A 57,671-nucleotide genomic window follows, 5' to 3' on the forward strand; every position below is an offset into this window, starting at 1 on the left:
TTGAAGAAGCAAGCATCGATCTACCGTGCACGTTTCCGTACGCTCGTGGAAGCTCAGCTTGAACTCTTAAGCCAAGATGGGTGGGAAGCGTTAGAGAACCGGAACCAAGATAATCTCCTTGTTGAGCGTGAGCGGGAGGCGAATGAGGTCTATTAAGAGGTATTCCTCGCGGAATGGGTTTGACTTTTCGAAGCAAAGAGGATATATTATCTTGTAATATTATTTTATACATGTAAGTTCGTTGATGGGAACAGTAGGTCAGATCCAGGTTCATCAGAGAGTTGGCGGTTGGTGCAAGCCAATGGACAGGAATGACGGAAGATCATCCCGGAGAAGCGAAGCTGAACCGCGTATTGAAGTAAGCTGAGCCGGTCTTTCCACCGTTAACAGGAACGTGCTGTGATCCGGATAGACCCGGACATAACATGACGAAGGTGCCGTTCTGATGCATGCTGTTTCTCAGTGCTCAGACGGAACAAGGGTGGTAACGCGAGCGAACCTCGTCCCTTTTAGGGATGAGGTTTTTTGGTGTTTTTTTCACCATATATTAGCTATGAAGAAAGGGTTGTAAGCCATGCGTAAAATTGACGTCAAAGAAAAAGCCCGCGCACGCGAGCTGCGTGTACTTGGGAAGTGGAACGAAGAACAAACATTTAAGAAATCGATGGAGAGCGGTTCGGGTAAGCCGAACTTTGTATTCTATGAAGGACCGCCGACAGCGAATGGTAAACCGCATATCGGTCACGTGTTAGGACGCGTTATTAAGGATTTTATCGGCCGCTATAAGACAATGTCCGGCTACCGTGTCGTTCGTAAAGCAGGTTGGGATACACACGGACTACCGGTTGAGCTTGGTGTTGAGAAGCAGTTAGGCATCTCCGGGAAGCAAGAGATCGAGAATTACGGCGTGGAAGAGTTCGTGAAGAAATGTAAAGCGAGTGTCTTCGAATATGAGAAGCAATGGCGTGAGTTGACCGAAGCGATCGCTTATTGGACTGACCTTGATAATCCATACATTACGCTGGAGAACAACTACATTGAGAGCGTATGGAACATCTTATCCACGATTCATAAGAAAGGTCTATTGTATCGCGGTCATCGCGTAAGTCCTTATTGCCCTTGCTGTCAGACGACGCTAAGCTCCCATGAAGTAGCGCAAGGGTACGAGGACGTGAAGGATCTATCGGCAACGGTGAAATTCCGCTTGAAGGATGCTGATGAAGCAATTCTAGCGTGGACGACAACACCTTGGACATTGCCTTCGAACGTTGCTCTTGCTGTGAACCCAGCCATGGAATATGTCAAAGTGAAGCAGGATGGCGAAGTATTGATCGTGGCGAAGAACCTCGTGGAGAAAGCGATCAAAGGTGAATACGTGATCGTAGCGACCGTGCTAGGATCGGATCTAGTTGGCCTGAAATATAACCCGCCAATGCCTTACGTATCGGTCGAGAACGGTCATTTCGTGATTGCAGGCGATTTCGTAAGCGACACAAGCGGTACGGGGATCGTTCATATCGCGCCAGCCCACGGGGAAGACGACTACCGTGTATCCCGTCAGAACAAGATCAGCATGCTGAATGTGGTGAATGCCGCTGGCCGTTATACGGATGAAGTGACTGATTTTGCTGGACGTTTCGTAAAAGACTGCGATATCGACATTGTGAAAATGTTGTCTGAACGCGGGTTGCTCTACTCCAAAGAGAAGTATGAGCATAGCTATCCATTCTGCTGGCGCTGTAAATCGCCGCTCCTCTACTATGCGATGGAGAGCTGGTTCATCGAGACGACAGCGGTCAAAGATCAGTTAATCGCAAACAACAATGGCGTGGACTGGTACCCTGGTCACATTCGTGAAGGTCGTTTCGGCAAATTCCTCGAAGATCTCGTGGATTGGAACATCAGCCGGAATCGTTATTGGGGTACGCCGCTGAACGTATGGGTATGTAATTCCTGTCACGGTGAATACTCACCGAACAGCCACGCGGATCTGCGCGCGAAATCGGTATCCCCGATCAGCGAGGACCTTGAGCTGCATAAGCCTTACGTGGACGAAGTGAAACTGCACTGCCCGCATTGTGAAGGCGGCGTAATGGAACGGACGTCCGAAGTGATCGACGTATGGTTCGATAGTGGATCGATGCCGTTCGCGCAGCATCATCATCCATTTGAGAATGAGCAAGAATTCGAAGAGCAATATCCTGCGGATATGATCTGTGAAGGGGTAGACCAGACTCGCGGTTGGTTCTACAGCTTGCTGGCCGTATCGACGTTGTACAACGGCAAAGCACCTTATAAAGCGGTTATCTCCACAGGACATATTCTCGATGAGAATGGTCAGAAGATGTCGAAGAGTAAAGGGAACGTCATCGACCCATGGGATATCATCAATGAGTTCGGGACAGACGCATTCCGTTGGGCATTATTATCCGATAGTGCTCCTTGGAACACGAAGCGCTTCTCGAAGCAGATCGTTGCGGAAGCGAAGTCCAAAGTGATCGATACCATCGTGAATACGCACGCCTTCTTATCGCTCTATGCGAATATTGATCAATACGATCCGGCGGCGTATCCAGAGCGTCCATCACAGAATAAGCTTGATCGCTGGATCTTGTCCCGTCTGAACAGCTTAATGCTGCAGGTCAGCAAAGGGCTTGAAGTGAATGACTTCTTGAATCCTGCAAAAGCGATTGAGACTTTCGTCGATGAAATGAGTAACTGGTACATTCGTCGTTCGCGTGACCGTTTCTGGGGCAGCGAGATGACAGAAGATAAAATCTCGGCGTATCAGACACTTCGCAATGTTCTCTTGAATCTCTCCTTGCTCATCGCACCGTATGCGCCGTTCATTGCGGAAGAAGTATACGGCAACCTGGGCGGATCTGAGGAGAGCGTGCATTTGGCTGAATATCCAAAGGCAAATCCAGCCTTGATCGATGCGCAGTTGGAGCAAGACATGGAGACAGCGCGTCAGATCGTCGAACTTGCGCGTAACGTTCGTAACGAGACAAGCATTAAGACACGTCAGCCATTGTCCGAATTGATTGTATCGATGGATCGTGCATTTGATCTTGCAGGTTACGAAGCCATCATTAAGGATGAGATCAACGTTAAAGAAATCCGTATTGAGACAAGCGACAATGGGTTCGTTGACTTCAACTTGAAGCTGAACTTGAAAGTCGCAGGTAAGAAGTATGGTAAGAACGTCGGGGCTATCCAAGGCCATTTGAAAGGATTAGACGCAGCAGCCGCACGTGTCATTGTTGAACAGGGCACATTAGCATTTGTTACAGCTGAGGGTGAGACGCTTGACATTACTAGTGAAGAGCTGCTCATCGAGAAGCAGGCCAAAGAAGGCTTCGCATCCGCTTCGGGTTATCAGATTACGGTGGCACTGAATACAGACATTACACCTGCACTGGAACAAGAAGGCTGGGTACGTGAAGTTGTTCGTGCAATCCAAGATACACGTAAGAAGCTTGATCTGCCAATTGAGAAGCGTGTAAATCTTACGCTGCATGTGGATGAGGAGCTTCAAGCTGCCATTACGGCTTTCGAGCATGTGCTTCGTGAGAATGTCCTCGTGGAAGATGTTCAATTCGGGGAAGTTAGCGGTATGGAGAACGTGGAACTTGGCGAGAAAACTATAGGCATTCACATCGAGAAATAATTGCCTGGATTCCGGGCATAATGAAGTAGCAAGCATGAAACAAAGCGAGCTCAAGTTAGCGATTGAAGAACATTTCTGCTAGCGCTTGAGCTCGTTTTTTTTATTTCATCAATGGAGGGTGAGACGGTTGTCACGTATCCAGAACGAAGAGAAAGAGTTAAATCAATTGGAGAAAATCCTTGATAAAATGCATATACAAATTGAAGGCATCGCGAAGAGCATGGAGCAGGCGCGTATTGCGGAATATACAGAGCTGCTGCTCAAGCCGTGGCGAATGATTTGGCTTAACATTCTCTCAGGGATCGCGAGAGGTGTTGGGATCGCAATCGGTTTTACCGTCTTCGCCGCTACGATCGTGTACGTACTACAGTGGTTGAACCTGTTGAATCTGCCGATTGTTGGAGATTATATTGCTGACTTGGTGCGTGTCGTACAGCGGCAGCTCGAAGGAAAAACATATTAACGTGTCGAATTACGGATCTGCTCGAACTAATCCTCGGTCGCGACGATATCTGGCTCTAATAAGGGTTCCCCTTCATGTTCTTCAAGATATTTGTGATACTGCTTGTTGCGAACAATAGATACATTTTGACCGAAAATATCGGTTGCGATGAAGCTCTCATACGATTCGACGAATCCATCCAGTTCATCGGATGCTTCAATGGCCATTTCATCATAGTCTTCAATATTGTTGCCATCCGCCATCGCTGGCGAGTTCGAGGATCCCCAGCTCTCTACGATCTGCCACGCATCTTCGCCATCAAAGCCATTCTGATCTTCTTGGTCGTCAAGGCTTGTTCGGCCCGAACGGCGGATTGAGGAACTGCTCTTCGATCGGACGATTCTCGGATAGGACTTGTTCAGGCGAATGCTGGACACAATAGAGGGTATAAGGAATTGCCTTGAGCCGTTCGAACGGGATTGGTTTACCACATTCATGACAAATACCATAATCGCCTTGTTCCATTTGCTCAAGCGCCGTATTGACGCGATCTAACCGTCGTTCTTCATTTTCGAGCAGTGCAACGTCCTTACCACGTTCGTACATTTCGGTACCAAGATCCCCAGGATGGTTATCGTTGGTGGACAGCTCACCTGTATTGTCTCGCATAGACTCTCCTAATCCGAGTCGACTGCTCTGGTCAAGACGTTGTTCAAGATCCTTTTTCATACTGCGAAGCGCTTGTTGAAGCGATCTGTATTGGGAAGAAGATAAGTGCGATTTCTGTGGCATGGGATATACCAGCTCCTTCGTCGGAAAGTGATCCTTGATCAGCTAAGTTATGATGAGATTAGGGTGTGCGCGGAGCGGGATTTTTAACGGCGGTAATTATTGTGCTGGATATTGGACGAGTACTTTTCGGCTATGCTACAATAACGGAGGACATGGGAAGCCAGGTCAAGGTGGCGCTCATCGTCTATAGATCAGATCGGGGTGACTTACATAGTGATTTATTTTCTCATCGGACTTATTGTGCTTATTCTAGACCAAGTAACGAAATGGATCATTGCGACGAAATTAACGATTGGGGAAGAGATTAGTGTGATCGGGAACTTCTTCCTCATTACATCACACCGGAACCGTGGAGCGGCATTCGGGATAATGCAAGAGCAGCGCTGGTTCTTCCTGGTCATCACCATTGTTGTCGTCTGTGCGATCATCTGGTATATGCGGCATATGCGTAAAACGGGCAGTGTTGCACTTCTAACAGGTCTAGGGATGATCCTCGGGGGCGCAATCGGCAACTTCTGGGATCGAGCGTTGCACGGGGAAGTCGTAGACTTCTTATTATTCAATTTCGGAAGTTATTCCTTCCCAATCTTCAATATTGCTGACTCAGGTATCGTGATCGGGGTTATCCTCGTCTTGATCGATTCCTTATTCTTAAGCAAAGATAAAGAGAAAGAACTTCCGGTACAAAGTGAGGAACAACAATGAATGAACAGCAAGATCAATTAAGTTCAGAGGCTGATGTTCAGGAATGGACGGTTACCGCTGAATTCCATAAGGAACGTATTGATAAGTATATTACCGAATCGATCGAAGATAACGTGTCCCGTTCTCAGATCCAACTCTGGATTCAAGATGGACATGCGCTCGTGAATGGTCGGGTGGTGAAATCGAATTATAAGCTTGCCGAAGGAGATCGAATTACGTTGACGATTCCGGAGGTGGCAACGGTGGATATTGAGCCTGAGAATATTCCGCTTGATATCGCTTATGAGGATCATGATGTGATCGTGATCAATAAGCCTCGCGGTATGGTAGTTCATCCAGCGCCGGGACATCCATCGGGAACGGTCGTGAATGCGCTCATGTATCACTGCAAGGATCTATCTGGAATTAACGGCGAGCTGCGTCCCGGGATTGTGCATCGCATCGATAAAGATACATCAGGTCTGCTAATGGCTGCGAAGAACGATCAGGCCCATGCTTCGTTAGCTGCCCAGCTGAAAGACCATTCCGTGACACGGAAATATATTGCGATCGTGCATGGGAATATTGCGCATGATCATGGTACGATCGACGCACCGATTGGACGGGATGCAGGAGATCGGAAAATGTACACGGTAACCGATAAGAATAGCAAACACGCGGTGACACATTTTCTCGTGTTGGAACGGTTCGGGGATTATACCATGGTGGAATTGAAGCTGGAGACGGGCCGTACCCATCAAATCCGGGTTCATATGAAATTCATCGGTCACCCGCTTGTCGGAGATCCGATGTATGGCCGAAGCAAAGGAATGCAAATGGATGGACAGGCGCTGCATGCCGCAGTTCTTGGGTTCGTGCATCCAAAGACGCAGAAATACTTGGAATTTGATGCGCCGATCCCTGCAGATATGGAGCATTTGCTAGATCGCCTCCGTACACGTTAACAGGATAGTACAAATGTTCAGATGAAAAATCCATTCCTTTTGGGATGGATTTTCTTCATTATTAGTCAAGAGTAAGGTTGATGATGAGATAGTAGTTTTTTCTGTTAAAAGGAGAGGTAATCATTATGACAATTGAACAATATCAAGCAACGTATATCCAGAAGAGCTTCGCGAACCGCATCGGCGGTGAGAACTATGGGAAAGATACGGCAATCTATAAATTCGAGAAAATTAAACGTGCCAAGGCAGCGGCGAGAAAAGCTTTTCCAGACGTTGAACTCATTGATATGGGCGTAGGTGAGCCGGACGAGATGGCGCCGGCAGGGATTGTAGCGAAGCTTGCAGAAGAAGCCGCGAAGCCTGAGAACCGTGGTTATGCTGATAATGGGATTGCTGAGTTCAAAGAAGCGGCAGCTCGTTATCTGAAAAATGTCTTCCAAGTGGAAGGCATTCATCCAGAGACGGACATCGTACATTCCATCGGGTCGAAACCTGCGCTTGCCATGCTGCCATCGTGCTTCATTAACCCAGGTGATATCACGATCATGACGGTACCAGGGTATCCGATTCTTGGAACACATACGAAATATTTGGGCGGTGAAGTCTATACTGTACCATTGTTGAAAGAGAATAACTTTCTACCGAATTTGAATGAGATCCCTGAAGAGATTGCTCGCCGTGCGAAGCTCTTGTACTTGAACTATCCGAACAACCCGACAGGCGCAAGCGCTACGGTCGAATTCTTCACGGAAGTCGTGGAATGGGCCAAGAAACATGATGTCGTAGTCGTACATGACGCGCCTTATGCAGCGTTGACCTATGATGGCTTGAAGCCGCTGAGCTTCTTGTCTGTGCCAGGGGCGAAGGATGTCGGTGTGGAGCTTCACTCCCTCTCGAAATCATACAATATGACGGGATGGCGGATTGGCTTTGTAGCTGGTAATCCGTTGATCGTGAAAGCATTCAGTGATGTGAAGGATAATAATGATTCCGGTCAATTTATCGCGATTCAAAAAGCAGCGGCTTATGGACTGGATAACCCGCAGTTGACTGAAGAGATTGCTGCGAAATATTCCCGACGTCACGATCTGCTCGTTGCTGCATTGAATGAGATCGGGTTTACTGCGAGCAAACCGAAGGGTTCTTTCTTCTTGTATGTGGAGATGCCTAAAGGTATTAAAGGTGGACAGCAATTCGAGACGGCGGAAGATTTCTCTCAATACCTGATCCGTGAGAAGCTGATCTCTACGGTGCCTTGGACGGATGCTGGGCATTTCGTGCGTTTTTCGGTAACGTTCATCGCGAACGGTATCGAGGACGAGAAGCGTGTTATCGAAGAGATTAAGCGCCGCTTAACGGATGTGGAATTTGAGTTTTGATTGAGATAAAAGGTGAAAAATCAGCTTTTCAGCACCTAAGAGTTTTCGAAGAAAACTTGCTTCGTAAGTATAAGTTTAGATTGCGAGAAGCCGAAGTGTAATGCTTACGAAGAGAGTTTTTCTACGAAAAACTTTTAGAGGACACGGAGTGTAGGCAAAACCTACATGAGGTGAACGCAAGGTTCGATGTCGAAATCGCTACATGACTGACTTCGTGATCAAAATATGTTTTTTCGGCATCCATGTTGACAAGTGAATCATAACGTGGGATAATCCTTTATGAACTTAATAGCACCTTTAATTCAGTCCCGTGAGGCTGGCAAGGTAAACGTCTAAGAAGGATGATTCTGCTGAATTATCCGTCCTGTTCCGCGTATGAACAGACGGGTCGGTGGGGCATGCTTCTATATGAGAAGAACTAACGACAACTCCTTGCTTTCGGGCAAGGAGTTTTTTTGCGTCATCGTGGGGTTATTTTAGGGTGCTATGCGAACAAAGGAGGCAGCGAAATGACGAATGCAGAGCAAATAGTCATTATGGATGAGACAGCAATCAGACGGGCATTGACCCGGATCGCCCATGAGATTCTGGAGAAGAACAAAGGCATTGAGAATTGTGTGCTAGTTGGAATTCGGACGCGGGGAGTATTCCTTGCAAGAAGAATTGCCGAACGGATCAGTGAGATCGAAGGTACGACAATCTCGATTGGTGAACTGGACGTGACTTCTTATCGCGACGATCTACTGAATGAACATGGTGAGGCGAACGAGAAGACGAGCGAGTCAAAATTCCAAGAACCTCCGCAAGCATTTCCGATTCATAACAAGAAAATTATTCTGTTCGATGATGTACTCTACACGGGACGCACGATTCGCGCCGCGATGGATTCGATTATGGATAAAGGAAGACCGCAATCGATTCAACTCGCTGTACTCGCAGATCGCGGTCACCGCGAACTTCCGATTCGAGCGGACTTCGTCGGCAAGAACGTGCCAACATCCAAAATGGAAGAAATCAGCGTTTCACTGCAAGAATATGACGGATTAGATCAAGTATCGATCATTCAACATAGGGGGTCATTCGAATGACATTGACAGCATCGAGCATTAGAGAACGCAGTTTGTTGGGATTATATGATTTGAGCAAGACTGAGATTGAATCCATTCTAGACCGGGCTGCCTACTGGGAAGCTCAACCTAACAAATTGAACCCTGTGTTGAAAGATCGCTTTGTAGCAAACATGTTTTTCGAGAATAGCACAAGAACACGGTTTTCGTTCGAAATGGCTGAGAAGCGCCTCGGCGCACAAGTGCTGAACTTCGCGGCAGCGGCGTCGAGCATGGAGAAAGGCGAATCCATCTATGACACCGTACGGACGTTAGAGTCGATGGGGATCGATGCCGGCGTTATCCGCTTGAAGCCGATCGGTGTACTCCCGCAGCTGGCAGCGAAATTGAACATTCCACTCATCAACGCAGGGGATGGCAACAACGAGCATCCGACTCAAGCACTCCTTGACTTGTACACCATGCGTAAGCAATTTGGCAGCTTGCAAGGCTTGAATGTATCGATCATCGGCGACATTCAACACAGCCGTGTTGCGCGTTCGAATCTATGGGCTCTTCAGAAGTTTGGAGCAAATGTCAGCTTCTGCGCACCTGAGAGCATGCAAGCGCCTGAGCTTGCAGAGCACGCGTCTTACGTCACGATGGAAGAAGCGTTGCAAGCAGACGTCGTCATGATGCTTCGCGTACAACTCGAACGTCACACGAATCGCATGATGAAGTTCGCGGATGACTACCGTGAACAATACGGATTGACGGTCGAGCGCGCGGGTCGCATGAAACAGCATGCGATCATTATGCACCCAGCACCGGTTAATCGTAACGTTGAAATTGATGATGAACTTGTAGAATGCGAGACTTCACGGATCTTCCCGCAGATGGCGAACGGTGTACCGATTCGCATGGCGGTTATGGAACGGGCATTTAAATAGAAGCTGAAGGGACGGTTGACAGATGGGATTGGTAATTAAGAACGCGAACGTATTGAATGCAGCAGGGGAACTAGAACTTAAGACGATTACAATAGAAGATAACCGGGTAACTGGAATCATAGATGCAGGATCCGAAGTTGAATTGAGCGGTGAAGTGATTGATGCGGCGGGCAAGCTCGTTGCTCCAGGATTCATCGACATGCATGTTCACTTAAGAGAACCAGGCTTTGAACATAAAGAGACGATTGCAACAGGAACACGTTCCGCTGCGAAAGGCGGTTACACGACCATCGCTTGTATGCCGAATACACGTCCAGTGATCGATACGCCAGAGACCATCCAATTGGTGTTGGACAAAGCAGCAACAGAAGGCATCGTTCGTGTACTACCTTATGCAGCGATTACGAAAAATGAGTTAGGCCGCGAGTTAACAGACTTCGCAGCGCTCAAAGAAGCGGGTGCGATCGGCTTTACCGATGATGGTGTGGGCGTACAGAACGCACAAATGATGAAAGACGCGATGACATTGGCTGCATCGATGAATATACCGGTTATTGCACACTGCGAAGATGAGTCCCTGGTCGTTGGTGCAGCAGTTAATGAAGGGACGTTTGCGACGAAGCACGGATTGAAAGGCATTCCGAACGAGTCCGAAGCGATCCATGTAGGCCGCGATTGTTTACTAGCCGAAGCGACAGGCGTACATTATCATGTCTGCCACGTTAGCACAGAGCAATCCATCCGCTTGATTCGTCAAGCGAAGCAGTTCGGTGTCAAGGTAACTGCTGAGGTATGCCCGCATCACCTCTTGTTATCGGAAGAAGATATTCCTGGGCTTGATGCGAACTGGAAAATGAACCCGCCGCTTCGTTCACCACGTGATGTACAAGCTTGTATCGAAGCGCTTGAAGATGGAACAATCGACATGGTCGTTACGGATCATGCACCACATAGCCAAGAAGAAAAAGCCAAAGGGATGCAGCTCGCACCATTCGGTATCGTAGGATTCGAGACAGCCTTCCCATTGCTCTATACGAAATTCGTAGCTACAGGCAAATGGACGCTAGATTTCCTAGTCAGACGGATGACGGCGGATCCAGCAAGAGTATTCGGGCTTGAGACTGGTAAGCTAGAAGTTGGAGCACTTGCAGACATCACAATCGTAGATTTAGAGTCCGAGCAAGCCGTAAATCCAGAGACATTCTTATCGAAAGGCCGCAATACACCATTCACAGATTGGCAATTAAAAGGCTGGCCTGTCGCAACAATCGTCGATGGCAAGCTCGTGTGGTCAGCGGAATAATAAATTTTTCACAAATAAAGCTCGGTTGTGGCTATGCATAACTATGCAAAATAAAGTATAATTATCACGTTAGGTTTATTTTACTCGAAGGGTGTGTTACGAATGCAAGCAAGATTGTTGTTAGAAGACGGCACATTGTTTACTGGAAAAGCATTTGGTGCTGAAGGACAGTCGACAGGTGAGGTCGTATTTAATACAGGGATTACAGGGTACCAAGAAGTTATCTCGGACCCATCCTACTGTGGTCAAATCGTTACCATGACGCATCCATTGATCGGTAACTACGGGATTACGCGTGATGATTTCGAATCCATCCGTCCTTATATCCACGGCTTTGTCGTGCGTCGTCATGAACCAGTACCGAGTAACTGGCGTGCACAATATACATTAGATTCATTATTGAAAGAATACGGCATTGTAGGGATTAGCGAGATCGATACTCGCATGTTAACACGGATCCTTCGTAACCACGGAACGATGAAGGGTATTCTGACAACAGGCAATATGCCTGTGGAAGAGTTGAAGGAAATGCTCGGTGTGTCTGAGATCATGTGTGATCAGGTTGCACGTACATCGACGAAAGGTTCCTTCAGCAGCCCTGGCGACGGCGAGCGCATCGTTCTCATCGACTACGGCGCGAAGAGCGGAATCTTGCGCGAATTAACGAAGCGCGGCTGTGATGTGGTTGTTGTGCCTCACGATACAACAGCGGAAGAGATTCGCAGATTGAATCCAGACGGCATTCAATTGTCGAACGGCCCTGGGGACCCGAAAGATGTACCGCATGCGGTTGCAACGCTGAAAGAATTGCTTGGTGAATATCCGATTTTCGGAATCTGCCTAGGCCATCAATTGTTCGCTCTTGCTTGCGGCGCGGATACGACACGTCTGAAATTTGGTCACCGCGGTGGGAACCATCCGGTTAAAGAATTAGCTTCGAACCGCTGCTTCATTACATCCCAGAACCACGGCTATACGGTGCTCGAAGATTCCATTATCGGCACAGAGCTTGAAGTTACGCACATTAATAACAACGATAAGTCCATTGAAGGACTCAAACATAAGAAATACCCAGCATTTACGGTGCAATACCATCCAGAAGCTGCGCCAGGACCTTACGATAACAGCTACTTATTCGATCAGTTCATCGAGATGATTCGCGATCATAAAGCTGCAAATCCAAAGGCGCCTCGTCAAGCTGAAATCGTCGCTGCCATGAAAGGAGATCTATAATATGCCTAAAAATACTGAACTGAAGAAGATTCTCGTCATTGGTTCCGGTCCGATCGTGATCGGGCAAGCAGCAGAGTTCGACTATGCTGGTACGCAAGCTTGCCAAGCGCTCAAAGAAGAAGGTCTCGAAGTTGTTCTGATCAACAGCAACCCAGCGACGATCATGACAGATACAAATATGGCGGATAAAGTATACATCGAGCCAATTACACTTGATTTTGTAACGCAAATCATTCGTCAAGAGCGTCCAGACGGCTTGCTGCCAACACTCGGCGGCCAGACAGGTCTGAACATGGCGGTTGAACTTGCCAAAGCAGGCGTACTTGAGCGCGAGAACGTGAAATTGCTCGGCACACAGCTGACTGCGATCGAAAAAGCAGAAGATCGTGACTTGTTCCGCGACTTAATGCGTGAACTAGAGCAGCCCGTACCGGAAAGTACGATCGTTACAACCGTACAAGAAGCAGTAGACTTTGCGAATGAAATTGGCTATCCGATTATCGTTCGTCCGGCATACACACTCGGTGGTACAGGCGGCGGGATCTGCGCGAATGAGGAAGAATTGCTCGAGACGGTTGCTTCCGGTATCCGCTACAGCCCAATCAACCAATGTCTGATTGAGAAAAGTATTGCAGGGATGAAAGAAGTCGAATACGAGGTTATGCGCGATGCGAACGACAACTGTATCGTCGTATGTAACATGGAGAACTTCGACCCGGTTGGCGTACACACGGGTGATAGTATCGTCGTAGCGCCAAGCCAAACCCTATCTGACCGTGAATATCAAATGCTGCGTTCCGCATCGCTTAAGATCATCCGCGCACTCAATATCGAAGGTGGATGTAACGTGCAGTTCGCGCTTGACCCGCATAGCTTCCAATACTATGTCATCGAAGTGAATCCGCGTGTCAGCCGTTCATCGGCACTAGCTTCCAAGGCAACAGGTTATCCAATCGCAAAGATGGCAGCAAAAATCGCCGTCGGATATACATTAGATGAGATCGTTAACCCGGTTACGGGCCAAACGTATGCATGCTTCGAGCCAACCCTGGACTATATCGTAACGAAAATTCCACGCTGGCCGTTTGATAAATTTATCTCCGCGAACCGTAAGCTCGGTACGCAAATGAAAGCAACAGGCGAAGTCATGGCCATTGGCCGGACATTCGAGGAATCCATTCACAAAGCTGTTCGCTCGCTTGAAATTGGTGTGAACCGCATCTATCTGAAGGACGCGGAGTCACTGGATGAAGCAACATTGAACCTGCGTCTGGAGAAGCCGGACGATGAGCGCATGTTCTTGGTGGCAGAGGCGTTCCGCAGAGGTTATACACTGCAGCAAATTCAAGATTTAACGAAAATCGATTGGTGGTTCCTTGATAAAATCGAAGGCATCGTGAAGTTCGAGGCGTTGATCGCGCAAGAGACAAATCTCAGCTATGAGACTTTATATGAAGCGAAGCGCAAAGGATTCACCGACCGTTCGATCGCAGAGATCAGACGGAGTGCGAACCCAGAGCTGTCGATGACACAAGAAGCGGATGTACGCAGCTTCCGTCTATCGCACAACTTGAAGCCAGTCTACAAGATGGTAGATACGTGCGCAGCAGAGTTCGAAGCTACGACGCCATACTACTACTCAACATATGAGACAGAGAACGAAGTGATCGAGACGCCAAAAGAGAAGATCGTTGTCCTTGGATCGGGTCCAATCCGGATCGGTCAAGGGATTGAATTCGACTACTCGACAGTCCATGCGGTATGGGCGATCCAAAGCGCAGGTTACGAGGCGGTTATCATCAATAACAACCCTGAGACGGTATCGACGGACTTCAATACATCGGATCGACTCTACTTCGAGCCACTGTTCTTCGAAGATGTCATGAACGTCATTGAACAAGAGAAACCGGTTGGCGTTATCGTGCAATTCGGCGGTCAGACAGCGATTAACTTGGCAGCGCCACTATCCAAAGCAGGTGTTCGCATCCTTGGAACAAGCTTAGAGAGTATTGATGAGGCGGAAGACCGGAAGAAGTTCGAAGCGCTGCTATCCCGCTTGAATATTGCGCAGCCGCAAGGCAGCACAGTGACATCGGTAGATGAAGCAGTAGGCACGGCACAAGGCCTTGGCTATCCTGTGCTTGTACGTCCATCCTACGTCCTTGGCGGCCGTGCGATGGAGATCGTATACTCCGATGACGAGTTGCTCAACTACATGGAGCAAGCCGTGAAGATCAACCCGGATCATCCGGTCTTGATCGACCGTTACATGTTAGGTAAAGAAGTGGAAGTTGACGCGATCTGCGATGGCGAGACGGTATTGATCCCAGGAATCATGGAGCATATCGAACGCGCAGGGGTTCACTCGGGTGACTCGATCGCTGTATACCCTCCACAACATTTAGCGCCACACTTGAAACAACAAGTGATTGATATTACAATCAAGATTGCTAAAGAACTGAAAACGATCGGATTGGTCAACATCCAGTTCGTCATCTTCAAAGATCAAGTGTATGTGATCGAAGTGAATCCACGCTCATCCCGTACAGTACCATTCCTAAGTAAAGTAACAAGCATCCCGATGGCAAACCTCGCTACGAAGGCGATTCTTGGTACGAAGCTTGCGGATCTTGGTTATGTTGATGGATTATGGCCAGAGGATGAATATGTATCGGTGAAAGTACCGGTGTTCTCCTTCGCGAAGCTGCGCCGTGTCGAGCCGACGCTTGGACCGGAGATGAAGTCGACTGGGGAAGTTATGGGTCGCGATGTGAACTATGCAAAAGCATTGTACAAAGGTCTTGTGGGTTCAGGTATGAAGATTCCGCCTACAGGCGCGATCATCGCAACCGTGGCGGACAAAGACAAAGAAGAAGCGACAGAAATTCTACGCGGCTTCTACAATATGGGTTACAAAATCATCGCAACAGGCGGAACGGCAACGGCGCTTGAAAATGCGGGAATGATCGTAACGAACGTGAACAAGTTAAGCGAAGGCACGCCGAACATTCTAGATATGATTCGCAATGGACAGGCGCACTTTGTGGTGAATACATTGACCAAAGGGAAGACACCTGAGCGTGATGGATTCCGGATTCGCCGCGAAGCGGTTGAGAACGGCGTGGTATGTATGACATCGCTAGATACGGTAAGCGCATTGTTAGAGATGCTAGAGTCGATCAACTTCTCGACTCGCAACATGCCGGCATTCCACGGGCAATAAGATCGGCCTTGATCGGCAGTTCGAAGATGAATGATCAACATACCAACAAGGAGGAGAGCCGTAAACGATGAGTCACCGAGATGAAGTAGCAGGTCGCATTATGGTCGCGCTTGATTACCCGAATGCGCAAGCGGCGCGTGAGCTATTACAACAATTACAGGGGATTCCTTGTTATATGAAGGTGGGCATGCAGCTCTATTATGCTGAAGGTCCTGCATTCGTACGCGAGCTGAAAGAACTAGGCTACAAAGTATTCCTAGATTTAAAATTGCACGATATTCCGAATACAGTGAAGAGCGGTGCGAACAGCATTACGAAGCTTGGCGTGGACATGATCAATGTCCACGCAGCAGGCGGCGTCGAGATGATGGCGGCGGCAATGCAAGGTGTGAACGAGGCGATAGAAGAGAATCCTGCGCTGGACAAGCCTATCGTTATCGCTGTCACACAACTCACAAGTACCAGTCAGGACATGCTGAATCAGGAGATCGGTATCGCCGGATCGGTTGCGGATTCCGTTGTAAGCTATGCGAAATTCACGAAGCAAGCGGGGCTTGACGGAGTCGTAGCTTCACCGCTAGAAGTGGAAATGATTAAGGAGGCTTGCGGCAGCGAATTCAAGACGATTACCCCGGGTATTCGTCCTGCGGGCAGCGCGCTAGGCGATCAGACACGTGTGATGACGCCAAAGCAAGCTTTTGAACAAGGTACGGACTTTGTTGTGATCGGTCGTCCGATTACAACTGCTGCGAACCCGAGAGAAGCGATTGAGAACATTATTGAGGAGCTGATTTGAACGTGATTACATTGGAACAAATCCCTGCACAAATTGCGAAGCATCTACTTACGATTGAGGCGGTGGCTTTGCGGCCGAATCAGCCGTTCACATGGACTTCCGGTATCAAATCGCCGATCTACTGCGACAATCGCTTGACGATGTCGTTCCCAGAAATCCGTGAGACGATCGCAGATGGATTCGCTGCAATCATTCGTGCGCAGTACCCTGATGCTGAAGTGATTGCTGGAACGGCTACAGCCGGGATTCCGCATGCTGCATGGGTTGCACAGAAGCTGAACCTGCCGATGGCTTACATTCGCGACAAAGCGAAAGGTCATGGCAAAGAGAACTTGATCGAAGGCGTTATCAAACCGGGACAGAAGGTTGTTGTTATCGAAGACTTGATCTCGACTGGCGGAAGCTCGCTCAAAGCAGCCGTTGCCGTGAAAGAGGCTGGCGCAACACCACTTGGCGTCCTTGCGATTTTCAGCTATCAGCTGGATAAAGCGACGACCGCTTTTGAAGAAGCAGGCATTCCTCTTCAGACGTTATCCAACTATACTGCTCTAATGGATGTGGCAGTGGAGCTTGGTTATGTGCAAGCGGAAGATCTAGCAACATTAAAAGCATGGCGCGAAGATCCGACTTCGTTCGGGAAATAATGCAATTGTCTCAATGAAAGGGCCAAATGACTATACTGTGTATAGTTGTTTGGCTCTTTTTGTTACGGCAAGAACAATGTCCATTTACGCAGAATGCTTGTCTGACGCAGTATAGAGGACAAGTATGGTGTGTTTTTTGCGTTTTCTACTTTTTGCCAAAAACATTAAACTTTTGTCTATAATTATGAAAATAAGTTAAGGCTTTTGTAACTTTTTGCTAGGTCATATCGTTTATAATTCAGGAGTAATCCATCCTTGGGTCAATAATAGTCAAAGGGGGAGCGGGCAATATTATGGCTTGGTTCCGAAAACGATCTGTAGACACACCGGACACGACAACAGACGATGCAACAGATTACATAGAACAAGTAGAAGAAGTAGTAGAACGATCTGAGGAACCGCCTGCTAGATTGCTAGATACGGAGCCGATCCTCGTCGTGAATCAAGTGGAACGCTTTTTTCCCGTCGGGAATCAGCAGCTGCACGTCCTGAAGGGCATCCAAATGGAAGTCCAGCCAGGACAGCTTGTCATGCTCAGAGGAAGATCAGGTTCGGGGAAAACTACGCTGCTCAACATCCTAGGCGGGCTGGATCAGCCTTCGTCTGGCGAGGTTTTTTTCCGCGGGAACCCATTCCACAAGTGGGATGACGACAAACGTACACTAGCGCGTCGAATGGATATCGGCTTTATCTTTCAGGCGTTTGCACTCATGCCATTGCTATCTGCTTGGGAGAATGTTGAACTGTCGCTTCGTATGGCAAATGTGCCGAAGAATGAATGGAAGAGCCGCGTCGAGCATTGTCTCGATCTTGTTGGGCTGTCCAAACGTATGCATCACCGCCCATTTGAGCTATCGGGGGGAGAACAGCAGCGTGTTGCGATTGCGAAGGCGATTGCACACCGTCCGCGTCTCTTACTCGCAGATGAGCCAACGGCGGAGCTAGACTCCCAGATGGGAGCACAGATTATGGCCGTTTTTAAAAACATTATTCGAACAGAACAAGTGTCAATATGTATGACGACACACGATCCTACAATTTTGGAGGTTGCGGACCATGTCTATGAAATGGTTGACGGGAAATTCATCTAAATCAGGGAGGAGGCTACGCCAGATTCTACTAGTATCCCTTTGTGGAGCTATGATGATGACGGCAGGCTGTTCATTACTTCCGAAGGAAGATGCAGAGGAAGTATTGCCGACCATTACACCGCCGAAGATCTCCCAAAAACCGGAGTATGAAGTAACCAAGGGGACGATTGAAACCAAGGTAACAGCAAGCGGTAGATTAATGTCTCAGCAAGAAGAGACGATGTTCTTCACAGCTGATGGCAAGCGCATCAAGAACGTACTCGTGAAGAACGGAGACAAAGTGACCCAAGGTCAGGTGCTCGTCGTGCTCGATATGGAGGATATGCAGAAGGATCTTCGCAAGAAGAAACTCGCGTTCCGCAAAGACGAGATCAATATGAAAGAAACGCTTCGTCAGAAGGATCAAATGGATCCGGTAGAATTCGAACAAGCTTCGATCGTATTCGAAGAGAGCCGTCAAGCGATTACGGACCTTGAGAACGAAATCGCAAAAGGGACGTTGGTCGCTCCATTCAGCGGCACGATTGTCTCGCTTAACGCCGAGAAGGGCGCATTAGTTAAGGCATATGACCCGATCGCGATCGTAGCTGATACGTCCCGCCTTGCTGTAGCTGCTTCCGTTACCAAGGATGACTTGAAGCAAATTGCGGTGGGCATGGAAGTTAACGTGGACATTAACACAGTTGGCAAGACGTTGAAAGGGAAAGTAAAACAGCTGCCGCAAGCGAAGGATGACTCAGGCAATGGTGGATCTGGCGGCGGTCAGAAGCCGGAGAAGCTGGAAGACTTCTTACTCGTACAGCTAGATAATTTGCCGAAGGGCTTAACACGTGGAACACCGCTAAGCATCGCTGTTATTACGCTGCGTCGTGATAATGTGGTAATCATTCCGCAATCGGCACTGCGTTCCATCGGTTCCCGGACGTATGTTCAAGTCGTGGATGAGAATGGGAAGCGGGAAGTCGACGTTGAAGTCGGACAACAGTCAACAACGGATGTGGAAATCGTGAAAGGCCTTACCCCAGGACAGAAAGTAGTGGGTCGCTAATGGGTATTCCACTGCTTCGATTCTTGTTCCGCAAAATGTGGAACACCCGTTGGATGACGTTAAGCACGCTGTTAGGCCTTATTGTTGCCGTATCGTTCACGGTGAGTATTCCGATGTATGCGGACGGTTCGCTCAAGCGCGTTGTAGCGAAGTCACTCCAAGAGAAAAGCGACGGTCTGCCTGCCGGATCGCTATTATTAAGATATCAGGCACCAGGCGGTACGAAGACAGACATCAACTCGTTGAAGTCCGTTGATGATTTTATTCGTGAGCAGATTCCGATCGAGATTGGATTCCCGCATCACGTTTATGTCAGCAACAAAGGCATTCGGGCAACGGAAATATCGCCTGCCGAAGGGACCAATGTCGATACGAGCCGGGCTCGTACGATGTCGCTCGGCGCGCTGACAGGGCTGTCGGATAAGACGGAGATTGCGCTAGGCAAGATGTACTCCGATGCTCATGACGGTGATATCGTCGAGGCGGTTATCCTCGATGAGGCGATGTATCGGAACGACCTACACGTAGGCGATGTTTTCGAATATCCCATATACAGCGGTCTGGATCTCGTATTGAAGGTGAAGATTGTCGGTACCGTGAAGCCCAAGGATGATACGGATGCATATTGGTACCAAGGGCAAGAAAGCCTCATGAATACGTTCTTTATCAGCGACAAGGTATTTAATGACTATATACTCAAAGAATCTAAAGTCCCGTTAAATCAAGCGAGCTGGTATTATGCGTTTGATCTTCGGGAAGTGAAGACGAGTCAGCTTACGCCGCTTGGCAATACGCTTGACCGTCTCAAAATCGAGCTCTACCAGCATCTGAAGGATACGAAGATGGAAATGTCCTTCGCTGATGTGCTGGATGAGTTTAAGGTGCAGAGCCTGCAGCTTCAGACCTTGCTCTTCACGCTCGCGGCGCCAATGATCGCGATGGTCTTCTATTTCATTGCGATGAATGCAAGGCAGGCACTGGATAAGCAGCGCAGCGATATCGCGGTGCTGCGAAGCCGGGGTGCCGGCACGCGACAGATTACGATGATGTATCTCATTGAAGGGATATTCCTCGGGATTATCGCCTTGATCATCGGACCTTTCGTCGGATGGTTCATGGCGAAGAGCATCGGTTCTGCGAATGGATTCTTGACCTTCGTCGATCGTCAATCGATTCCAGTGGGATTGAACTCGCAGGCGATCCTATACGGCGCAGTTGCCGTGTTGATTGCGATTATCGCTAGTGTTATCCCAGCGGTTGTGTTCGCACGGGCCTCGATCGTTAGCTATAAGCAGAAGCTGGCGCGTTCAGATCAGAAGCCGTTCTGGCAGCGTTGGTTCCTGGATATCGTCTTGCTGGGGCTAGCAGGCTACGGCTACTACATGTTTAACCAAAGACAGCTGTTAACGTTCCAGACTGGGATGACGACGGATCAATTGCAAGTCAATCCGTTTTTGTTCTTCGTACCGGCGTTATCGATATTTGCGTTCGGTTTGTTCTTCCTGCGGTTATTCCCATGGATATTACGGTTCGTGACATGGGTTGCGAAAAAAGTGCTTCCGGTACCATTGTATCTGACGATTACGCAGCTATCACGCTCAGCGACATCGTATTATCCGCTCATGATCTTGCTAATTCTAACGCTCGGACTCGGGGTCTATAATGCATCCGCAGCCCGGACGATCGATACGAACTCGACAGAACGTACCTTGTACAAATATGGTGCAGACGTCATTATGCAAGCAGTGTGGGAAGGTTATGCGGAAGTGAATCCGGATGATCAGAAGAATGGCGGAGGCAAAGGCGGTCAGCCTGGGCAAGGTCAAGGCCAGAAGCCAAGTAAAATTATTTACAACGAGCCACCGTTTGAAGTATTTAAGCATTTGAAAGGGGTCGAGGCGGCAACACGCGTGCTCGAGACCAAGGGAAGCGTTAGTGTGTCGGGGACATCCATCGGCAATGGTAACATCCTTGGTATAGATAACGTGGACTTCTCCAAAGTCGCATGGTTCCGGAACGACTTGTTCCCTGTTCATCCGTTTAATTATTTGAACTTGCTGGGCTCGTATGAGAACGCGGTCATTATTCCATCGAATGTGGCAAGCAAGTACCAGATCAAACCTGGCGATATCGTGAACATCTCGCTTCAGAATCAACCGATCGAATTCGTGGTTGTAGGCGTTCTGCCGTATTGGCCGACCCAGTATCCGAAGCAGACACCGTTTTTCATAACGAATCTGGACTATATCTATGATCAAGTTCCGCTCATTCCATACAAAGTATGGTTGAAAATGGAGCCGAAAGCTCTTGTAGCTCCGCTCATCGACGAGCTGGCGAAGAATAACATCGAGCTTGCGACTATTGATGATGTTCGCACAGAGCTGGTCAAGCAGAATAAGCATCCGCAGCGCGGCGGCGTGTTCGGCATCTTAAGTCTCGGCTTCCTTGTATCTGTCATTATTTCATTAATCGGATATTTATTGTATTGGTTCTTCAATCTATCGGGACGTGTCGTTCAGTTCGGCGTATTGCGGGCGATGGGACTATCCAGGAAGCAACTGACAGGTATGCTGCTCTTAGAGCAGATTTTCACAGCCGGATTGTCCATTGTGCTCGGGGTATTGATCGGTAAGTTATCGAGTATTCTGTTCTTGCCGTTCCTTCAGACGACGGAAAATGTCAATATGCAGGTGCCACCGTTCCGTATTGTATTCGAAAATAAAGATACGACGCAGTTGTATATTGTTGTAGGCGTCATGATGCTGACAGGGGCTGCGCTCTTGTTCATGCATATCCGTCGATTGCGCGTGCATCAAGCCGTCAAAATGGGAGAGGAGCGTTAATCGATGATTCATTGCGAAGGACTTGTCAAAATTTTTAAAACGGACGATCTGGAAGTCGTTGCGCTCCAAGGCTTGAATATATCCGTGAAGGAAGGCGAGATGATGGCGATCATCGGGAACAGCGGCAGCGGGAAATCGACGATGCTCAATATTCTCGGTGGGCTGGATCGCCCTTCGGCGGGCCAAGTGCGCGTCGGCGAGTGGGATTTGCTTAAGATTACAGATGAGCAGCTCGTTCAGTATAAACGCAATACGGTCGGGTTCATCTGGCAGAATAATGCCCGGAACCTGCTCCCTTATCTGACCGCGATCGAGAATGTCGAGATGCCGATGATGCTCAGCGGTAAGGTAGACCGTGCCTATGCCAAGCAATTGCTGGAATGGGTCGGTCTGAAAGAGCGGATGTATAACAAGCTGCATCAGCTCTCCGGGGGGGAACAGCAGCGTGTGGCCATTGCCATTTCGCTCGCGAACCGACCTAGGTTGCTGCTAGCCGACGAGCCGACGGGTTCCGTCGATACGCAGACCTCGGACAGCATCATGGCCATTTTCCGCAGGCTGAATCAAGAGCTGGGTGTTACGATCGTTATCGTTACCCATGATCTATCGCTCGCGGAGAAGGTGGATCGCGTGGTCGCTATCCGAGATGGTCTGACCAGTACGGAGTTCATCAAGCGTAACCCGAACTTGGACCAAGGGGAAGAAGCGTTATTAGGCCATGGTGCGCTGCAGCAGGTTCATGAAGCGTACGTGGTCGTAGACCGGGTTGGACGTTTGCAGGTGCCCAAAGAGTACCTACAAGCTCTGCAAATTAAAGATAAAGCATCAATGGAGTTCGATGGGGAACAGATCATTATTCGATCACCCAAATCATTGGAGGGATAACGAGGATGAAGACAAAGTGGAGTAAGAAACTGTTAATGGTAACGTTAACGTTATCATTGTTCGCTCCGGTTCTTGCTGCTTGCGGCAATAGCGAGGAAAAAGAAGCGGGACAAGAGAAAGTATTGCGGATTGGTACGATCTACAGCTACGGAGGCGATGACTCTTACCTGCGCCAGCAATATACAGATATCTATGAGTACACGCATCCGAACGTGAAAATTGAGTTCGTATCTGCGATCGACAATAGCAACTATCGTTACGAAGAGCCGAAGCCGGATCAGAAGCAACCAGATCCTTTCGAAGAGACGAAGAAGCTGCTCTCCGGTCCGAATGCTCCGGATGTCATGATTATGGATACGACGGTATACAAGAAGTTGGTTCGCGAGAACATGTTGAAACAGATGGATCCAATGATTCAACAAGATAAATTTGATACAACGGATATTGTTCCGACAGTAATCGATGGTATTAAAGATTTGGGCGACAACAATATTTATGGCCTAGCGCCAACGTTCGGTTCATCGGCCTTATTCTATAACAAGAAATTCTTTACGCAGAACAATATCGAACCGCCGAAAGACGGCATGACTTGGGAAGATGTCTTCACGCTTGCGCGCCGCCTGAAATCCGGTGATGGCGCCAGCAGAAAGTTCGGGCTACAGTTGAACCGTTGGTCGGGAGATCCGTTCTATGATATGACTGGTACCTACCTGTCTGCGCTTCAGCTGCGCATGTTCGACGACAAGGGCGACAAGATGACCGTAGATACACCGGCATGGGAGAAGGCTTGGAGCACATTCGCAAAGCTTGTATCCGAGAAAGTGATTCCAACGCAAAAAGATTTGCAGGATGACTCATCCAATGGACGTTACAACCCGCTGCAAAGCGATAGCTTCTTGTCCGGCAAAACAGCAATGACGATTGCGGACTACAGCTATGTGAACGATATTCTTGATGCGAACAAAAATGCATCCAAAATTAAAAACTTTGAGAAATTGGATTGGGACGTTGTTACCCTTCCTACGCATCCAGAAGCGCCTGGTATTGGCGGCAACATCTATCTGAACAACTTGATGGGGATCAATGCCAAAGCTCAGAACGATAAAGATGCTTGGGACTTCATCAAATTCTTGAACAGTGAAGAATGGGCGAAGTTGAAATCCCGCAGCAGCTATGAGATTGTCTCCCGTAAGAAATATATTCAACCGAAAGACGGTTTAAACTATAACATTGCAGCATTCTATACGCTTAAGCCTGCAGCACCGAATAATCAAGAGATGGATCTATACAACAAATACCCTAACATTTATCAAGTACAAGAGAAGGGTAGAGAGCTCTTCCAACAGGTACTGGATGGCAAGAAATCTTCTGCAGACGGATTAAAAGAGTGGCAGAAAGAGGGCGACAAGCTGCTTGTCGAGATGAAGAAGAACCCAGGTAAGCCTATTGGCGGCGGTGGGGAAGTTATGAACGGCAGCACGACGGAAGTTGTGCCAGCAGGATAATGAAGAGAAGCCTTGAACTTCGTAAGAAGTTTAAGGCTTTTTTTTCTTGAAATGGGGTATTCTATATGGCATGAAGGTCGTACATTGTGATGGCAGGAGCTGAATAAGAATGAGATGGATATACTGGGGCAGGCTGTATAATACGAAATTTCAAGCAAGCTGCGTGATGAAACGCATTGAGCATGATGCATGGATTTATGGTTATTCTGAGCCGCAGGAAATAGAGATTTTTCGATCGCGTACGGGTCGTTATGGTGTGCGGTTTATCACCTAAGAGAAAAAAGGTTAAGAACGTTAAATTTTTCTTGACTTTACTGCTGTGTATAGTGTATATTTATTTTTGTCGCTATTGATTGAATGACGCGGGGTGGAGCAGCTCGGTAGCTCGTCGGGCTCATAACCCGAAGGCCGCAGGTTCAAATCCTGCCCCCGCAACCAATTCCTTATCATAAGTTCATTGATTAAGGGCCCTTAGCTCAGTTGGTTAGAGCGGTCGGCTCATAACCGATTGGTCGGGGGTTCGAGTCCCTCAGGGCCCACCATGTATACATATTTGCGATGAATTAGATTTTAAGAGATTGATAGATATAAGAAATTATAGATTGACATCTCGATCGAGTTTTGGTAAGATAATATTTGTCTTCACTACATGATCTGTTAGCTCAGCTGGGAGAGCACTATCTTGACAGGGTAGGGGTCAGTGGTTCGAGCCCACTACAGATCATACGAGAAAAACCCTTACATTGTAAGGGTTTTTTGCTTTTTTTAACGCTTATCAGATGTCAGATGAAGAACGGAAGCAGGAACAAATCGCTAAATAAGAAAAATGGAATTCGGCGTTGAAAGAAGCGACGTCGTGGGAAAAACCCAGGGAAAAAACCGAATTGTCTATAGGTCCGAGCATTTGCCGGCATCCCGCTCATCATCTCATTGGTTGGTATCGCGAGGGTGACATACTCATCGTCCACATGAGTGATAAACCCATCATACGAGTGACCATCCGTCGTGGTTATACCTACATATTTATTCATGCAGCTCCAGCAGATTTGTTGATAATTCGTATTCACAGGTAACCTCCTTAAGTATTATTACACAACAGTCTATGGACGATAACCTGTATTGCTCACGTCATTTGCCTAACGCCATTAACGAAAATAAGGAGTCTACGATACCGATACCGTAGACTCCATTCTTATTAGGTTTGTGCTGATGGGGTCGTCTCTTGCTCCGCCTGCAATGGCTCTGAATTTTGGTAATATGCAATGATAAAATCCCGAAACGCTTGTGCTGCCCGGGAGAGATAGTGTTTCTCATGCCAAGCGAGCTGGAAAGAGCTCTTGAAGCTGGGGGAGTCGATGGTCAGCAGGGTGAGATCTCCGAGTGAAGCATCATCGCTTTTATTGCAGGCGCCGATGAATGCGATGCCGAGCCCTGCACGGATTAAGCTTAATTTGGCGCTAGGTTCGTTGACGTCGCACACGTAGTTCGGGATGAGTCCCGCACGTTTGAAGATATCATCGTCCCGCTGACGATACACATGATCCAGCTTGTAGCCGATAAAGGGCTCATTGGCAACCTCTTGCATGCTAATATGCGTACGCTCCGCAAATTTGTGATTCGAAGGAACGGCGAGAAATACTTCTTCCTTCATAATGGGCAACTCGTAAATGCCAGGGCGATTGATTGGCAAGCCGGAGAAGGAAAAGTCGATTTGTCCGCTCTCCAGCAGCGGCGGGATCTCTTCGGTTGTCGTCTGAGAGAGGTGAAATTGAATGTCCGGAAATTTCGCTAGAAAAGCCCCAACGGGGCTGGATAATCGATTCATCGTTGGGGTTGCAACATAAATGCTTCCTTGAGCCATCCCCGCCATATCATTGACTTGTCTTTTACCTTCCTCCAGCAAATGTAAAGCGGCCTCCGCCTTCTCTAGAAACACTCTGCCGAACATATTCAGCTTTATTTGTCGCCCTAGACGGTCAAATAAAGGAACGCCTACATCCTCTTCTAGCCTTGCGATCGTCTTGCTGAGCGCTGGTTGCGCAACGCGTAATTCTTGCGCCGCTCGGGTCATATGTTCGAGTCTAGCAACCGTACGAAAATATTGAAGCTGCAGCAGCTCCATTGGTGCACCCTCCCAATTCATATACTCAATGGAATAAGTAGTATGATATAAGATGTATTTTTTATTATAACTCCTTCATTATAGAATAAAACTCAACAAGCCGCTAATGATTCCCGGGAAAAGAGTAGGTTCGTTGAATTGGATGAAGGTGGGTTTGAGGATGGAGAATCGTGATACAGAAAACTCAGCACAGGCGCTTCAGCTAGGGCGCAGCCGTGATAAGCTGATTCGTATATTTGCAGTTACGCTCGTGATCGCTGTCATGAGTGCGACGCTTTTTAATATTGTGCTTCCTGATATTCGGGCGCAATTCGGTTTATCTTTTGCGCAAGTAAGCTGGATGTCGTCGGCCTACCTGGTGGTCTATGCGATTGGGTCCGTCGTATATGGCAAGCTTGCGGACATGTATAAGTTAAAAGCAGTGAGTACGTGCGGACTTATGATCATGGCTATCGGCTCGTTAATCGGACTTATTGCACAGAATTAGGGGTGCTGCTTGCGGGCAGGGTTATGCAAGCCGCTGGAGCAGCGGTCATTCCTGCCTTAAGCGGAATGATTCCCATTCGGTATTTTCCGTCGGAAGAACGGGGGAAGGCGATCGGAATAGCCGTATCTTCGCTTGCCGTGGGCGGTGTATTAGGTCCAGTTGTCTCCGCCTTAATCGTAAGCGTTGTTCATTGGAGATGGCTGTTCTGTCTCCCCTTGTTGGTTATTCTGGTATTGCCTCTATTTCGTAAGTATTTGGACGATTCACCAGGTCATGGAGGAAAGGTGGACTGGATCGGTGGCAATCTGTTGGCAGGGTTCGTCATTTTCTTAATCTTGTCGATGTCATTCGGTGCTGTGGAACTTACGAGTGTAAGCTTACTCTGTTTTCTCCTATTGATTTGGAGAGTGAGGGTGACGGGGGACCCATTCGTGCAGCCGAAATTGTTTCGTCATAGAAAATATACGATGGGATTATTGCTGGCTTTCGTTATTACAGGGATCGGCTATTCAGTGCCTTTTCTAACGCCGCAAATGCTCGGTGAGGTTTATCGTCTGCCGCCTGGTTGGATCGGTCTATCCATGGTGCCTGCGGCTTTGGCATCTGCCTTGTTAGGGCGCAAAGGGGGTAAAATTGTAGATTCGAAAGGTAGTCAGGTTTTATTTTATTCAGCGACGGTGCTGATGTTGTTATGCTTCTTCTTGATCTCAACCTTCGCGGGCGTGTCTCCATTATGGATCTCCGTATTTCTCATCTTGGGAAATGTAGGTCAATCATTCATGCTGATTGCGATCTCCCACAGCATATCACAGACGCTGCCGCAAGAGCATGCTGGCATTGGGACAGGGCTGCAATCCTTGATGAATTTTATGTCTGGAGCGATTGCCGCGAGCTTCTACGGTACAATGGTTGATCATGGCGCGGAAAGAGGATGGAATCCCTGGAATGGACATGAAGGGGTGCAAGTATTCAGTAATATTTATTTGGCTGCATCTTTGGCTATTGTGATCGTGGGTATCTTGTATTTTGTCTTCTTTCGCAAACGGATCGGGCCTGAGGGGAAAATGCCGCAAATAAAAACACATGGATGAAAGGATGATGGAGCAATATGAAAATAAAAGCCATTGGGATTACTGAATTCGGAGCGCCCGAAGTGCTCCAAGTGATGAATGTTGAAATCGTGCCCCCTGGTTCTGGAGAAGTGCGGGTGAAGGTGAAGGCGGCGGGGGTTCAGCCGGTGGATGCGGCAGTGAGGAAAGGATTCTCCCCGCCTGGGACGGTAGTTACGGTTGGGACGATCCCAGGCAATGAGTTCGCCGGTATCATTGATCAGATTGGTGAGGGCGTATCGCAATTTCAAGTCGGGGACGAGGTGCTTGGTTTTCGTCTATTGGGGAGTTACGCAGATTATGTGATCGTGAGCGAAGAACAGATTGTGCATAAACCGTCGAGGATGCCTTGGGAAGTTGCAGGAGGGTTATCCGGAGCGGGCCAGACAGCGGTTACGGCGCTAGAATTGCTAGATGTCAGCCAAGGGGATACAGTGTTGATCAATGGTGCAGCCGGAGCGGTAGGAACGATAGCGGTGCAAGTTGCACGGGCGTTCGGGGCCTCGGTCATCGGAACGGCGAGTGAAGCCAATCAGGAATATTTGCTTTCGCTGGGTGCGATACCTGTGATCTATGGTGAAGGGCTATCTGAGCGACTTCGCGCGCTTGCGCCAGAAGGCATACACGCAGCTGTGGATGCTGCAGGGGGCGATGGTCTGCGCGTTGCATGCGAGTTCGTCCTGGATAAGAGCCGAGTCGGCACGATTGTTGCGTTCGATGTGGCTAGTGAGCTTGGAATTCGCGCAATACGCAGCCAACGCTCTAAGGCACGGTTAGCAAAGTTGATCGATCTGTATGATGCTGGGAAGCTAAGCATTCATATTCGTGAGGCGTTCCCTATGGAGAGAGCAGCAGATGCGCACACCGTGGTAGAGAAAGGACATGGGCGCGGGAAAGTGGTTCTGGTCATGATGTAGGATGTACGTCAATCTATTGAAGTCGCTGTATGCGTTAGCATCGGCGGCTTTTTTGGCATACCTAGACATGGATCGACAAGAAGGTAAAAATTAGGGTGTGGTCGAATTAACAAAACAGAGAATATGCGGAGGGGGAGCTTGACATGCGCATCGAAGATTACGGCCATCAGCCCCATATGATCGGAGGCAATCCGAATGCTGTGAACGAGCGAATGATGGCATTTCTTGCAAAAATAGAATGAGTCACACCGTCCTGATGCGAAATGTAAAGGAATAGAATAATAAAGGGTGAACGCGTTGAAGCGTCTTAGCAAAGCCGAATTAGAGGAACGCCTTTCTGCGGATGTACGAAAGCGCACGATCATTGATAACACCAAACACGGGCGAATCATAGAAAAGGTGCAATGCACATCACAAGTGGTACTTATCAAATATGGGGATGATCAAGGATTGGGGCAGGAAGTGCGTGCCTACGAACGACTCCGACATTTCCAGTCTAGCAATATTCCGCAAGTCTTCGTCTGTGAAATATCTTCAAGCGGCAATACCTTTCTCGCTTTGGAATGGATCGACGGCAGGCACCCCGATTTTACAAGCGAACGAGACATTCATAGCACCTATTCAGTATTAGGTAAATGGACGGCTGAATGGTCTGATCGCGTCGGCGGCCATGACCAACTTTCTCAAGATACGTTGGATCGATTTTTTGCGTTTAATGATATGCTCGTGAAGCACCAAGAACTCATTCTGACGACAATAGGCGTACGTTTATATAATCAATTGCAGTTCATTACCGCCAATCAGGATTTTATCTTGCATACCATGAAACGGATGCCGAATACTTTTGACCCGGGTGACATTTCTTTACACAATACGATCATCGATCATCATGGGAATGTGATCTTCATTGATTTCGAATATGCCAGTGTCAGACCCATGATCATGCTGTTTGAGCACTATGGCGAAGGCTACGAATCCATCCCGAGCACACCAGAGCGAATCGAGCTCGCCATGCAAGCATTTCTAAAGACCTGGAATGCGAATGCGAGCCAGCCCCTTACTTGGGAACAATTTCAATGCGGTCAAGTTTGTGCAAGATGCTGTTATAAGATGGGGAAATACAACTATTGGATCAAGAGAATGGCTGATGAGAGACATCGAGAAGAGACACTTGAATGGATCAAGCAAGATCTAGCCCCTTTAGAAGAATTGGTTCGCCAGTTAGAACAACTTGTCGTGAACGATGCAACGTCGTGATTGTTCAAATTCACTGTATACAGGATAACAAAACAAAATGGAGGGGATACCATGCGTCGGGATCATTTCATCATTACGGGGACATCAAGAGGGATTGGCGAACAGCTAGCCAAAATACTGTTAGAGCAGAATCACATGGTTCACGGCATAGCTAGAGGTGACTCTACTCTAACCGAATACCAGAATTATACCCATATCCATTATGATCTGAGCGATCCTATGGGCATATCTACCTTGATGGATTCGGTATTCAACCAGATCGATCTCCATCATGCGGATATGATCTGCCTTGTGAATAATGCAGCGATGGCAGAGCCGCTGAAACCGATTGAACAATGCACGCTGCATGAGATTAACCGAAGTCTGCAGATCAGTCTCATCGCCCCGATGCTGCTTACTTCATGTTTTATCCAGCTATCGGAGAATGTGCGAATTCGGCGGAAAATTATCAATATTTCTTCCGGCTCAGGAACGTATCCATCACCGGATATGAGCGTGTACTGCACAGCGAAGGCGGGGTTGAACATGTTCTCGCAATGTGTCGGCTTAGAGCAGGTTCGCAGTGACAACAACCCAGTCGAAATTATTGCCGTAGACCCCGGCATGGTCGATACCGAGATGCAGATGCTCGCAAGAGAGAAGAGAGATGGCGAGTTCGAGATGGCCAAATATTTCAGACATGCGTATCAAACCGGTCAATTACTCACGACAGAAGCGCTGTGCAAGCATTTATTACAGATCATTGAGAAACCATTCGAATCTGGTAAGCTGGTTAAATATACAGAGGTCTAAGCTCTGAGCTGCGTGCTTTTGACAGATCTCCAAAACATGATAGACTCTATAGAATAGAAGGTTGAACAAAGGGGTGTGGCTTCATGCAGCGAGTTTTCTTTACCTCAGATCATCATTTTGGTCATCGCGGGATCATTGATTTCGAATCCAGACCTTTTCAGGGTGTAGAGGACATGGATCCTTATATGATTGAACGGTGGAATGCGGTGGTTGGTCAAGAGGATAAAGTCTTTCACCTAGGGGACTTCTCCTTCTGGAATCGCGAGCAGACTAAGCATATTGTCAGTCAGTTGAATGGATATAAACATCTGATTCTTGGGAATCATGATCGCGGCCGTTCGCGCGAGTGGTGGCTTGATGTGGGTTTTCATGAAGTAAGTGAGCATCCGATCATTTATCAGCAATTTTTCTTTCTGACGCATGAGCCGATGTATATGAACAAACATATGCCCTTCGTGAATGTGCACGGCCATATTCATAGTCAGAAGTACGAAGGAAAGAGCTACTTTAATGTAAGTGTTGAGCACTGGGACTATAAGCCGGTCTCGTTCGAACAGATTCGGGATGCGGTTGTCGTGAGTGAAGAACAATAAATCTGCAATGATTACGCTTAATGAAGTTAATGGAGGATTTGGAAAATGACAGAACAGCAGCATACCGGGCATGCAGAGCCAGGCGATAAAGTGAAAATTACCGGTAATAGCAACGACCATCCGTTCGAAATCGGCCAAGAGGTGTTGGTTACAAGCTGGTATGACTTTGAGCCTGCTGATGGGGAGTTCGGTGTTGAAGTGTCCGAGCATAAGGAAACAGAGCATTGGTTCATCAGGCATGCGGACTACACCATCGTAGAGCGTGGCAGTCATTTGATAATGGAAGATGATACATGTGGTTAATCGTGAGAAGGAGAGGTCATTCGACCTCTCCTTCTGTTTCGGTAATAACCGCGCTATAAGGTTTGTTATCATACGTGTGGTCGATATTTTGAATGAGTTGTTCGGTCTTCATCAGTGTCCTGTCCGCGAGGCCGAGATCATATAAGACACTCGGATTGGTGACGTGGTCTAAATCATCATGTTTCATCTCGTTGCTCCTTCGATTATCGAATGATTAATTTATCTTTCCCGAACCGTAGAACCCTTATGACAATAGGCCAAAATATTCCTTCGTAAACGCAATCCACGCCCGAGATGCCCGCGATAAATATCCTTCCCGCCGCCAAGCCATAGATAGCTGCCAAGGCATGATCGGATTGATTAAGGCGACGGCCCGAACCTTCTCCGGGGCGAGCAAGCGACAGATTGTATCCGGCAGCATGGCGATTCCGATATCTGCACCCACCATTTCCCCGATAAAATCCCAATGTGAGCTCTCGCTTACAATTTGCGGCTCGAATCCGACGGCACGGCATTCATGGATGATGCGTTCATGTAATGCGAACTGCTGGCTGAATAGGATGAATCGATCTTGGGACAGCTCATGCAGTTCAATGTGTTTACGGCTCGCCATCGGGTGTGACGGATGCATGATGACCTTCAAGCGATCCTCGACGATAGGGAATGAATCGAACATCGCTTGATCGATCGGCCACAGCACAGCTCCAACGTCGATATCGCCTTCCACAATTCGTTCTTCAATTCGTTTGGCGCCGTCCTCCACCATATGGATTGTGATCCCAGGGTAAGCGGCCTGGAACTGCTTGATGACCATTGGAAAATAACTCGAACCTGCCATTGGCGGAATCCCAATCCGGATATTTCCTTTGTTCAGATAGGTCAGATCATTGATTTCAGCCGTCAGCTGGTCGAATAACTGCAGAATAGGTTCAGCGTATTGCATGATAGTCTCGCCGGCATCCGTTAATTTGATTTGTTTGCCATCCCGTACGAAGATTTCCGTATTTAATTCTTGCTCAAGATTGATGATGGTTTTGCTGATCGTCGGCTGGGTAATATGTAGCGAGTCGGCGGCCTTGGTGAAGCTGTTGTAGCGGGCAATTTCTGTAATGTATTGTAAGTGCCGTATATCCATGGGAATGCTCCTCTCTTCATAGCTAAATGGAATGAAAATCATAATATAAATTCATTTTACCTATGAAAATGAAATCTGTATACTGGATTTAGAGAGAGGGGATGGATTCATCCATGAAGACACTACTTAGAACCGTCATCCAAGTTCTATTTTTCATTATTGTTGCCAAACTATCGGATGCATTTGCAGCATGGATTCATTCGCCTATACCCGGAACGATTATTGGCATCGCCGTATTATTTATCTTATTGAAATTCAACATCATACGTCTTAACTGGATTGAACAAGGCTCGAACTGGCTGCTCGCAGAAATGCTCTTATTCTTTATCCCTGCGGCTGTCGGCATAATTAAATACAAAAGCTTGATGGTTGAGAGCGGGCTGCGCATGTCCATCACGATTCTCCTGAGTACGTTGGCCGTCATGATTTGTACGGGATTGATCAGTCAGCGGATCGCAGCCAAGAAGGAAGGAAATACGCCATGTTAGAAGCGATTTTTTGGTTGTTCATAACCGTAGCGATCTATTTTGCCTCGAAAAGATTATATAAAGCCTTTCCGAAAGTATACTTAACGCCTGTCTTGGTTGTACCGATTATTGTCATTTTATTGATTCAATGCAGTGGGGTGTCCTTCCAATCGTATAATTCGGGAGCGGGTTGGTTGTCCGAGATGGTGAAGCCGGCAACGATCGCGCTTGCGGTTATGCTCTACAAGCATGTTGATGTACTGAAAAAGAACGCTAAGGCCATCATGGTTAGCGTAGGCGCCGGTGCGATTATTGCGATCATTACATCGGCAGGGATTGCAAATATGTTAGGACTTGCCAAGGAAATTACAGACTCGGTTGCACCGCGTTCTACAACCACGCCGATTGCGGTTTCCGTATCGGACATGATCGGTGGCATTCCAACCGTGACTGCGGTATCCACGCTGATTACGGGACTGCTAGGGATGATTCTTGGTCCGATGATTGTCAAATACTTCAGAATTCATAGCTCAGTCGCAAGAGGAGCTTTGTTCGGAACAAGCGCACATGCCTGCGGCATCAGCAAAGCGCTCGAATACGACCCTGTGGCAGGTTCTGTTGCCGGCATCTCGATGATGGTCACCGCCTTTATTACGCTAGGTGTAGCCCCTTATATTATGATGTGGCTCTAAGCGCATTTGCGGCAAGAATCGTTATTTTCATACGTACAAAAAAACGCCCATCCGGATGCTGCGGAAGTAGGCGTTTTTTAGTTTGCGAGCTACTTTTTCTTCTTGCTCGCCTTAATGATGTCATGTTGTGGTTGAGCATGGAATTCTTGCTGTTGTCCTTGGAATTGCCCTCGGTGTCCGCCGCCCCCCATGTGTCCGCCACCCATATGGCCACCTCCCATATGACCGTCATGGAACCCATTATGGAAGCCATTGTGGAAGCCATTGTGGAAGCCATCATGGAACCCGTCGTGGAAGCCGCCGATGAAAACGGGGAAGAAGAACGGTGTGTAGCTTGGATAATACGGGTAAGGGTATGGATAAGGCGTTGGATAGTATGGATTTTGGTAATAAGGATATGGATATGGGGAGTACCCGTCATAGTTAGAATCTTGATACATCGAAGGAACATAGGTCATTTGGATTCATCCTCCTGGTTGTTGAGTATAGAATAGCGTATGCTATACTCCGCAATCGGGACACTCGCCCGGTCAATTATGGGCGAATGACCTAAGGTCGGATCGTCACGTGTGTACCTATAGAAACCATTGATGCCAGCTGAAGAACATCCTCATTATACATGCGTATACATCCATGCGAGACTTCATGGCCGATGGAAGATGGATCATTTGTGCCATGAATGCCGTAATGCGGCTTCGATAATCCCATCCAGAAGGCTCCGAATGGACCACCGGGATTAGGCACTTTATTGATAATTTCAAATTCTCCGCTTGGTGTCTGAGTGACCATCTTCCCGATGCCAACAGGGAATCCGCGAACGGCACGATCTCCGTCTAATACATACAGCATCCGATCTGAAAGATCGATGATAATACGGTATTGCGGCATTTGCGCGTACCCTCCTTACAATATGTTAAGCCACTTATAACAAGGTATGTCGTATGGAGGGAAGGGGATCATCTCTAAAAAACAAATTCGACCTGTGTACTTGCCCATACCAACGTGTCATCGCCAACATACAATGTCCCGTACCAAATAAATCTTCTTCAGAGAGGGGGAGGAGCATGGGAGCAGAAGATAGAGGCGTTGGCGGTTTGTTCACGAGTACAGGTACGATTTTGGTGCTTTTCATCCTTTTGGTAATCGTAAGTTGTGCATGTCTGTTTTAAGCGTCAATTTACGGAATAACCTCTCCTACAACAAAAGGTAGCCGACATCGGCTACCTTTTTGCTATCATGTTGCCCCTAACATCTGGGCGATTCCTTATTCATTTCGAGATGCGTGTTGGATGCCGATCATCGATTTGACGATGAATTGACATTCCGCTTTGCGGAACACCGTACCACCCTGAATCGTAACCTCATGCTCTGTATGGTGAATGATCCGATTCTCATGGCAGATGAGTCGATCCTTATGCCAAATGGACACAGGAGATTGAAAATAGATTGCATTATCAAATTGAACAGGCTCATGCATGACAAATCGAACATTTCCTGACCGATAGGCAGGATCTCGTGCCAGCTCAGAACGAACTTCCACGGGTTCCATTAGCTCGATTTTCGCGATTTGTTCGACCGGTATTCGAATGCCTTCGGGTGCGAGGGTGATCATCTCTTCCTGTTCATCCCATTCACTAAGGGTCCCTTGCGCAGTCAGCTGCATCCGTTGACCATAATAGACGATGACTTGTTTCCCTACTAACTTTTCCATAGCCCTAGCTCCCTTATGACCGAATCTTCGAGATATCCTCTTTAATAGTAGCAAAAATATCAAGATAATCAAGATTCCAATCGATCGGTGTTAGCCCTTGCTGCTGCAGAAATTCATTCGTGCGAGAGAATGGACGGCTGCCGAAAAATCCTTTGCGCGCCGCAAGAGGACTTGGATGTGCCGAGGTTATGACACAGTGACGCGCCGTATCGATCGAAGCGGCCTTCTGGATCGCATGGTTGCCCCACAGAATAAAGACAAGCGGCTTGTCACGCTGTTGGAGCGCTTGCAGGACGGCATCGGTGAATCGTTCCCAGCCTTGTCCTTGATGCGAAGCCGGCAGACCCTCACGAACTGTAAGCACGGTATTTAACAGCAAAACGCCTTGCGCCGCCCAATCCGTTAACGTGCCGTGATCAGGGATGGAGCAAGACAGATCTGATTGTAACTCTTTATAGATATTTCGAAGCGACGGGGGGACCCGTACCCCAGGGCGAACCGAGAAGCTAAGTCCATGCGCCTGCTCGGGTCCGTGATAGGGATCCTGCCCCAGAATGACGACTTTGGTATCTGCAAAGGTCGTTAAGCGGAACGCTTCGAATAGATCATCTTTTGGCGGGTAAATCGTCTCCTGCCGGTATTCTTCATCCAGCCACTTACTCAGCTCTTGCATGTAAGGCTGCTCTAATTCTTCACGCAGCTGCTGGTTCCAATCGTGAGGTAGAACAAAAGACATGGTGGAACTCCTTTCAAAAAAACGGTAACGCATGAGGGAGTGAGTCGGACTAATTCGCACAAATCATTCATAAAATTGTCATAAGTAGTGATTCTAGGTCAAGAAGGAGGGTGCGAATGAACGAAGTTGGCGAATTTATCGGGTGGTTTTTATGTTTCTCGATCCTGGTGATCGGAGTTATCTGGTTGGTCGCAATCTTCGTAAGTAGAGATAGCTTGAAGCATGATGAACAATTTGTCTGGTTAAGACGACTTACAGAGATCGATAAGTAAGCGCTTCGAAAAGGATCTACTCTTCTTCCCACTTTCTCGAATAGGCTTTACGCGTTACCCACAAGGTGACCCAAGTGATCAGGGCAATAATAACAATCGTTCCAATAATTGCGGCTGTCATGGCGATGACCTCCCTTCGCATTCAATCATTCGAGCTTCATACCCCCCAACTATACATCAAAATCATTCTTTTGTATAATCAGGATTGTTACAAATTTAAGGAAGTTCGAAATCCAGGGTTGAGGTGAAGACATGGCAGCGCAAATTATTCAAGTGAAAACAGAAGAAGAACTACGAAAGTGTCTCTCTATCCGACTCGAGGTCTTCGTTCAGGAGCAGAAGGTACCGGAAGATTTGGAAATTGATGAATACGATACACTCGCTGGCCAAGCTTATCATGTATTACTCGAGCATGAAGGACAAGCTGTGGCGACAGGTCGATTAACGATCTATCAAGAACATATGGCCAAAATGCAGCGCATTGCGGTGAAAAAGGACTATCGCGGTTATGGCTACGGTCGTGTACTGCTGCTAGCGCTAGAGCAGATTGCGAAGGATTTGGGTCTCAGTGACGCAATATTAGATGCGCAGTGCCAAGCTGAAAAGTTCTATGCGAAGCTGAGTTATGAAGTTATTTCGAAGGAACCATTCTATGACGCAGGAATTCTGCATGTTCGTATGAAAAAATCGCTATAAGGTTACACTATCCTCGAATACATGACATATATGCGAGGAGCGGATGTAACGATGGAACGTGAGACAATTGTAGCTGTTCAGAAAAATGGTGACGGTGATATTCATCAATTCAAGACTTCATCCGGACGCGTCTTGCAATACCAAGAAGCATTGCAAGCCGTTAAGAATGGTGAGATTGCCGGTGTGAACGCCTTTAAAGGGCGCGACGGTGAAATGTATATTCGAGGCGATGCCGATGGCGATCCTTCGAATAACCTAGACAATTTGCCGACCTTTTAACCGAAGTACAATTCAATAAGATGCGACCAGCGATCTGTGAGGGACATTCCCTTGCAGATCGTTTTCTTTTTGAGCCAGGCCGGGGCGAACATGGAATACCCCCTTTTCATATGATGGAGGAATGAAGAACTTTGTATGAAAAGAGTTGATTCCGTTGGCTAAGGGGAAATCCGTCAAGAAGAAGAAAAAAACATCCGAGCGTGCTCAGTACACGATGCGCATCGTGACCTCGGACCGTTGTGAAGTCTGCAAACAGCAGTGTGCGCGAGGAATCCGGTATATGGAACACATGCGTAAAGCAGGCTCCGTAGGCAAAGGTGTACCTTGTATTCTGACAAGAACGTTGATATCCAAGTAAAGCGAACGGGAAATGATTGGCGGCGTCTCTTCATTTCCCGATTCAGATTTAGCAGGGCCAAGATAACTGATACTTATCTTTCAAAATCGACAATAAATTATTCTTTTGTAGACCGCAACTCTGCCCTCTAATTGGAGTATAAACAATCAACTGTCACAATATTGGAGGTCTATAATTGATGAAGGCTAGAAGAGTAATGGTTGTAGCACTTGCACTATCGCTGATGGGCGGTTCGGTTATTTTTGCGGATTCGATAACACAGAAGATCAAGATGGTGTTTAACGGAGAAGAAGTAAGCGATGGTGCTGTCATGATAGATGGTAAGACGTATCTCTCGGTGAGCCAAGCAGGCGATGCGCTGAAGGCGATCGTCGAGTGGGACGATAATGCGAAGAAGGTGACGGTGAATAAACCGAATGTTCACATGCTTACGTTCTCGGGAAAAGATATATTCGGGGTCGTGAAACGCGGTGAATTCAAGTTCAATGTGCTATGTTCGGTTGATAATTTGAAGATAGCGGCTGATGCGGTCAAAGTCTCGATCATTGATCCTGCTGGCAAATCAAAAGACATTCAAGAATTGGATTTGAAGGAACGGAAGGAATATTTCATGTTCCAGACGCAAGAACTTACATACGATTTTAAGGCAGCAGGAAAGTATACGGTAGCATTTTTTGTCAAGCCTTCGGGTGGGGACTACACACGCGTTGCGGAGAAAGAAATTACGGCGATTTAATCGCGTTTCGCTTGAGGATTTGATCGTGAATTCGATGTTTGACCCTTGTCCAGGAACATGTTACGATACGAGGTGTACATAATAACTGAAAAGAGGGTTACAGATGAGCGATCATAATCACGATCACGACAACTGCGGATGCGGTCACGACCACAGTCATGACCACGACCATGAAGAGTTTGTACTAACATTAACGGATGAGAACGGTAAAGAAGTGGAAATGGTCCTCGTTGAAACTTTTAACTGTGACGATAGTGTATATGCATTGTTACTTGAGCGCAGCAATCCGGAAGCGGATGGCGTTATTCTTCGTATGGAAGAAGAGGACGAGGAGATGGTCCTTTACAACATCGAAGATGAAGAAGAGTGGAATCGCGTACAGCAAGCGTATGAAGAGCTTGTTGCAGCACACGAAGGTTAATCGTAAGACACAACAAAACCCGTCAGGCGGATGCTTGGCGGGTTTCTTCATGCCATTATTTACGTGGATTGAAATAAAACGTTCTGCCATTGAACATGCGGAGCTCGGCTTTGTTCGCTCGCGCGATATACTTGCAGAGCTCATTGCCCTTGGCTTTGTCGCCATGCGTGGCTTCTTCCGGGAGAACGACCTGGATATAATGACGTTCTTGGTCATCTTCGACGCGAGATCCTACCCCGAATAGGATATATTTGTAGCGAGGAAGCGCGCCTTTCAAATAAAACCATTGCTGTTCTTCCCCTGGCCGCGTCTCAATCGTATACGGAAAGGCAGCTTCTGCATAATCCCAATCAAGCTGCTTGCCCGTTAATGCGGTCTGTTCCTTGTAGTGAAGGAGTGATTGCTTCACGTCCTCGAGGGACATCTCCGTCACGGTAGATCCTTCAACGAATGTTATGTAAGCGCTTTGACTCATCGTTATACCACCTCAAGTCCTTAGTGTCGCCCGGGTGATCCGGTTCCATCTTATCCCAATTAGCACAACAACATCATAGCATTTCGAGGTTCTTCTTGACAATCATTTCTACATTCAGGCAAAAAGGGGATTGCATGGCAAGCCAGACTCGTGATAGAATTACTTAAATATTCTGAATATTCTGTTATGTAACTTTCGGTTCACACGAGAGGAGGAATCTAGGATGTTCGAACATCTCTACGATGAAGCAGAGCAAACCAACGTTAATTTCATTGGATGTATTTCAGAAAATGCAAGGTATGATTTCTCAATCATTTATACGAATCACTTTTTCGGGAAGCCGCTTGTCGTCTGCATGCAGACCGGCAGATCCGCAGTAATCGGTTCAGACGATCTCAACCATGTCGATTATATTCAGAAGATGTTCCATATTACGGACCGTAAGGTCGGTGAGGATCTGGCTGTGTTGCTGAAATCTCGGATTCCTGCAGTTGGCGTAACTGACCAATATTGAGCGTTTACAATGAGACCGGGGGCATTTTACGTGTGACGTAGAATGATTCCGGTTTTTTCTGTTTTTAAGCGGATGAGTGAGCCGAAGACGATAAAGTAGCACAGACTTGTACACACTGATAGAAGTGGAGGTGAAGGAATGATGAACATACCGGAACAGGGAGCAGGACGACTGTTCATCGCCGTTGGTCTCGGCGAAGCGGCGAGCATGGAGCTGGAACGTTGGCAGGCCGAAGCAGAGCAGATATTGTCGTTCGCGAAATGGGTTCATCCTGAAGATTATCATATTACCGTTCAATTTCTCGGCGATACCCGTCAAGAGGTATTCGATCAGCTAGTTCCCGCGCTCAAAGAAGCGGTGCGCCAGATTGAACCATTCACGCTGGAGTTGAGCGGCACGGGTACCTTCGGAACGGCAAGTGCGCCTCGTGTCTTGTGGGCGGGAGTTCGCGGAGATATTCCAGCGCTCGAGAACGTCGTAGAGGCTGTGCTTGATGTCACCAAGCCGCTCGGATTTATGCCGGAGGATCGTCCGTATCGCCCTCATATTACGATGGCGCGCAAGTATAGGGGGCATGAAGAGTTCAACATAGACAGTACACATGTCCTCCAGCCGATGGAAGAAATCGCCTGGAGTGTAGATCATTTGGTGATTTACAAGACGCACCTAGATAAGAAGCCGATGTATGAGAAGCGGGCGCTGATCCCATTCGCTTGATTGTATAGCCGTGAATGCGTACAACTAGGCCATAACCTACAGGGTTATGGCCTTTTTCATTTGTCGGCGCAGCCCATTGACATGCCGCCTGAGGAGCGTAGTACAATAGTACCTACAATTTTAGATACGAAGTTTCAACATAACACAGGTTATTGTAAGCGTTTCCAAATATAATATCGGGTTACATGATGGAATGTATGGAGAGGAGAATATGTCTATGGCATGGATGCATCGTGTTCGCAGTTTCATGGATTACCCCAAGCGCAGTCTGCGAATGAAATTATTTTTATTTTTTGTGATGGTGGCGACGATTCCGCTGCTTATTCTGGGGTATTTGTCATTTTCCAAATCTTCCGAAGTAGTGGAGTCGCAGATGGTGCAGTATGGTCAATCGACGATCACACAGCTGGAGGCACAAGTCGATTCCTATTCCCGGCAGATGCAGGCCACGACAAGGTTTATCTATTCGTACCTGCTGGATCCGATTAGCAATGTATTGGATGGGAAGGAACCGACGTCTTATAGCGATTTTCTGGCGCAGGCGAACTTCAATCGGCTCTTGGACTCCCACAAAACGTTAGATACAACAGGGATCTACGTGATTACACCCTCCGGTTATTATTACGGTTCTCCGCAGATCGACGTTGATCAGATGCATGATCAGAAATGGTGGCAGGAGATTCCGGAGGACTACAAAGGCGCCTATTGGACGGGGATCCATGGAACAAGCCCTTATCTCGCCCAAAATTTGAATCTTCCTAAGCAGGTCATTGGACTCGTCTTCCCGATGCTAGGGCAATACGGATCGCTGATGAACAGCAAGATTGTCGTTGAGATGGATGCATCGAAGCTGATGACTTCTTTCGACCTGATTGAACACAATTTGCACTCCTACCTAACCATTACCGACCGAAGCGGACGCGTGATCTATCAGACGAACGCCAACCGAGAGGAACATGCAGATGATTTGGTCTGGAAGAAGGAGCTGGAATCGAATCACTGGACGATCGAGGTAAGAACACCCTTCGAGCCGGTCTTTCAAGAGACATTGACGATACGGTATTTCACGATTGCGTTGATTGGATTTGCGCTGCTGTTGTCGTTGCTCGTATCTTATTTCTTCTCGGCGCGGATCACGCGGCGAATCATCTCTCTGAAGAACAATATGCAGCTCGTAGGTATCGGCAAATTCCACTCGCGGATCGAGCCGGAGACGGAAGATGAATTAGGCCGGCTAGGCGGCAGCTTCAATAAGATGGTGGAGCAGATCGAAGACCTCATTGAAGAAGTGAAGCTGAAGGAGCAGTTGAAGAAAGAGGCTGAACTAAGGGCCTACCACTACCAGATTAACCCGCATTTGCTTCTGAATACGTTAAATATGATTCAATGGCAAGCAAAAATGAAGGGCGACGAGGACATTAGGGGCATGATCTATCATTTAACCAAAGTATTAGAAGGGAATCTCGTCATAACGGAGGAGCTCATATCCATCGAACGGGAAATGTACACGGTTGACCATTATTTGAAAATACAAGAGGCTCGCTATGGACTTGCCTTCCACTTTCAGTTCGATTGCGATAAGGCGCTGTTCAATTGCCTGATCCCGCGCATGACGCTGCAGCCGCTGCTAGAGAATACGTTTTTTCATGGGTTCGAAGATGGACAGGGAAATATATCGCTTCAAATGATGCAAGAGGGGGAGAATCTTGTCCTCGTGCTGAAGGATGATGGGCAAGGGATTGCGGAGGACCGATTGAAGACGCTGCTCACGGAGAACCAACCTCGTGCGCTGGGTAGCGGAGGACTTGGGTGCTTCAATGTGGATCAGAAGTTCAAACTGCACTTCGGACGCAATTTTGGGATGGAAATCACCTCTGAAGAGAACAAAGGGACGACAATTACGATAAGGTGGCCGCGAATCACAGCGATTTCGGTTGCGACGACCGAACAAATTGGCAGGTTATAGCTAACAAAATTCCGTGTTAAAGCGCTTACAGTCCTTATATAATGAGGACAAATAAACGACAACGTCGAAGGGGGAACGAGCTTTGAGACCAAAAAAAAGAGTATTTTCGACGCTCCTCAGTATGGTTCTATTGGCTAGTATCGCGCTAACAGGCTGTTCAGGCGGTTCCGGAGTGAAGAAAGAAGAAGCGGCCTCCGGCGGAGATCCAGGAGAGAAGACGAAAATTGTCGTATGGATTTGGGAAGATGCCAAAAACGTCATTGACCTGAATATGCCAGCGTTCAAAGAGAAGTATCCGAATATCGATGTGGATCTGCATGTTCTCGCGCAAGCGGATGTGTACCAGAACTTCCTGATCGCAGCAAGCTCTTCAGACAAGGTGCCGGATATCGTCAACCTGGAGTCGCATCGATTGTCTCAAATGATCGAGACGGGCGGATTGCTTGATATCAGCGATAAGGTCGCGCCTTACAAAGAGAAGATGAATGCCTATAAGTGGGCTGATGCGATGAAGGACGGCAAAGCTTATGCGATGCCTTGGGACAGTGGTCCGGTCGTGATGTTCTATCGCAATGATTTGTTCAAGCAGGCAGGTCTTCCGTATGAACCGAAGGATGTAGCAGAACAGCTGAAGACGTGGGAGGACTACAAACGGTTCGCGAAGCAGCTCAAGGAGAAGACGGGCGTCGCGATCATGGCGGACTCCAAGACCAAGACCGATGGTACGATCTTCCAGCAGATGTTGTGGCAGCATGATATGTGGTTCTTCGGCAAAGACGGATCGGTTCAAGTCGATAACCCTGAATTCATTAAGATCGGTCAATATTTCGTCGACATGATGAACGCGGGTTATGCGAACGAAGTTCAGCCTTGGAGCGATGCGTGGTACAGCTCCTTCCAACAGAACAAACAAGCGACAATCGTCGGTGCATCCTGGTATGACGGCTTGCTGCCAAGCTTGATTGATCCGAACGGGGCGGGCAAATGGTCCGTAGCGCCAATGCCGAAATGGTCCGAAGACGACAAATATAGCAGCGCCATCGATGGCGGATCGAATCTGGCGATCAACAAAAATTCGAAGCATCCGGAAGAAGCATGGAAGTTCATCGAATTTATGCTCGGCAACGATGCATCGCAGCTCAAGATGATGGAAGGCGGCTTGTTCCCGTCCCTGGAGACGACGTACCAAGATCCTGTGTTCCAAGAGAAAGTGCCATATTTCAATGACCAGCCTGTACGCACGCTTTATGTGGACGCGGTGAAGAATGCAACACCGATCACCTATACGAAAGATTATCCGCTCGCGAACGAACTGATTCGCAACGCGTTCGCTGAAATTTTCCTCGACAAGAAATCCGTTGAGGAAGTGTTCAAGAAGACAGCAGATCAACTGAGACAGAAGACTGGGCGTAAATAAAGACCAGCGCAAGCAACTTCATATGTAACGGGATGGCAGCCTTCGAATTCGGACTTTATATGCTCGAGGGATGATGACGAAGGCTTAACATCTTGGGGGAGAGTCTCATGCAGAACTTGTATTGGAAATGGCAATTCAAATCAGCGCCGTATTGGTTTATTGCTCCGTTCGTGATTTGTTTCATTATCTTTGTTTTTTTACCTTTTACGTATTCGGTGTATCTCAGCTTTAATGAATGGCATGGGCAAGAGACGAAGACCTTCGTCGGTCTTGCGAATTATGTCACCTTGCTGAAGAGCGGTGATTTCTGGCAATCGATTGTGAATAGCGTCCTCATCTTCGTGCTGTATGTACCCGTCATGCTGGCGCTTGCGCTGATCTTCGCGGCATGCCTGAGCGCGACTTGGATGAAGTGGACTGGATTTTTCAGAACGGTATTTTTCATTCCGAATATTACTTCCGTCGTCGCGATCTCCTTTGTGTTCTTGCTGATCTTTAACGCTGACCAAGGAATTCTCAATCAAATATTGATGTCGCTCGGGCTGCTCGACGAGCCGATTCGGTTCTTGGAGACGCCTTGGTGGGCAAGGGTGTCCGTCGCGATCCTCGTCATCTTCCGGTGGACGGGATACAACATGATCTTGTTGTTAGGCGGTATTCAAGGCATCTCAAAGTCGCTGTATGAGGCAGCCAAAGTGGATGGCGCCAATGGTATTCAATCCTTCTGGCATATTACGTTACCACTGATGCGGCGATTGCTTGCTTTCTGTACGATCCTCTCGACGCTAGGTACGTTCTCGCTCTTCACGGAGCCGTTCATCCTAACGGGTGGCGGGCCGAACATGGCGACGACGACACCGGTCGTCTTGATCTACAACGAGAGCTTCAAAAATTTGAATATGGGGTACGCGTCGACGATCTCCATCTTCTTCTTCATTCTGATGATGATTCTATCCTTGGTGCAGCTCAGGCTGTTCCGGGAACGTGACTAGGAGGCGAGGGACATGAGAGTTCAGACGAGAATATTTTCCATCGCCATGTTCGTCATCTTCCTTGAATTCGCGGCAGCGTTCCTCTTCCCGTTCGCATGGATGATCAGTTCTTCCTTCAAGGAGAAGAGCGAAATCTTCGCCCATCCGCCGGTATGGATTCCTGCGAAGCTGCACTTGGAGAACTTCACGATTTTGTTCACAGAGAAAGATTTTGGACGCGTCATTCTGAACAGCTTGTTCACCGCGATCACGGGGACCGTCGGTGGTTTGTTCTTCTGCTCGATGGCCGGGTTCGCTTTCGCGAAATACCAGTTCCGCGGCAAAGGATTGCTATTCGGACTCGTCCTCGCTTCGCTCATGATTCCGATGGAATCGAGTCTGGTTCCGTTGTTCGTGATCTACCGCGATCTCGGCATGATCGACCAGCTGTGGGGCGTCATTCTGCCGCGGCTCACAAGCGCATTCGGGATCTTCTACATGCGGCAGTACTGCATGACGATCGAGAATGAATTGCTCGAAGCTTCCCGAATTGATGGATGCTCAGAAGCGCGGATTTACTTCCGAATTGTCGCGCCGATCCTGATACCTGCGTTCGCAAGCCTCGGGATTATCTTCTTCGTCGAAGAGTGGAACAACTTTTTGTGGCCGACGATCATCCTGCGGTCCCAAGAGAATCTGACACTTGCGGTGGCCATTCGCGCCCTGCAATCCGGTGTTCGAACGCCATATAACTTGATTATGTCAGGCTCGGTCATCAGCGTGGTGCCGATGCTGCTCGCGATCTTCATCTTCCAGAAGCAGATTATCGCGGGGCTGACGGAAGGCACGATCAAAGGATAATGTACTGCACTTGCGGGTGAGGAGGCGTTGCCGCTTGGCCATTCGGAACATGAAGGTACTCATCGTCGATGACGAATTAATCGTCCGCCAAGGACTTCGGGCCACGGTGGACTGGGGGCGGTACGGCATGGAAGTTGTAGCGGACGCCCCCAATGGACTTAAAGGCTGGGAAGCATTCTTGCAATATAAGCCGGATGTTGTGATCACTGACATTGTGATGCCGAAACTCAATGGGCTTGAACTTGCCAGACGCGTGAAGCAGGCGGCGAGCGAGACCCAGATCCTCCTGCTGAGCTGCCACGAAGATTTCTCGTATGCGCAGCAGGGGTTCCGCATCGGCGCATCAGGTTATGTGCTCAAGACGGCGCTCGACGAAGAAGAGCTCGGATATTACTTGCGGCAATTCGAGCAGCAATTCCGGCAGCGCAGTCAGGAGCAAGGAGAGTCGTTGAACGAGGCAAGAGACCGCCAAGCGCAGATCTATTCGTGGCTTGGCGGCTTCACCTCCGATATCGAGGAGCATCTTGCGCGATGGTTCCAGACCGACTGGGCATGGATGCAGGGAGGGTGTCGAATGTACCTGATCCGGTCCGATAGCGAACAGACGCTGAATCCAGCGGATTGGGTGGGTATGGAACAAGCCGTCGGGCTGCCAAACGAACGAATTCCATGCGGGAAGGGGCGCGATCTGTTCCTATGCAAGCCGGAGGCGGATGAGTTGGTCATGTTCCGGCTCAAGGCGGCCAAGAGTCAGAACAAGAAGCTGACCTGGCAGGCGGATGGTCCAATCCACACGCATGAAGCATGGATTCTCATCGTGATGCAGTTGTATCGCCAAGATGAGCTCTGGCGGAAATACGATGTCTGGAATGATGCATGGCCTGAACCGATCACGCAAGCCGTTCAGCTGATTCTGAAGGATGAAGGGAGCAGCATGTCGGTTGCGGAACTCGCGGATGCAGTCGGCTTCAGCCGAAGCCACTTCAGCACGTTGTTCAAGCGGGTCGTTGGCGAGAACATCATCGATTTCCAGAGCAAAATGAAACTTCATAAAGCCGAGTATATGCTCCTCACTACGCTGATGAGTGTGAGTGAGATATCGGAGCATCTAGGCATGATTGACGCCAATTATTTCAGCAAATGGTTCAAGCGTGTTACGGGATTATCCCCGAGCCAATATCGCTCCAGCAAAAAAAACGTCATTAATGAACTGACTTAAGGGGGAAGACACACTGTGATGAAGAACAACAACACGGTACAGCAGAATGATTGGGAGAACTTAGAAGTATTGCACCGCAATCGGATGAAGAGCCATACGTATTTCCACTCCTATTCGGATGCGGCATCCGCATTATCATATGAGCGCGGGCAATCCCCATGGTATCAACAATTGAACGGCATGTGGAAATTCCACTTCGCGGAAGCGCCGCAGCTCGCACCTGAATTCTATCGTACGGACTACGATGTTGCAGGATGGGACGCGATCGAAGTACCGGGCCACTGGCAGCTGCAAGGCTACGGCAAGCCGCACTATACGGATCTGCTGTATCCGATTCCGGTAGATCCGCCGCGTGTGCCGTCGGAGAATCCGACAGGGTGCTACCGCAGGGAGTTCCATGTTCCGAAGCAATGGGACGGAAGACAAATCGTCCTTCGATTCGAAGGCGTAGATAGCGCGTTCCATGTGTGGGTGAACGGGGAAGAAGTAGGCTACAGCCAAGGCAGTCGGCTTCCGTCTGAGTTCGATATAACTAAATATGTTCAATCCGGGCCTAACCAACTATCGGTTAAGGTCTATCAGTGGTCTGATGGAACGTACGTAGAGGACCAGGACATGTGGTACATGAGCGGTATTTTCAGGGACGTGAGCCTCTGGGCACGCCCGGAGGTACAGGTTCACGATTTCACGGTGCGTACCGATGTGACGGAAGATCATGGACATGGCACATTGCATGTCAGAGCCAATCTTGCGAACTTAACAGGACTAGCAGCGTCAGGTTATCACTTGCGCTGTGTCTTGCTCGACGCGTCGGGGCAGGTGGAGGTAGGAACGGCGAAGATGGGACAGATCGCCGTGGTGGCCGGTGCAGAGACTGACGTAGAGGTGAGTATTGAGATTGCGAATCCGCTGTTATGGTCTGCGGAACAACCGAACCTGTACCATCTCGTCATTGAATTGGAAGATGCACAAGGCGGATGCGTCGAATGTATTCCATATCGAGTGGGCTTCCGCACGATTGTCATTAAGAAAGGTAATTTCCTCGTGAACGGTGTCGCGATTCAGCTCAAAGGGGTCAACCGTCACGACCATCATCCGGAAATGGGACGCTATACGCCGCGCGAGACGATGCTGCAGGACGTGCTCTTAATGAAGCAGCATAACATCAATGCGGTTCGGACTTCGCATTATCCGAATGATCCGTATTTCTATGATCTATGTGATATCTATGGATTGTACGTTATGGACGAAGCGGATCTCGAGACGCACGGCTTTGAGCCGCTCGGCAATATTAGCAAGATCAGCGACGATCCAGCTTGGAAGGAAGTCTACGTGGAACGGATGGAGCGCATGGTAGAGCGGGATAAGAACCATCCAAGCATCATCATGTGGTCGATGGGGAACGAATCCGGCTACGGATGCAACTTCGAAGCGATGGCGGCTTGGTGCAGAGCGAACGAACCGACGCGCATCATTCATTATGAAGAGGATCGCGAAGGAAAGTCCGTTGATGTGATGAGTACGATGTACTCGACGTGTGAGAAGCTGTCTACGCTCTGCGAGGCGGATCTCGAAGTGGCCGAGGATATCCGGAAGCCGCGCATCATTTGCGAATACGCGCATGCGATGGGCAACGGGCCTGGCGGATTGAAAGAGTACGACGAGGTCTTCCGCAAGTATAAAGGCTTGCAAGGCGGGTTTATCTGGGAGTGGATCGATCACGGGATTCAACAGGTGAACGATAACGGCGAAGTGTATTACGCCTACGGCGGCGACTTCGGCGACGATCCGAACAACTCGAACTTCTGTATCGATGGCTTAGTGTTCCCAGACCGTACGCCTTCGCCGGGCTTATTGGAATATAAGAAGATCATTGAACCGATCTTCACGGAAATGGTGAATGTAGAGCAAGGCCAGCTAATGATCGAGAACCGGTACGACTTCATCGGCCTGGACCATTTGGAGCTGAATTGGTCTATCCATATTGATGGGGAAGTTCGTCAGAGCGGGACGCAAGGACTGCCAAGCGTACAGCCGGGCGAGCGGGCCGTCATCACGATTGCATACGATGCGAATGCATTAACTGCGGCGAAGGATACGAGAGCGTATCTCACCGTTCGTTACACACTGCGTGCGGATTGTGTATGGGCGAGTAAGGGCCACGAGCTGGCGACGGCGCAATTCGAGTTGCCAGTCATCGCGGGTACGTCCGTGACAGCGGCGGACTATCATGAGCCTCTTCACGTGGAGCAGCGTGGTCAGCGTCTTGCGGTGAAGGGCTACAATTTCGAGCTTGGATTCGATCTCGTCCGCGGGAAGATCGCTTCCTGGCAATATGAAGGCCATGCGATGATCGTGGATGAGATGGGACCGCTGCTCTCCTTCTGGCGCGCGCCGATCGATAACGATATGTACGTCGTACAAGACTGGCGCAAGGCTTACGTGCACAAGATGACGCACCGCATCGACCAAGTGGCGTGGGAGGCGATTAGCCCATCCTCGCTTCGCATCGAAGTGCAAGCGCGCGTAGCGCCAATTGTCAGCGACTGGGGCTTCCAGGTTACGTATGTATACAGCATATCCGGCGGAGGTCACGTACAGGTGGATGTGCAAGGCGCCCCAATCGGCACGCCGCCGAAGATGCTGCCACGCATCGGGCTGGAACTGCGCATTCCTGGCACGATGGACCAGGTGGCTTGGGAAGGCAGAGGACCTGGAGAGTCGTATGCGGACAGTAAGCAAGCGAACCTGTTCGGGACGTATAAGTCGACGGTGGATGATCTGTTCACCAACTATATTTACCCGCAAGACAATGGCAACCGTACCGATGTCACATGGGCATCGCTTACGAATAAACGCGGTATTGGATTCTTCGCAGCAGGTCTGCCGCAGCTGCTCGAGTTCAGCGCGCATCGCTATACGAACGAGGATCTGGAGCAGGCGAAGCATACGACAGACCTTAAGCCGCGCGAGACCATTACGCTGCATCTCGATTACCGTCAGAACGGCCTCGGCAGCAACAGCTGCGGTCAGCCGCAATTGCCGCCGTACGAGCTTCGTCCGGAAGCATTCCAATTCGGCATGATGCTAAAACCTTATTCCAATCAAATGATTTCACCATCTACTTTGCGAAAGGGGTTCAACAACCATGAATAATTCTGCTAACATTTTACGCCTAGATTCGAGAGTTGCTATCGTCACAGGAGGAGCTTCCGGGATCGGTTACGCGACTGCCGAAATGCTCGCGGAGTTCGGTGCGAACGTGATGCTGCTGGATATCAATGAGCAGCTAGGCGAACAAGCTGCCGCGAAAATTCGCGAGAATGGTGGTCAAGCGAAGTTTTATCGCTGCAACGTGACCTCTGGGGAAGATTGCCAGAACGTCGTTGAACAAATCAAAGGCGACTTCGGACGCATCGATATCCTGTTCAACAATGCAGGTGTCATTCGCCGTAAGACGGTCGTTGAGCTCGAGGAGAAGGATTGGGATCTTGTCATGGACGTATCGCTTAAGGGCGCATACCTCCTGTCTAAGTATGCGATTCCGGTCATGGCAGCTGGCGGCGGTGGCAGCATCGTCAACACTGGCTCCGGCTGGGGACTCAAAGGCGGCGATCAAGCGGCAGCCTATTGCGCAGCCAAAGCGGGTGTCGTGAACTTGACCAAAGCGATGGCGATCGATCACGGTCCACAAAATATCCGCGTGAACTGCGTATGTCCGGGCGACACCGATACGCCACTCCTTCGCGATGAAGCGAAACAGCTGGGCAAGGAAGAGAAATCCTTCCTCGTATCATCGGCATCTGGTCGTCCGCTGGAGCGTCTTGGCACGCCACGCGATATTGCAGGCACAGTATTGTTCTTAGCAAGTGATCTATCCAGCTGGGTAACCGGCAGCGTCGTTGTCGTTGACGGCGGCGGCTTGGCATAAACCATAATATTACGAATGAGGTGATCGCATGGAAACGCGTAGAAAAGCTAGTGTACATCCTTATATTCCAAATATGATTCCTGAAGTGCAGCGCCAAATGCTCGATGAAATCGGCGTTGAACGGATCCAGGACTTATACGACATTATTCCCGACGCCATTAAGATGGATCGGTTAATGGATCTGCCTCCTGCCTTATCCGAATTCGAATTGAAACGGGAGATCGACAAGCTGCTGCAGAAGAACAAGAGCGCGAACGAGACGATCAACTTCCTCGGCGCAGGCTGCTGGCAGCACTTCATCCCGGCCGTATGCGATGAGATTAATCAGCGCTCGGAATTCGTGACGGCCTACGCCGGTGAGCCTTATGAAGATAAAGGGCGATTCCAATCGCTCTTCGAATACCAGAGCTTGGTGGCCGAGCTTGTCGATATGGATGTTGTCAATGTACCTACATTCGACTGGGCCCAAGCTGCATCGACATCGCTTCGCATGGCGTCTCGGATTACGGGACGCACGGAAGTCTTGCTTCCTGCGACGATCGATCGCGATAAGCTAATGATTATCGCGAACTATATTACGCCGCAGTTGTCTTATCAGCTCGTTGCGTTTAATGATCCTTCAGGCGAGCTGGATCTTGAAGACTTGAAGGCAAAGGTCGGTCCGAACACGGCGGCTGTTTACTTCGAGAACCCGACATTCCTTGGTACGATTGAATCACAAGGTCAACAAATCGCAGATATCGCTCACGCAGCAGGCGCACTCTATGTCGTCGGCGTGGATCCAAGCTCGCTTGGCGTCTTGAAGCCGCCTAGCCAATACGGCGCAGATATTATCTGCGGCGACCTTCAGCCGTTAGGCATGCACATGAACTATGGCGGGGGTCAGGCTGGCTTCATCGCTACACGGGATGAAGAGAAATTCGTCATGGAATACCCATCCCGCCTGTTCGGAATTGCACCGACGATTGTGGAAGGCGAATATGGCTTCGGCGATGTCGCTTATGAGCGTACTTCCTTCGCACACCGCGAGACGGGCAAAGAGTCCGTTGGTACCCAGACGGCGCTATGGGGAATTACAGCGGGCGTCTACCTGGCTCTGCTTGGCCCTTACGGCATGCAGGAGCTCGGACAGACGATCATGCAGAAATCGCAGTATGCTGCTGACCTGCTTGCAGCGATTGACGGCGTTAAGATTCGTCTACAATCGACCTTCTTCAAGGAGTTCGTCGTTGATTTTAACGGCACGGGCAAGACGGTTCGTGAGATTCATCAGCAATTGCTAGCGGAAGGCATCCAAGGCGGTAAGGATCTCTCGGAAGATTTCCCAGAACTCGGTCAATGTGCGTTGTATTGCGTCACCGAAGTTCATGCGCAAGAAGAATTAGAGACACTCGCTGCAGCCATTAAGACAGCATGTGCTATTCAAGTGAAGGAAGAGGTGGAGTCGGTATGAAACGGATCGTTAGAAATCATAAAGTGAGAAATTTCCATCAAGCGAAATGGGATGAGCCGATCATATTCGAGCTTCACAAGCCGGGTGAACGCGGCGTGGAAGTCCCCCAAGCGGAGGCGATGATTGAATCGATAGTTGGAGACGGGATCTCTCGTATTCCGGATACGATGAAACGTACGGCGCTTCCAGCGCTGCCGGAGATTGGCCAAGCGAAAGTGCTTCGTCACTATCTTAGACTCTCCCAAGAGACGATGGGCTCCGACTTCAACGTTGAGATCGGTCAAGGGACTTGTACGATGAAGTATATCCCACGCATCAATGAGATGATGATTCGCACTCCGAAGATCATGGATCTACATCCGCTGCAAGACGTCAGCAGCTCACAAGGCATTCTGGAAGTATTCTACAAGCTGGACCTTGCAATGCGCGAAATTTCCGGCATGGACAAATTTACATTCCAACCGAGCTCTGGCACGCAGGCTTTGCTCGCGATGGCTTCGATCGTGCGCGCGTATCATGATTCCAGAGGCGAGGGCGAGCAGCGCAATGAGATCATTACGACGATCTTCTCGCATCCATCTCAAGCGGCAACGGCGGTCGTGAAGGGCTATAAGATTATTACGCTTTATCCGGATGCTGACGGCTTCCCAGATATTGAAGAGCTGAAGAAAGTTATCTCTCCTCGTACCGCTGGTTTCGTCGTGGCGAATCCGGAAGATACAGGTATTTATAATCCAAGAATCAAAGAGTTTACGGACCTTGTTCATGAAGCGGGCGGTATTTGCTATTATGATCAGGCGAATGCGAACGGACTGCTTGGCGTGACACGCGCGAAGGAAGCAGGCTTCGATATGTGCTTCTTCAATCTGCACAAGACGTTTGCGGCACCGCATATGTGCGGTGGTCCAGCCACAGGGGCGCTTGGCGTCGTCGATGCGCTGACCCCGTTCCTACCGGGCCCGATCGTAGAATACGACGGTGAGCGCTACGATCTGAAGGAAGTGGGCGACTTAAGTATCGGTAAGGTCCGCAGCTTCCACGGGGTCGCACAGACTGTGCTGCGCTCGTACGCATGGGTTCGCAGCCTAGGCGCGGAAGGCCTGCGTCAAGTGGCGCATACGGCCGTGCTGAACAATAACTATTTGTACCATAAGATATTGAAAATCCGCGGTGCTTCTGCTCCGTATGTCAAAGGAAACCGCTTAGAGCAGGTTCGATACAGCTGGGAGCAAATGACGGAGGAGACGGGGGTAACAACAGAAGATGTTACACGCCGGATGTGCGACTTTGGCCTTCATTACTGGACTAGTCATCATCCGTACGTCGTACCGCAGCCGTTCACGCTCGAACCAACCGAGTCCTACTCCAAAGAGGACCTGGATGAATACATCAATGCCTTACAGCAAATCTCGGACGAAGCATACAGCAATCCTGAGATCGTGAAGACTGCACCGACACGCAGCACGGTACACCGGATCGAGGATTCGAGCTTCGATGATCCGAAAGAATGGTGCATCACATGGAGAGCATACTTGAAGAAGACGACACCTAACGAGTAGTGATGCGCGAATAAGTGCATGCATAGAGCCTAGCTTCTGCCCAATGACGGCATGAGGCTAGGTTTTTTTTGTATTTAGCTGATATCAGGACAAAATAATAATTTACAATATTAGTTAAAAGTGATATCATAAAGATATCTTAGAGATATTAAGGAGTGAGCTGGTATGTTACTTGAGAAGAAAAGTCCTTCTGTGAATGGGTTTTGGGGGTTATTGCTAGCACTTATCGCCATCGGTGTTGGCGTGTACGTCCTCGTAGCGGGGGGCAGTGATTCGAACGGTCTATTGATTGCTTTAGGGGTTGTTCTGGAGGTTGTCGCCTTGATCTTGCTCACGGGGCTCACCATTGTTCAGCCGAATCAAGCGAATGTGATTACGTTTTTCGGTCAATATTTAGGTGTTATACGCGAGAGCGGCTTCTATATGACGATTCCTTTCTCGTCCCACAAGAAAGTGTCCTTGCGTGTTCGTAACTTCAATAGCGCGAAATTAAAAGTGAATGATGTGGAAGGGAATCCAATCGAGATTGCGGCGGTTGTTGTCTTCTCCGTTGTGGATTCGGCGAAAGCGTTGTTTGAAGTGGATGAATACGAGACATTTGTCGAAATTCAGAGCGAGACGGCACTGCGTCACGTGGCAAGCAAATATCCGTATGATGCGGTGGATGGCGCAGGGTTCTCGCTGCGCAGCAATGCGGAAGAGATCGCACTGGAGCTCAGCACGGAGCTGCAGAACCGCTTAGCGATTGCCGGGGTGAATGTGATCGAGTCACGCCTTACACATCTCGCTTATTCGACGGAAATCGCTAGCGCGATGCTGCAGCGTCAGCAGGCGACCGCTATCATTGCTGCTCGCGAGAAAATCGTAGAAGGAGCCGTATCGATGGTTCAATTGGCGATTCAGCGTCTGGAAGCAGATGGAGCGATTGAGCTTGATGAAGAGCGTAAGGCAGCGATGATTAACAATCTACTCGTCGCTGTGGTGTCGGATCGGTCTGCCCAGCCGGTAATCAATACGAGCACGCTGTATTAGAGGCGTAATCCGTACCCATGGCAAGCAAGAAGAAGAGTTTCCCTCTACGCCTTGATCCGACCATTTACGAGGCTTTGGAGCGCTGGGCAGCGGATGAATTTCGAAGCGTGAATGGTCATATGGAATATTTGCTGCGTGAAGCGCTAAGAGAAGCAGGACGGCTTCCTGTGGTGAGACGGCAGCGGAAGGAGGAGGATTCGGATGGTGAATGATTCGAAGAAAGAACAGGTTCGCAAGAAATGGTGGGAGCCGAAGAGCACCGGGATTCTCCGTCAATTCGCGCATGTCTATCACGGAACCTATCACGCCTCTGCTCTGAAAAGCTTCAGCTATACGCCTCAGCATGCATTGGTTAACTCTCGCAAAAGCGCAGGGGAGATCAAGGTCATCATCATCGAGTCAGGGAATAGTGGAGGATCGGCAGATACCGTGGAGATCTCTTATGAATTCAGGCCGCGGCGCAAGCTGGAATTCACGTTGCTGCCGACGAAACGTATGGCGAGTTGGTTGCAGCGATTGCGGCCAACATCGATGCCGAATTCAGCGATGGCGAAGCTGTATCGGGGCAGCTCGTCCCATCCGAGCATCTTCAGATCAGTGCTGAAGCACGAACAGCTGCAAGACAAGCTCCTTGAGCATCCGGATGCGGAATTAAAGCTCAGCATCAAAGATCATAAGGCGAAGCTCACGTATCGTGAACGCATCAAGAAGCTGGAAGAGCATCAGATTGCTGCGGGTGTCGAGCTGATGGAGCAGTTCATCTCAGCGCTGAGGGATCAGAGCGTGATCTATGAGACACGGTAAGCATAGCCAATAACGATATATAACGAAGGGACCGCCTTCAAGTTCATTTTGAACTTCGAGGCGGTCCCTTTTATACGTGGATGATTAGAAAATCGCTTCTGTCTCGACAATCACTTTTACATTCTGAATGCTGCGGTCTTCAGGTCCTTTGACAGGAAGTCCTACTTCCACATGATCCATGATGTAGTTGATGTTCTCTTGCGAGATGACTTCGCCTGGCAGCAGAATCGGAATGCCTGGCGGATAGACGTAGATGAATTCCGCAATAATTCGTCCTGCGGATTCCTTGAACGGAATAACCTCCGTATCTGCGTAGAACGCTTCACGCGGTGTCAGGGAGAGGTGCGGGATCTCTGGGATCTTCACGACCATTTCTTTCACTTCATTGCGATTGTAGAAGGTCTCTGACATTTCACGAAGAGCGCGGAGAAGCGTGTCTACCGACTCCTGATTATCCCCTGGTGTGACCAGACACAGAATATTGTACATATCGCTGAGCTCGACTTCGAGATTGTAATGCTCACGCAGCCAGTTCTCAGCTTCGTAGCCTGTGATACCTAGATGACGGACATGGATCGTCACTTTCGTCGGATCATAGTTGTATGTCGCCTCGCCGCCTAGAATTTCATCACCGAAGCAATACAGACCTGGTACCGAATTAATGACGGTACGCGCATACTGAGCGAGCCGAATGGCTTCCTCTGCAATCGCATGGCCATTAAGCGCAAGGTTGCGACGAGATGTATCCAATGATGCGAGAAGGATATACGAAGTTGATGTTGTTGTCAGCATGCTGATAATCGTCTGTACGCGTTGTTGATTAATGTGGCCGTTCTTCGTGTTTACGTTAAGAATCGAGCTCTGCGTCATCGAACCGCCCAGCTTATGCACGCTTGTCGCTGCCATATCGGCACCAGCTTGCATCGCGGACATCGGCAGGTCCTCATGGAAATGAATCAGTACACCATGTGCCTCATCGACAAGAACTGGAACGTTGAAAGAATGCGCAAGATCTACAATTTCTTTCAAATCGGCGCAGATACCATAATACGTCGGGTTAATGACAAGAACAGCCTTGGCATCCGGGTGCTTCGTGAGAGCCCGGCGCACGGAGCGTGTCGTGATGCCATGATCGATCCCGAGATTCTCGTCACGAGCCGGCGAGATAAA

Annotated in this window: 59 protein-coding genes, 3 tRNA genes, 1 pseudogene and 1 other annotated feature (2 of these 64 cut by a window edge); of the genes and pseudogenes, 52 read left to right on the forward strand and 11 right to left on the reverse strand. The window is 48.8% G+C overall.

Translation table 11 applies throughout. The annotated features are described in order from the left end of the window. The 3 genes from GCU39_RS03375 to GCU39_RS03385 form a co-directional block, all read left to right on the forward strand. A protein-coding gene (locus tag GCU39_RS03375) for a DivIVA domain-containing protein (RefSeq protein WP_152392216.1) crosses the window boundary here: on the forward strand, window positions 1-156 show its 3' end. 360 nt of this gene lie to the left of the window's left edge; only the last 156 of its 516 coding nucleotides appear in the window; its start codon lies off the left edge, out of view; the stop codon is at window positions 154-156. Window positions 157-232: 76 nt separating this feature from the next. Further along, window positions 233-511, forward strand: a binding site (T-box leader). Window positions 512-574: 63 nt separating this feature from the next. Beyond that, window positions 575-3,670, forward strand: a complete 3,096-nt coding sequence (ileS, locus tag GCU39_RS03380; protein WP_152392217.1) for an isoleucine--tRNA ligase — start codon at window positions 575-577, stop codon at window positions 3,668-3,670. Between the two features lie 187 nt (window positions 3,671-3,857). Beyond that, entirely contained in the window at window positions 3,858-4,133 is a 276-nt protein-coding gene (locus GCU39_RS03385; protein ID WP_227793596.1) for a DUF5665 domain-containing protein, read from the forward strand. A gap of 26 nt (window positions 4,134-4,159) precedes the next feature. Here GCU39_RS03385 and GCU39_RS03390 read toward each other — a convergent pair. Then, window positions 4,160-4,904 (reverse strand): annotated as a pseudogene (locus GCU39_RS03390) (TraR/DksA C4-type zinc finger protein). A gap of 201 nt (window positions 4,905-5,105) precedes the next feature. On the opposite strand from GCU39_RS03390, the gene lspA reads away from it, so the two are divergent. From lspA to GCU39_RS03480, 19 genes are all read left to right on the forward strand, one after another. Then, entirely contained in the window at window positions 5,106-5,609 is a 504-nt protein-coding gene (lspA, locus tag GCU39_RS03395; RefSeq protein ID WP_321575619.1) for a signal peptidase II, read from the forward strand. Beyond that, window positions 5,606-6,553: an RluA family pseudouridine synthase gene (locus GCU39_RS03400; protein WP_152392220.1), complete on the forward strand. Its 948-nt coding sequence runs from the start codon at window positions 5,606-5,608 to the stop codon at window positions 6,551-6,553. Before lspA ends, GCU39_RS03400 begins: the two co-directional genes overlap by 4 nt. Window positions 6,554-6,678: 125 nt before the next feature. Further along, window positions 6,679-7,932, forward strand: coding sequence for an LL-diaminopimelate aminotransferase (locus GCU39_RS03405; RefSeq protein WP_152392221.1), 1,254 nt, complete (start codon window positions 6,679-6,681; stop codon window positions 7,930-7,932). Between the two features lie 509 nt (window positions 7,933-8,441). Beyond that, complete coding sequence (gene pyrR / locus GCU39_RS03410; RefSeq protein WP_152392222.1) at window positions 8,442-9,020, forward strand: bifunctional pyr operon transcriptional regulator/uracil phosphoribosyltransferase PyrR; 579 nt, start codon at window positions 8,442-8,444, stop codon at window positions 9,018-9,020. Then, entirely contained in the window at window positions 9,017-9,928 is a 912-nt protein-coding gene (locus GCU39_RS03415; protein WP_152392223.1) for an aspartate carbamoyltransferase catalytic subunit, read from the forward strand. The genes pyrR and GCU39_RS03415 overlap by 4 nt, the downstream gene beginning before the upstream one ends. 22 nt (window positions 9,929-9,950) lie before the next feature. Further along, a complete protein-coding gene (locus GCU39_RS03420; protein WP_152392224.1) occupies window positions 9,951-11,231 on the forward strand; it encodes a dihydroorotase in 1,281 nt (426 codons plus the stop codon). 102 nt (window positions 11,232-11,333) lie between these two features. After that, a complete protein-coding gene (locus GCU39_RS03425; RefSeq protein WP_152392225.1) occupies window positions 11,334-12,464 on the forward strand; it encodes a carbamoyl phosphate synthase small subunit in 1,131 nt (376 codons plus the stop codon). A gap of 1 nt (window position 12,465) precedes the next feature. Then, entirely contained in the window at window positions 12,466-15,687 is a 3,222-nt protein-coding gene (gene carB / locus GCU39_RS03430; protein ID WP_152392226.1) for a carbamoyl-phosphate synthase large subunit, read from the forward strand. A 67-nt stretch (window positions 15,688-15,754) separates the two neighbouring features. Continuing rightward, the gene (pyrF, locus tag GCU39_RS03435) at window positions 15,755-16,483 is read left to right on the forward strand and encodes an orotidine-5'-phosphate decarboxylase (RefSeq protein ID WP_152392227.1); all 729 of its coding nucleotides are present in this window, start codon (window positions 15,755-15,757) and stop codon (window positions 16,481-16,483) included. Between the two features lie 2 nt (window positions 16,484-16,485). Then, the gene (gene pyrE / locus GCU39_RS03440; RefSeq protein WP_152392228.1) at window positions 16,486-17,127 is read left to right on the forward strand and encodes an orotate phosphoribosyltransferase; all 642 of its coding nucleotides are present in this window, start codon (window positions 16,486-16,488) and stop codon (window positions 17,125-17,127) included. A gap of 293 nt (window positions 17,128-17,420) precedes the next feature. Continuing rightward, a complete protein-coding gene (locus GCU39_RS03445) occupies window positions 17,421-18,218 on the forward strand; it encodes an ABC transporter ATP-binding protein (protein WP_152392229.1) in 798 nt (265 codons plus the stop codon). After that, window positions 18,184-19,266, forward strand: a complete 1,083-nt coding sequence (locus GCU39_RS03450; protein ID WP_193726749.1) for an efflux RND transporter periplasmic adaptor subunit — start codon at window positions 18,184-18,186, stop codon at window positions 19,264-19,266. Before GCU39_RS03445 ends, GCU39_RS03450 begins: the two co-directional genes overlap by 35 nt. After that, the gene (locus GCU39_RS03455; RefSeq protein WP_152392230.1) at window positions 19,266-22,109 is read left to right on the forward strand and encodes an ABC transporter permease; all 2,844 of its coding nucleotides are present in this window, start codon (window positions 19,266-19,268) and stop codon (window positions 22,107-22,109) included. Before GCU39_RS03450 ends, GCU39_RS03455 begins: the two co-directional genes overlap by 1 nt. 3 nt (window positions 22,110-22,112) lie before the next feature. Beyond that, complete coding sequence (locus tag GCU39_RS03460; RefSeq protein ID WP_152392231.1) at window positions 22,113-22,994, forward strand: ABC transporter ATP-binding protein; 882 nt, start codon at window positions 22,113-22,115, stop codon at window positions 22,992-22,994. Window positions 22,995-22,999: 5 nt separating this feature from the next. Continuing rightward, a complete protein-coding gene (locus GCU39_RS03465; protein ID WP_152392232.1) occupies window positions 23,000-24,499 on the forward strand; it encodes an ABC transporter substrate-binding protein in 1,500 nt (499 codons plus the stop codon). A gap of 109 nt (window positions 24,500-24,608) precedes the next feature. Then, on the forward strand, window positions 24,609-24,773 hold the full coding sequence (locus GCU39_RS31335; protein ID WP_193726750.1) for a hypothetical protein: 165 nt from the start codon (window positions 24,609-24,611) through the stop codon (window positions 24,771-24,773). Window positions 24,774-24,860: 87 nt separating this feature from the next. Continuing rightward, window positions 24,861-24,937, forward strand: a tRNA-Met gene (locus tag GCU39_RS03470). Window positions 24,938-24,964: 27 nt separating this feature from the next. Continuing rightward, a tRNA-Ile gene (locus GCU39_RS03475) sits at window positions 24,965-25,041 on the forward strand. 109 nt (window positions 25,042-25,150) lie between these two features. Continuing rightward, window positions 25,151-25,223: transfer RNA gene (locus GCU39_RS03480), tRNA-Val, on the forward strand. Between the two features lie 58 nt (window positions 25,224-25,281). Here GCU39_RS03480 and GCU39_RS03485 read toward each other — a convergent pair. Together GCU39_RS03485 and GCU39_RS03490 are read right to left on the reverse strand one after the other, a co-directional pair. Continuing rightward, the gene (locus GCU39_RS03485; protein ID WP_193726751.1) at window positions 25,282-25,566 is read right to left on the reverse strand and encodes a phosphatidylinositol kinase; all 285 of its coding nucleotides are present in this window, start codon (window positions 25,564-25,566) and stop codon (window positions 25,282-25,284) included. Between the two features lie 128 nt (window positions 25,567-25,694). Further along, on the reverse strand, window positions 25,695-26,621 hold the full coding sequence (locus GCU39_RS03490; RefSeq protein WP_152392233.1) for a LysR family transcriptional regulator: 927 nt from the start codon (window positions 26,619-26,621) through the stop codon (window positions 25,695-25,697). A gap of 160 nt (window positions 26,622-26,781) precedes the next feature. Here GCU39_RS03490 and GCU39_RS32365 point away from each other — a divergent pair, with 160 nt between their 5' ends. From GCU39_RS32365 to GCU39_RS03520, 7 genes are all read left to right on the forward strand, one after another. Beyond that, window positions 26,782-27,108 carry an MFS transporter gene (locus GCU39_RS32365; RefSeq protein ID WP_321575620.1) on the forward strand — a complete coding sequence of 109 codons (327 nt, stop codon included), beginning with the start codon at window positions 26,782-26,784 and terminating at the stop codon, window positions 27,106-27,108. Beyond that, on the forward strand, window positions 27,051-28,199 hold the full coding sequence (locus tag GCU39_RS03495) for an MFS transporter (protein WP_321575621.1): 1,149 nt from the start codon (window positions 27,051-27,053) through the stop codon (window positions 28,197-28,199). The genes GCU39_RS32365 and GCU39_RS03495 overlap by 58 nt, the downstream gene beginning before the upstream one ends. Window positions 28,200-28,222: 23 nt before the next feature. After that, entirely contained in the window at window positions 28,223-29,134 is a 912-nt protein-coding gene (locus GCU39_RS03500; protein WP_152397070.1) for an NADP-dependent oxidoreductase, read from the forward strand. Window positions 29,135-29,551: 417 nt separating this feature from the next. Then, window positions 29,552-30,391: a hypothetical protein gene (locus tag GCU39_RS03505; protein WP_193726753.1), complete on the forward strand. Its 840-nt coding sequence runs from the start codon at window positions 29,552-29,554 to the stop codon at window positions 30,389-30,391. Window positions 30,392-30,442: 51 nt separating this feature from the next. Then, complete coding sequence (locus GCU39_RS03510) at window positions 30,443-31,183, forward strand: SDR family NAD(P)-dependent oxidoreductase (protein ID WP_152392235.1); 741 nt, start codon at window positions 30,443-30,445, stop codon at window positions 31,181-31,183. Between the two features lie 83 nt (window positions 31,184-31,266). Continuing rightward, the gene (locus tag GCU39_RS03515) at window positions 31,267-31,776 is read left to right on the forward strand and encodes a phosphoesterase (RefSeq protein ID WP_152392236.1); all 510 of its coding nucleotides are present in this window, start codon (window positions 31,267-31,269) and stop codon (window positions 31,774-31,776) included. Between the two features lie 45 nt (window positions 31,777-31,821). After that, window positions 31,822-32,079 carry a hypothetical protein gene (locus tag GCU39_RS03520; RefSeq protein ID WP_152392237.1) on the forward strand — a complete coding sequence of 86 codons (258 nt, stop codon included), beginning with the start codon at window positions 31,822-31,824 and terminating at the stop codon, window positions 32,077-32,079. Between the two features lie 16 nt (window positions 32,080-32,095). On the opposite strand, the gene GCU39_RS31340 is transcribed toward GCU39_RS03520, so the two are convergent. Together GCU39_RS31340 and GCU39_RS03525 are read right to left on the reverse strand one after the other, a co-directional pair. Further along, a complete protein-coding gene (locus GCU39_RS31340; RefSeq protein WP_193726754.1) occupies window positions 32,096-32,266 on the reverse strand; it encodes a hypothetical protein in 171 nt (56 codons plus the stop codon). Between the two features lie 57 nt (window positions 32,267-32,323). Beyond that, window positions 32,324-33,214, reverse strand: coding sequence for a LysR family transcriptional regulator (locus GCU39_RS03525; RefSeq protein ID WP_152392238.1), 891 nt, complete (start codon window positions 33,212-33,214; stop codon window positions 32,324-32,326). A gap of 113 nt (window positions 33,215-33,327) precedes the next feature. On the opposite strand from GCU39_RS03525, the gene GCU39_RS03530 reads away from it, so the two are divergent. Further along, window positions 33,328-33,702, forward strand: a complete 375-nt coding sequence (locus GCU39_RS03530) for a CidA/LrgA family protein (RefSeq protein WP_152392239.1) — start codon at window positions 33,328-33,330, stop codon at window positions 33,700-33,702. After that, on the forward strand, window positions 33,696-34,373 hold the full coding sequence (locus tag GCU39_RS03535) for an LrgB family protein (protein WP_152392240.1): 678 nt from the start codon (window positions 33,696-33,698) through the stop codon (window positions 34,371-34,373). Before GCU39_RS03530 ends, GCU39_RS03535 begins: the two co-directional genes overlap by 7 nt. An 89-nt stretch (window positions 34,374-34,462) precedes the next feature. Here GCU39_RS03535 and GCU39_RS03540 read toward each other — a convergent pair whose 3' ends face one another. Next, entirely contained in the window at window positions 34,463-34,831 is a 369-nt protein-coding gene (locus GCU39_RS03540) for a hypothetical protein (RefSeq protein WP_152392241.1), read from the reverse strand. A 91-nt stretch (window positions 34,832-34,922) separates the two neighbouring features. After that, window positions 34,923-35,261, reverse strand: coding sequence for a L,D-transpeptidase (locus GCU39_RS03545; RefSeq protein WP_152392242.1), 339 nt, complete (start codon window positions 35,259-35,261; stop codon window positions 34,923-34,925). Between the two features lie 176 nt (window positions 35,262-35,437). On the opposite strand from GCU39_RS03545, the gene GCU39_RS31725 reads away from it, so the two are divergent. After that, window positions 35,438-35,542 carry a YjcZ family sporulation protein gene (locus tag GCU39_RS31725; RefSeq protein ID WP_227793431.1) on the forward strand — a complete coding sequence of 35 codons (105 nt, stop codon included), beginning with the start codon at window positions 35,438-35,440 and terminating at the stop codon, window positions 35,540-35,542. Between the two features lie 95 nt (window positions 35,543-35,637). On the opposite strand, the gene GCU39_RS03550 is transcribed toward GCU39_RS31725, so the two are convergent. Further along, the gene (locus GCU39_RS03550; protein WP_152392243.1) at window positions 35,638-36,084 is read right to left on the reverse strand and encodes a hypothetical protein; all 447 of its coding nucleotides are present in this window, start codon (window positions 36,082-36,084) and stop codon (window positions 35,638-35,640) included. 13 nt (window positions 36,085-36,097) lie between these two features. Further along, a complete protein-coding gene (locus GCU39_RS03555) occupies window positions 36,098-36,820 on the reverse strand; it encodes a uracil-DNA glycosylase (protein ID WP_152392244.1) in 723 nt (240 codons plus the stop codon). Window positions 36,821-36,936: 116 nt separating this feature from the next. On the opposite strand from GCU39_RS03555, the gene GCU39_RS31345 reads away from it, so the two are divergent. The 6 genes from GCU39_RS31345 (at window position 36,937) to GCU39_RS03580 (ending at window position 39,582) form a co-directional block, all read left to right on the forward strand. Then, window positions 36,937-37,092: a hypothetical protein gene (locus GCU39_RS31345; protein ID WP_193726755.1), complete on the forward strand. Its 156-nt coding sequence runs from the start codon at window positions 36,937-36,939 to the stop codon at window positions 37,090-37,092. A gap of 252 nt (window positions 37,093-37,344) precedes the next feature. Then, window positions 37,345-37,788 (forward strand): GNAT family N-acetyltransferase, encoded by a 444-nt coding sequence (locus GCU39_RS03560; protein ID WP_152392245.1) that lies wholly within the window; start codon window positions 37,345-37,347, stop codon window positions 37,786-37,788. Between the two features lie 51 nt (window positions 37,789-37,839). Then, window positions 37,840-38,067, forward strand: a complete 228-nt coding sequence (locus tag GCU39_RS03565) for a DUF3892 domain-containing protein (RefSeq protein WP_152397071.1) — start codon at window positions 37,840-37,842, stop codon at window positions 38,065-38,067. A gap of 154 nt (window positions 38,068-38,221) precedes the next feature. Beyond that, entirely contained in the window at window positions 38,222-38,425 is a 204-nt protein-coding gene (locus GCU39_RS03570; protein ID WP_152392246.1) for a hypothetical protein, read from the forward strand. A gap of 178 nt (window positions 38,426-38,603) precedes the next feature. Then, window positions 38,604-39,161 carry a stalk domain-containing protein gene (locus GCU39_RS03575; protein ID WP_152392247.1) on the forward strand — a complete coding sequence of 186 codons (558 nt, stop codon included), beginning with the start codon at window positions 38,604-38,606 and terminating at the stop codon, window positions 39,159-39,161. A 103-nt stretch (window positions 39,162-39,264) separates the two neighbouring features. Next, entirely contained in the window at window positions 39,265-39,582 is a 318-nt protein-coding gene (locus tag GCU39_RS03580; RefSeq protein WP_152392248.1) for a DUF1292 domain-containing protein, read from the forward strand. Window positions 39,583-39,637: 55 nt separating this feature from the next. Here GCU39_RS03580 and GCU39_RS03585 read toward each other — a convergent pair whose 3' ends face one another. Further along, window positions 39,638-40,057, reverse strand: a complete 420-nt coding sequence (locus tag GCU39_RS03585; protein ID WP_152392249.1) for a DUF1885 family protein — start codon at window positions 40,055-40,057, stop codon at window positions 39,638-39,640. Between the two features lie 223 nt (window positions 40,058-40,280). On the opposite strand from GCU39_RS03585, the gene GCU39_RS03590 reads away from it, so the two are divergent. From GCU39_RS03590 to GCU39_RS03655, 14 genes are all read left to right on the forward strand, one after another. Then, on the forward strand, window positions 40,281-40,571 hold the full coding sequence (locus GCU39_RS03590; protein WP_152392250.1) for a DUF3055 domain-containing protein: 291 nt from the start codon (window positions 40,281-40,283) through the stop codon (window positions 40,569-40,571). 138 nt (window positions 40,572-40,709) lie between these two features. Beyond that, window positions 40,710-41,288 carry an RNA 2',3'-cyclic phosphodiesterase gene (gene thpR, locus GCU39_RS03595; protein WP_152392251.1) on the forward strand — a complete coding sequence of 193 codons (579 nt, stop codon included), beginning with the start codon at window positions 40,710-40,712 and terminating at the stop codon, window positions 41,286-41,288. A gap of 217 nt (window positions 41,289-41,505) precedes the next feature. Continuing rightward, window positions 41,506-43,254 carry a sensor histidine kinase gene (locus GCU39_RS03600; RefSeq protein WP_193726756.1) on the forward strand — a complete coding sequence of 583 codons (1,749 nt, stop codon included), beginning with the start codon at window positions 41,506-41,508 and terminating at the stop codon, window positions 43,252-43,254. Between the two features lie 82 nt (window positions 43,255-43,336). Next, on the forward strand, window positions 43,337-44,671 hold the full coding sequence (locus GCU39_RS03605) for an ABC transporter substrate-binding protein (protein ID WP_152392253.1): 1,335 nt from the start codon (window positions 43,337-43,339) through the stop codon (window positions 44,669-44,671). Between the two features lie 107 nt (window positions 44,672-44,778). Then, window positions 44,779-45,663 (forward strand): carbohydrate ABC transporter permease, encoded by an 885-nt coding sequence (locus GCU39_RS03610; protein ID WP_152392254.1) that lies wholly within the window; start codon window positions 44,779-44,781, stop codon window positions 45,661-45,663. A 12-nt stretch (window positions 45,664-45,675) separates the two neighbouring features. Further along, the gene (locus tag GCU39_RS03615) at window positions 45,676-46,503 is read left to right on the forward strand and encodes a carbohydrate ABC transporter permease (RefSeq protein WP_152392255.1); all 828 of its coding nucleotides are present in this window, start codon (window positions 45,676-45,678) and stop codon (window positions 46,501-46,503) included. Window positions 46,504-46,537: 34 nt separating this feature from the next. Further along, window positions 46,538-47,722 (forward strand): response regulator transcription factor, encoded by a 1,185-nt coding sequence (locus GCU39_RS03620; protein ID WP_152392256.1) that lies wholly within the window; start codon window positions 46,538-46,540, stop codon window positions 47,720-47,722. An 18-nt stretch (window positions 47,723-47,740) separates the two neighbouring features. Continuing rightward, window positions 47,741-50,878 (forward strand): beta-galactosidase subunit alpha, encoded by a 3,138-nt coding sequence (gene ebgA / locus GCU39_RS03625; RefSeq protein ID WP_152392257.1) that lies wholly within the window; start codon window positions 47,741-47,743, stop codon window positions 50,876-50,878. Further along, complete coding sequence (locus GCU39_RS03630) at window positions 50,871-51,653, forward strand: SDR family NAD(P)-dependent oxidoreductase (RefSeq protein ID WP_152392258.1); 783 nt, start codon at window positions 50,871-50,873, stop codon at window positions 51,651-51,653. Before ebgA ends, GCU39_RS03630 begins: the two co-directional genes overlap by 8 nt. Before the next feature lie 28 nt (window positions 51,654-51,681). Further along, window positions 51,682-53,106, forward strand: coding sequence for an aminomethyl-transferring glycine dehydrogenase subunit GcvPA (gene gcvPA / locus GCU39_RS03635; protein WP_152392259.1), 1,425 nt, complete (start codon window positions 51,682-51,684; stop codon window positions 53,104-53,106). After that, entirely contained in the window at window positions 53,103-54,665 is a 1,563-nt protein-coding gene (gcvPB, locus tag GCU39_RS03640) for an aminomethyl-transferring glycine dehydrogenase subunit GcvPB (protein ID WP_152392260.1), read from the forward strand. The genes gcvPA and gcvPB overlap by 4 nt, the downstream gene beginning before the upstream one ends. 165 nt (window positions 54,666-54,830) lie before the next feature. Next, window positions 54,831-55,697 carry an SPFH domain-containing protein gene (locus GCU39_RS03645; protein WP_152392261.1) on the forward strand — a complete coding sequence of 289 codons (867 nt, stop codon included), beginning with the start codon at window positions 54,831-54,833 and terminating at the stop codon, window positions 55,695-55,697. A 17-nt stretch (window positions 55,698-55,714) separates the two neighbouring features. After that, the gene (locus GCU39_RS03650) at window positions 55,715-55,909 is read left to right on the forward strand and encodes a type II toxin-antitoxin system antitoxin (protein ID WP_152392262.1); all 195 of its coding nucleotides are present in this window, start codon (window positions 55,715-55,717) and stop codon (window positions 55,907-55,909) included. Then, the gene (locus tag GCU39_RS03655) at window positions 55,899-56,501 is read left to right on the forward strand and encodes a hypothetical protein (RefSeq protein WP_152392263.1); all 603 of its coding nucleotides are present in this window, start codon (window positions 55,899-55,901) and stop codon (window positions 56,499-56,501) included. The genes GCU39_RS03650 and GCU39_RS03655 overlap by 11 nt, the downstream gene beginning before the upstream one ends. An 84-nt stretch (window positions 56,502-56,585) precedes the next feature. On the opposite strand, the gene GCU39_RS03660 is transcribed toward GCU39_RS03655, so the two are convergent. Then, a protein-coding gene (locus GCU39_RS03660; protein ID WP_152392264.1) for an aminotransferase class I/II-fold pyridoxal phosphate-dependent enzyme crosses the window boundary here: on the reverse strand, window positions 56,586-57,671 show its 3' portion. It continues 390 nt past the right edge of the window; only the last 1,086 of its 1,476 coding nucleotides appear in the window; the start codon falls outside the window, past its right edge; it ends in the stop codon at window positions 56,586-56,588.

Source organism: Paenibacillus guangzhouensis (assembly GCF_009363075.1).
GTDB classification, from domain to species: domain Bacteria; phylum Bacillota; class Bacilli; order Paenibacillales; family Paenibacillaceae; genus Paenibacillus_K; species Paenibacillus_K guangzhouensis.

What these genes read in the sequence shown, in the direction of transcription:
- ileS (WP_152392217.1), top strand. Translation starts at nt 575, where the DNA reads ATGCGTAAAATTGACGTCAAAGAAAAAGCCCGCGCACGCGAGCTGCGT.
- GCU39_RS03385 (WP_227793596.1), top strand. Translation starts at nt 3,858, where the DNA reads ATGCATATACAAATTGAAGGCATCGCGAAGAGCATGGAGCAGGCGCGT.
- GCU39_RS03400 (WP_152392220.1), top strand. Translation starts at nt 5,606, where the DNA reads ATGAATGAACAGCAAGATCAATTAAGTTCAGAGGCTGATGTTCAGGAA.
- GCU39_RS03405 (WP_152392221.1), top strand. Translation starts at nt 6,679, where the DNA reads ATGACAATTGAACAATATCAAGCAACGTATATCCAGAAGAGCTTCGCG.
- pyrR (WP_152392222.1), top strand. Translation starts at nt 8,442, where the DNA reads ATGACGAATGCAGAGCAAATAGTCATTATGGATGAGACAGCAATCAGA.
- GCU39_RS03415 (WP_152392223.1), top strand. Translation starts at nt 9,017, where the DNA reads ATGACATTGACAGCATCGAGCATTAGAGAACGCAGTTTGTTGGGATTA.
- GCU39_RS03420 (WP_152392224.1), top strand. Translation starts at nt 9,951, where the DNA reads ATGGGATTGGTAATTAAGAACGCGAACGTATTGAATGCAGCAGGGGAA.
- GCU39_RS03425 (WP_152392225.1), top strand. Translation starts at nt 11,334, where the DNA reads ATGCAAGCAAGATTGTTGTTAGAAGACGGCACATTGTTTACTGGAAAA.
- carB (WP_152392226.1), top strand. Translation starts at nt 12,466, where the DNA reads ATGCCTAAAAATACTGAACTGAAGAAGATTCTCGTCATTGGTTCCGGT.
- pyrF (WP_152392227.1), top strand. Translation starts at nt 15,755, where the DNA reads ATGAGTCACCGAGATGAAGTAGCAGGTCGCATTATGGTCGCGCTTGAT.
- GCU39_RS03445 (WP_152392229.1), top strand. Translation starts at nt 17,421, where the DNA reads ATGGCTTGGTTCCGAAAACGATCTGTAGACACACCGGACACGACAACA.
- GCU39_RS03450 (WP_193726749.1), top strand. Translation starts at nt 18,184, where the DNA reads ATGTCTATGAAATGGTTGACGGGAAATTCATCTAAATCAGGGAGGAGG.
- GCU39_RS03455 (WP_152392230.1), top strand. Translation starts at nt 19,266, where the DNA reads ATGGGTATTCCACTGCTTCGATTCTTGTTCCGCAAAATGTGGAACACC.
- GCU39_RS03460 (WP_152392231.1), top strand. Translation starts at nt 22,113, where the DNA reads ATGATTCATTGCGAAGGACTTGTCAAAATTTTTAAAACGGACGATCTG.
- GCU39_RS03465 (WP_152392232.1), top strand. Translation starts at nt 23,000, where the DNA reads ATGAAGACAAAGTGGAGTAAGAAACTGTTAATGGTAACGTTAACGTTA.
- GCU39_RS31335 (WP_193726750.1), top strand. Translation starts at nt 24,609, where the DNA reads ATGAGATGGATATACTGGGGCAGGCTGTATAATACGAAATTTCAAGCA.
- GCU39_RS03490 (WP_152392233.1), bottom strand. Translation starts at nt 26,621, where the DNA reads ATGGAGCTGCTGCAGCTTCAATATTTTCGTACGGTTGCTAGACTCGAA.
- GCU39_RS32365 (WP_321575620.1), top strand. Translation starts at nt 26,782, where the DNA reads ATGGAGAATCGTGATACAGAAAACTCAGCACAGGCGCTTCAGCTAGGG.
- GCU39_RS03510 (WP_152392235.1), top strand. Translation starts at nt 30,443, where the DNA reads ATGCGTCGGGATCATTTCATCATTACGGGGACATCAAGAGGGATTGGC.
- GCU39_RS03515 (WP_152392236.1), top strand. Translation starts at nt 31,267, where the DNA reads ATGCAGCGAGTTTTCTTTACCTCAGATCATCATTTTGGTCATCGCGGG.
- GCU39_RS03520 (WP_152392237.1), top strand. Translation starts at nt 31,822, where the DNA reads ATGACAGAACAGCAGCATACCGGGCATGCAGAGCCAGGCGATAAAGTG.
- GCU39_RS31340 (WP_193726754.1), bottom strand. Translation starts at nt 32,266, where the DNA reads ATGAAACATGATGATTTAGACCACGTCACCAATCCGAGTGTCTTATAT.
- GCU39_RS03525 (WP_152392238.1), bottom strand. Translation starts at nt 33,214, where the DNA reads ATGGATATACGGCACTTACAATACATTACAGAAATTGCCCGCTACAAC.
- GCU39_RS03530 (WP_152392239.1), top strand. Translation starts at nt 33,328, where the DNA reads ATGAAGACACTACTTAGAACCGTCATCCAAGTTCTATTTTTCATTATT.
- GCU39_RS03535 (WP_152392240.1), top strand. Translation starts at nt 33,696, where the DNA reads ATGTTAGAAGCGATTTTTTGGTTGTTCATAACCGTAGCGATCTATTTT.
- GCU39_RS03540 (WP_152392241.1), bottom strand. Translation starts at nt 34,831, where the DNA reads ATGACCTATGTTCCTTCGATGTATCAAGATTCTAACTATGACGGGTAC.
- GCU39_RS03545 (WP_152392242.1), bottom strand. Translation starts at nt 35,261, where the DNA reads ATGCCGCAATACCGTATTATCATCGATCTTTCAGATCGGATGCTGTAT.
- GCU39_RS31725 (WP_227793431.1), top strand. Translation starts at nt 35,438, where the DNA reads ATGGGAGCAGAAGATAGAGGCGTTGGCGGTTTGTTCACGAGTACAGGT.
- GCU39_RS03550 (WP_152392243.1), bottom strand. Translation starts at nt 36,084, where the DNA reads ATGGAAAAGTTAGTAGGGAAACAAGTCATCGTCTATTATGGTCAACGG.
- GCU39_RS03555 (WP_152392244.1), bottom strand. Translation starts at nt 36,820, where the DNA reads ATGTCTTTTGTTCTACCTCACGATTGGAACCAGCAGCTGCGTGAAGAA.
- GCU39_RS31345 (WP_193726755.1), top strand. Translation starts at nt 36,937, where the DNA reads ATGAACGAAGTTGGCGAATTTATCGGGTGGTTTTTATGTTTCTCGATC.
- GCU39_RS03560 (WP_152392245.1), top strand. Translation starts at nt 37,345, where the DNA reads ATGGCAGCGCAAATTATTCAAGTGAAAACAGAAGAAGAACTACGAAAG.
- GCU39_RS03565 (WP_152397071.1), top strand. Translation starts at nt 37,840, where the DNA reads ATGGAACGTGAGACAATTGTAGCTGTTCAGAAAAATGGTGACGGTGAT.
- GCU39_RS03575 (WP_152392247.1), top strand. Translation starts at nt 38,604, where the DNA reads ATGAAGGCTAGAAGAGTAATGGTTGTAGCACTTGCACTATCGCTGATG.
- GCU39_RS03580 (WP_152392248.1), top strand. Translation starts at nt 39,265, where the DNA reads ATGAGCGATCATAATCACGATCACGACAACTGCGGATGCGGTCACGAC.
- GCU39_RS03585 (WP_152392249.1), bottom strand. Translation starts at nt 40,057, where the DNA reads ATGAGTCAAAGCGCTTACATAACATTCGTTGAAGGATCTACCGTGACG.
- GCU39_RS03590 (WP_152392250.1), top strand. Translation starts at nt 40,281, where the DNA reads ATGTTCGAACATCTCTACGATGAAGCAGAGCAAACCAACGTTAATTTC.
- thpR (WP_152392251.1), top strand. Translation starts at nt 40,710, where the DNA reads ATGATGAACATACCGGAACAGGGAGCAGGACGACTGTTCATCGCCGTT.
- GCU39_RS03600 (WP_193726756.1), top strand. Translation starts at nt 41,506, where the DNA reads ATGGCATGGATGCATCGTGTTCGCAGTTTCATGGATTACCCCAAGCGC.
- GCU39_RS03610 (WP_152392254.1), top strand. Translation starts at nt 44,779, where the DNA reads ATGCAGAACTTGTATTGGAAATGGCAATTCAAATCAGCGCCGTATTGG.
- GCU39_RS03615 (WP_152392255.1), top strand. Translation starts at nt 45,676, where the DNA reads ATGAGAGTTCAGACGAGAATATTTTCCATCGCCATGTTCGTCATCTTC.
- ebgA (WP_152392257.1), top strand. Translation starts at nt 47,741, where the DNA reads ATGAAGAACAACAACACGGTACAGCAGAATGATTGGGAGAACTTAGAA.
- GCU39_RS03630 (WP_152392258.1), top strand. Translation starts at nt 50,871, where the DNA reads ATGAATAATTCTGCTAACATTTTACGCCTAGATTCGAGAGTTGCTATC.
- gcvPA (WP_152392259.1), top strand. Translation starts at nt 51,682, where the DNA reads ATGGAAACGCGTAGAAAAGCTAGTGTACATCCTTATATTCCAAATATG.
- gcvPB (WP_152392260.1), top strand. Translation starts at nt 53,103, where the DNA reads ATGAAACGGATCGTTAGAAATCATAAAGTGAGAAATTTCCATCAAGCG.
- GCU39_RS03645 (WP_152392261.1), top strand. Translation starts at nt 54,831, where the DNA reads ATGTTACTTGAGAAGAAAAGTCCTTCTGTGAATGGGTTTTGGGGGTTA.
- GCU39_RS03650 (WP_152392262.1), top strand. Translation starts at nt 55,715, where the DNA reads ATGGCAAGCAAGAAGAAGAGTTTCCCTCTACGCCTTGATCCGACCATT.
- GCU39_RS03655 (WP_152392263.1), top strand. Translation starts at nt 55,899, where the DNA reads ATGGTGAATGATTCGAAGAAAGAACAGGTTCGCAAGAAATGGTGGGAG.